The 56,602-nt window shown below is 70.5% G+C and carries 50 protein-coding genes and 2 pseudogenes (1 of these 52 cut by a window edge); 29 read left to right on the plus strand and 23 right to left on the minus strand.

The annotated features are described in order from the left end of the window. The first annotated feature begins 643 nt into the window (after positions 1-643). The 11 genes from ACFWJW_RS08265 to ACFWJW_RS08315 all read left to right on the plus strand — a co-directional run bounded on the left by ACFWJW_RS08265 (position 644) and on the right by ACFWJW_RS08315 (position 16,305). Positions 644-919: a hypothetical protein gene (locus ACFWJW_RS08265; protein WP_387236651.1), complete on the plus strand. Its 276-nt coding sequence runs from the start codon at positions 644-646 to the stop codon at positions 917-919. Positions 920-1,229: 310 nt separating this feature from the next. Beyond that, positions 1,230-1,799, plus strand: a complete 570-nt coding sequence (locus ACFWJW_RS08270; protein ID WP_387236653.1) for a 2Fe-2S iron-sulfur cluster-binding protein — start codon at positions 1,230-1,232, stop codon at positions 1,797-1,799. Beyond that, complete coding sequence (locus ACFWJW_RS08275; protein ID WP_387236655.1) at positions 1,796-2,779, plus strand: FAD binding domain-containing protein; 984 nt, start codon at positions 1,796-1,798, stop codon at positions 2,777-2,779. Before ACFWJW_RS08270 ends, ACFWJW_RS08275 begins: the two co-directional genes overlap by 4 nt. A gap of 9 nt (positions 2,780-2,788) precedes the next feature. Then, positions 2,789-5,017, plus strand: coding sequence for a molybdopterin cofactor-binding domain-containing protein (locus ACFWJW_RS08280; RefSeq protein WP_387236657.1), 2,229 nt, complete (start codon positions 2,789-2,791; stop codon positions 5,015-5,017). A gap of 280 nt (positions 5,018-5,297) precedes the next feature. Beyond that, complete coding sequence (locus tag ACFWJW_RS08285; protein ID WP_387236659.1) at positions 5,298-7,271, plus strand: hypothetical protein; 1,974 nt, start codon at positions 5,298-5,300, stop codon at positions 7,269-7,271. Then, positions 7,264-8,904, plus strand: coding sequence for a SagB family peptide dehydrogenase (locus ACFWJW_RS08290; RefSeq protein ID WP_387236661.1), 1,641 nt, complete (start codon positions 7,264-7,266; stop codon positions 8,902-8,904). Before ACFWJW_RS08285 ends, ACFWJW_RS08290 begins: the two co-directional genes overlap by 8 nt. Before the next feature lie 214 nt (positions 8,905-9,118). Next, on the plus strand, positions 9,119-9,301 hold the full coding sequence (locus tag ACFWJW_RS08295) for a hypothetical protein (protein ID WP_086715359.1): 183 nt from the start codon (positions 9,119-9,121) through the stop codon (positions 9,299-9,301). 80 nt (positions 9,302-9,381) lie between these two features. Further along, complete coding sequence (locus tag ACFWJW_RS08300) at positions 9,382-11,415, plus strand: TOMM precursor leader peptide-binding protein (RefSeq protein ID WP_387236663.1); 2,034 nt, start codon at positions 9,382-9,384, stop codon at positions 11,413-11,415. Positions 11,416-11,471: 56 nt separating this feature from the next. Then, positions 11,472-14,090 (plus strand): lantibiotic dehydratase, encoded by a 2,619-nt coding sequence (locus tag ACFWJW_RS08305; protein WP_387236665.1) that lies wholly within the window; start codon positions 11,472-11,474, stop codon positions 14,088-14,090. Next, positions 14,087-15,118, plus strand: coding sequence for a lantibiotic dehydratase C-terminal domain-containing protein (locus tag ACFWJW_RS08310; protein ID WP_387236667.1), 1,032 nt, complete (start codon positions 14,087-14,089; stop codon positions 15,116-15,118). The genes ACFWJW_RS08305 and ACFWJW_RS08310 overlap by 4 nt, the downstream gene beginning before the upstream one ends. After that, a complete protein-coding gene (locus ACFWJW_RS08315; RefSeq protein WP_387236669.1) occupies positions 15,115-16,305 on the plus strand; it encodes a thiopeptide maturation pyridine synthase in 1,191 nt (396 codons plus the stop codon). Before ACFWJW_RS08310 ends, ACFWJW_RS08315 begins: the two co-directional genes overlap by 4 nt. Before the next feature lie 20 nt (positions 16,306-16,325). On the opposite strand, the gene ACFWJW_RS08320 is transcribed toward ACFWJW_RS08315, so the two are convergent. Beyond that, entirely contained in the window at positions 16,326-19,199 is a 2,874-nt protein-coding gene (locus ACFWJW_RS08320) for a LuxR C-terminal-related transcriptional regulator (protein WP_387236671.1), read from the minus strand. A gap of 845 nt (positions 19,200-20,044) precedes the next feature. Here ACFWJW_RS08320 and ACFWJW_RS08325 point away from each other — a divergent pair. Continuing rightward, positions 20,045-20,449, plus strand: a pseudogene (locus ACFWJW_RS08325) (M1 family aminopeptidase); the annotation flags it as partial. A gap of 41 nt (positions 20,450-20,490) precedes the next feature. On the opposite strand, the gene ACFWJW_RS08330 reads toward ACFWJW_RS08325, so the two are convergent. Next, the gene (locus tag ACFWJW_RS08330; RefSeq protein ID WP_387236673.1) at positions 20,491-21,642 is read right to left on the minus strand and encodes a Dyp-type peroxidase; all 1,152 of its coding nucleotides are present in this window, start codon (positions 21,640-21,642) and stop codon (positions 20,491-20,493) included. A gap of 251 nt (positions 21,643-21,893) precedes the next feature. Between ACFWJW_RS08330 and ACFWJW_RS08335 the strand changes: the two genes are divergently transcribed. Next, a complete protein-coding gene (locus ACFWJW_RS08335; protein ID WP_387236675.1) occupies positions 21,894-23,105 on the plus strand; it encodes a right-handed parallel beta-helix repeat-containing protein in 1,212 nt (403 codons plus the stop codon). Between the two features lie 7 nt (positions 23,106-23,112). Here the strand turns inward: ACFWJW_RS08335 and ACFWJW_RS08340 are convergent, their stop codons facing one another. Both ACFWJW_RS08340 and ACFWJW_RS08345 read right to left on the minus strand, forming a co-directional pair. Then, complete coding sequence (locus ACFWJW_RS08340) at positions 23,113-23,793, minus strand: hypothetical protein (protein ID WP_387236677.1); 681 nt, start codon at positions 23,791-23,793, stop codon at positions 23,113-23,115. A gap of 333 nt (positions 23,794-24,126) precedes the next feature. Then, entirely contained in the window at positions 24,127-26,574 is a 2,448-nt protein-coding gene (locus tag ACFWJW_RS08345) for an SdrD B-like domain-containing protein (RefSeq protein ID WP_387236991.1), read from the minus strand. A 787-nt stretch (positions 26,575-27,361) separates the two neighbouring features. Between ACFWJW_RS08345 and ACFWJW_RS08350 the strand changes: the two genes are divergently transcribed. Then, the gene (locus ACFWJW_RS08350; protein WP_387236679.1) at positions 27,362-27,832 is read left to right on the plus strand and encodes a hypothetical protein; all 471 of its coding nucleotides are present in this window, start codon (positions 27,362-27,364) and stop codon (positions 27,830-27,832) included. Continuing rightward, the gene (locus ACFWJW_RS08355; RefSeq protein WP_387236680.1) at positions 27,819-29,975 is read left to right on the plus strand and encodes a caspase family protein; all 2,157 of its coding nucleotides are present in this window, start codon (positions 27,819-27,821) and stop codon (positions 29,973-29,975) included. Before ACFWJW_RS08350 ends, ACFWJW_RS08355 begins: the two co-directional genes overlap by 14 nt. 236 nt (positions 29,976-30,211) lie before the next feature. On the opposite strand, the gene ACFWJW_RS08360 is transcribed toward ACFWJW_RS08355, so the two are convergent. Further along, positions 30,212-30,790 (minus strand): winged helix-turn-helix transcriptional regulator, encoded by a 579-nt coding sequence (locus ACFWJW_RS08360; RefSeq protein WP_387236682.1) that lies wholly within the window; start codon positions 30,788-30,790, stop codon positions 30,212-30,214. Positions 30,791-30,843: 53 nt separating this feature from the next. Between ACFWJW_RS08360 and ACFWJW_RS08365 the strand changes: the two genes are divergently transcribed. Then, positions 30,844-31,680 carry an SDR family oxidoreductase gene (locus tag ACFWJW_RS08365; RefSeq protein WP_387236684.1) on the plus strand — a complete coding sequence of 279 codons (837 nt, stop codon included), beginning with the start codon at positions 30,844-30,846 and terminating at the stop codon, positions 31,678-31,680. 20 nt (positions 31,681-31,700) lie between these two features. Continuing rightward, the gene (locus tag ACFWJW_RS08370; RefSeq protein ID WP_387236686.1) at positions 31,701-32,060 is read left to right on the plus strand and encodes a nuclear transport factor 2 family protein; all 360 of its coding nucleotides are present in this window, start codon (positions 31,701-31,703) and stop codon (positions 32,058-32,060) included. 253 nt (positions 32,061-32,313) lie between these two features. On the opposite strand, the gene ACFWJW_RS08375 is transcribed toward ACFWJW_RS08370, so the two are convergent. Further along, positions 32,314-32,721: a RidA family protein gene (locus ACFWJW_RS08375; protein WP_387236688.1), complete on the minus strand. Its 408-nt coding sequence runs from the start codon at positions 32,719-32,721 to the stop codon at positions 32,314-32,316. A 97-nt stretch (positions 32,722-32,818) separates the two neighbouring features. Between ACFWJW_RS08375 and ACFWJW_RS08380 the strand changes: the two genes are divergently transcribed. Beyond that, positions 32,819-33,205 (plus strand): winged helix-turn-helix transcriptional regulator, encoded by a 387-nt coding sequence (locus ACFWJW_RS08380; RefSeq protein WP_387236690.1) that lies wholly within the window; start codon positions 32,819-32,821, stop codon positions 33,203-33,205. Positions 33,206-33,400: 195 nt separating this feature from the next. Here ACFWJW_RS08380 and ACFWJW_RS08385 read toward each other — a convergent pair whose 3' ends face one another. Together ACFWJW_RS08385 and ACFWJW_RS08390 are read right to left on the minus strand one after the other, a co-directional pair. Next, positions 33,401-33,898 carry a DUF1003 domain-containing protein gene (locus ACFWJW_RS08385; RefSeq protein WP_387236692.1) on the minus strand — a complete coding sequence of 166 codons (498 nt, stop codon included), beginning with the start codon at positions 33,896-33,898 and terminating at the stop codon, positions 33,401-33,403. A gap of 305 nt (positions 33,899-34,203) precedes the next feature. Then, complete coding sequence (locus ACFWJW_RS08390; RefSeq protein WP_387236694.1) at positions 34,204-34,665, minus strand: MarR family winged helix-turn-helix transcriptional regulator; 462 nt, start codon at positions 34,663-34,665, stop codon at positions 34,204-34,206. A 78-nt stretch (positions 34,666-34,743) separates the two neighbouring features. Here ACFWJW_RS08390 and ACFWJW_RS08395 point away from each other — a divergent pair, with 78 nt between their 5' ends. Both ACFWJW_RS08395 and ACFWJW_RS08400 read left to right on the plus strand, forming a co-directional pair. Next, a complete protein-coding gene (locus ACFWJW_RS08395) occupies positions 34,744-35,115 on the plus strand; it encodes a VOC family protein (RefSeq protein ID WP_387236696.1) in 372 nt (123 codons plus the stop codon). 2 nt (positions 35,116-35,117) lie between these two features. Beyond that, positions 35,118-35,441: a hypothetical protein gene (locus ACFWJW_RS08400; protein ID WP_387236698.1), complete on the plus strand. Its 324-nt coding sequence runs from the start codon at positions 35,118-35,120 to the stop codon at positions 35,439-35,441. A 125-nt stretch (positions 35,442-35,566) separates the two neighbouring features. On the opposite strand, the gene ACFWJW_RS08405 is transcribed toward ACFWJW_RS08400, so the two are convergent. Then, positions 35,567-35,932, minus strand: a complete 366-nt coding sequence (locus ACFWJW_RS08405) for a hypothetical protein (protein WP_387236992.1) — start codon at positions 35,930-35,932, stop codon at positions 35,567-35,569. A 218-nt stretch (positions 35,933-36,150) separates the two neighbouring features. Here ACFWJW_RS08405 and ACFWJW_RS08410 point away from each other — a divergent pair, with 218 nt between their 5' ends. Next, on the plus strand, positions 36,151-36,546 hold the full coding sequence (locus tag ACFWJW_RS08410; protein ID WP_387236700.1) for an AQJ64_40280 family protein: 396 nt from the start codon (positions 36,151-36,153) through the stop codon (positions 36,544-36,546). Between the two features lie 21 nt (positions 36,547-36,567). Here ACFWJW_RS08410 and ACFWJW_RS08415 read toward each other — a convergent pair whose 3' ends face one another. Continuing rightward, complete coding sequence (locus ACFWJW_RS08415; protein ID WP_387236701.1) at positions 36,568-36,936, minus strand: MerR family transcriptional regulator; 369 nt, start codon at positions 36,934-36,936, stop codon at positions 36,568-36,570. A gap of 116 nt (positions 36,937-37,052) precedes the next feature. On the opposite strand from ACFWJW_RS08415, the gene ACFWJW_RS08420 reads away from it, so the two are divergent. Next, entirely contained in the window at positions 37,053-38,126 is a 1,074-nt protein-coding gene (locus tag ACFWJW_RS08420; protein ID WP_387236703.1) for an alkene reductase, read from the plus strand. Positions 38,127-38,338: 212 nt separating this feature from the next. Here ACFWJW_RS08420 and ACFWJW_RS08425 read toward each other — a convergent pair whose 3' ends face one another. The 5 genes from ACFWJW_RS08425 to ACFWJW_RS08445 form a co-directional block, all read right to left on the minus strand. Next, positions 38,339-40,162, minus strand: coding sequence for an ABC transporter ATP-binding protein (locus ACFWJW_RS08425; RefSeq protein ID WP_387236705.1), 1,824 nt, complete (start codon positions 40,160-40,162; stop codon positions 38,339-38,341). Between the two features lie 89 nt (positions 40,163-40,251). Then, positions 40,252-40,833 (minus strand): TlpA disulfide reductase family protein, encoded by a 582-nt coding sequence (locus tag ACFWJW_RS08430; protein WP_387236707.1) that lies wholly within the window; start codon positions 40,831-40,833, stop codon positions 40,252-40,254. Further along, positions 40,830-41,348 carry a S26 family signal peptidase gene (locus tag ACFWJW_RS08435; protein WP_387236709.1) on the minus strand — a complete coding sequence of 173 codons (519 nt, stop codon included), beginning with the start codon at positions 41,346-41,348 and terminating at the stop codon, positions 40,830-40,832. The genes ACFWJW_RS08430 and ACFWJW_RS08435 overlap by 4 nt, the downstream gene beginning before the upstream one ends. Next, positions 41,345-41,920, minus strand: coding sequence for a MauE/DoxX family redox-associated membrane protein (locus tag ACFWJW_RS08440; protein WP_387236711.1), 576 nt, complete (start codon positions 41,918-41,920; stop codon positions 41,345-41,347). Before ACFWJW_RS08440 ends, ACFWJW_RS08435 begins: the two co-directional genes overlap by 4 nt. Positions 41,921-42,087: 167 nt before the next feature. Next, a complete protein-coding gene (locus ACFWJW_RS08445) occupies positions 42,088-42,276 on the minus strand; it encodes a hypothetical protein (protein ID WP_387236713.1) in 189 nt (62 codons plus the stop codon). Between the two features lie 302 nt (positions 42,277-42,578). On the opposite strand from ACFWJW_RS08445, the gene ACFWJW_RS08450 reads away from it, so the two are divergent. After that, positions 42,579-43,592, plus strand: coding sequence for an RICIN domain-containing protein (locus ACFWJW_RS08450; RefSeq protein ID WP_387236715.1), 1,014 nt, complete (start codon positions 42,579-42,581; stop codon positions 43,590-43,592). A gap of 223 nt (positions 43,593-43,815) precedes the next feature. Here the strand turns inward: ACFWJW_RS08450 and ACFWJW_RS08455 are convergent. The 5 genes and pseudogenes from ACFWJW_RS08455 to ACFWJW_RS08475 all read right to left on the minus strand — a co-directional run. Next, positions 43,816-44,010, minus strand: a pseudogene (locus ACFWJW_RS08455) (molybdopterin-dependent oxidoreductase); the annotation flags it as partial. Between the two features lie 100 nt (positions 44,011-44,110). Next, the gene (locus ACFWJW_RS08460; protein WP_387236717.1) at positions 44,111-44,455 is read right to left on the minus strand and encodes a hypothetical protein; all 345 of its coding nucleotides are present in this window, start codon (positions 44,453-44,455) and stop codon (positions 44,111-44,113) included. 322 nt (positions 44,456-44,777) lie between these two features. Continuing rightward, a complete protein-coding gene (locus tag ACFWJW_RS08465; protein WP_387236718.1) occupies positions 44,778-45,104 on the minus strand; it encodes a DUF1048 domain-containing protein in 327 nt (108 codons plus the stop codon). A 1-nt stretch (position 45,105) separates the two neighbouring features. Beyond that, positions 45,106-45,462, minus strand: a complete 357-nt coding sequence (locus tag ACFWJW_RS08470) for a DUF1048 domain-containing protein (protein ID WP_387236720.1) — start codon at positions 45,460-45,462, stop codon at positions 45,106-45,108. Further along, a complete protein-coding gene (locus ACFWJW_RS08475) occupies positions 45,459-45,785 on the minus strand; it encodes a PadR family transcriptional regulator (RefSeq protein WP_383863300.1) in 327 nt (108 codons plus the stop codon). Before ACFWJW_RS08475 ends, ACFWJW_RS08470 begins: the two co-directional genes overlap by 4 nt. A gap of 830 nt (positions 45,786-46,615) precedes the next feature. Between ACFWJW_RS08475 and ACFWJW_RS08480 the strand changes: the two genes are divergently transcribed. Together ACFWJW_RS08480 and ACFWJW_RS08485 are read left to right on the plus strand one after the other, a co-directional pair. Beyond that, the gene (locus tag ACFWJW_RS08480; RefSeq protein ID WP_387236722.1) at positions 46,616-47,722 is read left to right on the plus strand and encodes a PP2C family protein-serine/threonine phosphatase; all 1,107 of its coding nucleotides are present in this window, start codon (positions 46,616-46,618) and stop codon (positions 47,720-47,722) included. 345 nt (positions 47,723-48,067) lie between these two features. Then, positions 48,068-48,571 carry an alpha/beta fold hydrolase gene (locus ACFWJW_RS08485; protein WP_387236724.1) on the plus strand — a complete coding sequence of 168 codons (504 nt, stop codon included), beginning with the start codon at positions 48,068-48,070 and terminating at the stop codon, positions 48,569-48,571. A gap of 232 nt (positions 48,572-48,803) precedes the next feature. Here ACFWJW_RS08485 and ACFWJW_RS08490 read toward each other — a convergent pair whose 3' ends face one another. Next, a complete protein-coding gene (locus ACFWJW_RS08490) occupies positions 48,804-49,487 on the minus strand; it encodes a DUF1648 domain-containing protein (protein WP_387236726.1) in 684 nt (227 codons plus the stop codon). 406 nt (positions 49,488-49,893) lie between these two features. Between ACFWJW_RS08490 and ACFWJW_RS08495 the strand changes: the two genes are divergently transcribed. Continuing rightward, on the plus strand, positions 49,894-50,988 hold the full coding sequence (locus ACFWJW_RS08495) for a PP2C family protein-serine/threonine phosphatase (RefSeq protein ID WP_387236728.1): 1,095 nt from the start codon (positions 49,894-49,896) through the stop codon (positions 50,986-50,988). Between the two features lie 109 nt (positions 50,989-51,097). Here ACFWJW_RS08495 and ACFWJW_RS08500 read toward each other — a convergent pair whose 3' ends face one another. Next, on the minus strand, positions 51,098-51,829 hold the full coding sequence (locus ACFWJW_RS08500) for a hypothetical protein (protein ID WP_387236730.1): 732 nt from the start codon (positions 51,827-51,829) through the stop codon (positions 51,098-51,100). Positions 51,830-52,090: 261 nt separating this feature from the next. Then, complete coding sequence (locus tag ACFWJW_RS08505; RefSeq protein ID WP_387236732.1) at positions 52,091-52,696, minus strand: pyridoxamine 5'-phosphate oxidase family protein; 606 nt, start codon at positions 52,694-52,696, stop codon at positions 52,091-52,093. A 550-nt stretch (positions 52,697-53,246) separates the two neighbouring features. On the opposite strand from ACFWJW_RS08505, the gene ACFWJW_RS08510 reads away from it, so the two are divergent. The 3 genes from ACFWJW_RS08510 to ACFWJW_RS08520 form a co-directional block, all read left to right on the plus strand. Beyond that, positions 53,247-54,002 (plus strand): class I SAM-dependent methyltransferase, encoded by a 756-nt coding sequence (locus tag ACFWJW_RS08510; protein WP_387236734.1) that lies wholly within the window; start codon positions 53,247-53,249, stop codon positions 54,000-54,002. A 141-nt stretch (positions 54,003-54,143) separates the two neighbouring features. Further along, on the plus strand, positions 54,144-54,824 hold the full coding sequence (locus tag ACFWJW_RS08515; protein WP_387236736.1) for a hypothetical protein: 681 nt from the start codon (positions 54,144-54,146) through the stop codon (positions 54,822-54,824). A gap of 131 nt (positions 54,825-54,955) precedes the next feature. After that, positions 54,956-56,602, plus strand: the 5' portion of a protein-coding gene (locus ACFWJW_RS08520) for a SpoIIE family protein phosphatase (RefSeq protein WP_387236738.1). It continues 1,194 nt past the right edge of the window; only the first 1,647 of its 2,841 coding nucleotides appear in the window; it begins with the start codon at positions 54,956-54,958; the stop codon falls past the right edge of the window.

Below are 56,602 nucleotides of genomic sequence, written 5' to 3' on the forward strand. Positions count from 1 at the left end.
AACCTCATGACCCGCCGCCTCGCACACGAGACCACACCCAACTGGCGTGAGAGCTAGACCCAATGAAACAGACATTGAAGAACCAAACGCTCACTAAGGCATAACTGAGCAAGTACGCCCTTTCCGGTCGACTTACGTGGACGCGTCGGGAGGAAAGACCCGGAGCCTGGTGCCGTACCCGGGCCGCGTGTGGACGGAACCTGGCAGGAATACCTCGTCGCCCAGACACGAGGACTCCTGCCGGTCCCCGACCCTCTGAGCGACTCCAGCGCCGGTCAGCTCGCCGTCAACCCGTTGGCCGCGCTGCTCTTCGTGACTCGCGAACTCGACGTACAGCCGGGACGAACCCGAACCTCCGACCACCGTCTGGCGCAGCTTCAAGAACGACCGCTCCTACCTCTACGACCTCCGGCCCCTCGCCCCCGAAGCATGATCCGCCGGACGGTGCCCAGGTGCCGCAGGGGGCCCAGCAGCCCATGCCTCCGCCCCCGTCCACAGTCGCCGCCGGCCCCGGGGACCAGGGCGTTCACCCGTTCGGCCGTCTGCACAATGCGTCACGACAGGTCTCCGGCCGATGCTGCTGTCAAACCCAGCGCAATGGAGTGGTACCGGTGATGCCAGTGGCCGACGACTGGCTGGTCCCATGGGTCGCCCAGGCGCACTCAGCCCTCGAAGGGGGCCGCTGGCCGGATTCCTCGCCGACCTCGCCACCGCCGCCCCCGCGCTGGGCCGGGCCACGGCGCACATCATCAGCCTCCCCGTACGGCCGGCCGCAGTCGCGCTGCGCACGTCCCCCAAGATCCTCACCGCGGCCTTGACCCAGCTCAGCGCGCCCGGCCTGCTCACATGCTCCTTCGACGGCGACCCCCACGCCGCACACGCCACGATCACCCTGCTGCCCGTCAGCACATCGCCGTGATCATGAGGCAAGCGCGCACGGTCAGATCGCGGTGCTCGGACTCGGCGGCCTGCGCATTCCCCCGCAGGCGTGGCGATGAGGGCCTGCCTCGAAGGTGGTGCGAAGCCGCTGCTGCCGATCGTGTGGGTGCCCGTTCGCACTGTCCGCCTGCCGGCGAAGGTCCTACACCTCGGCGGTAACGCGGACGCCGAAGGAACCGTCGCGGTGCGAGAGTGGTCCTTCTGCGAGACCCTGGGAGCCAGGGAGCGCGCCCGGCCGCGGAAACATCTACCCAGCGTGACACCGCACCCAGTGAGAAGGGCGGGCTGTGATGAGCGAGGCGGATACGGGCGCCGAGGGGCCTGGGCAGGGCGGGACGGCTCCGCTCTCGGCGATCGAATTGCGTGTGAATGGTCAGGTGCAGCGGCTTGAGGTGGATCCGCGGACCTCGCTGCTCGATGCGTTGCGTGAACATCTGCGCCTGAGCGGCACCAAAAAGGGGTGTGACCACGGGCAGTGCGGCGCCTGCACCGTGCTGATCAACGACCGGCGCGTCAACTCCTGTTTGACGCTCGCCGTCATGCACGAGGGCGACGAGGTGGTGACGATCGAGGGTCTGGGCGAGCCTGATGACCTGCATCCCATGCAACGCGCCTTCGTCGATGGTGACGGCTTCCAATGCGGCTACTGCACTCCTGGCCAGATCTGTTCTGCTGTCGGCATGCTGGCCGAGGTGGAGGCGGGCTGGCCCAGCCACGCCACCACTGATGTCGCCTCGCCGCAGATCGCGTTGACCGACGAGGAGATCCGCGAGCGGATGAGCGGCAACATCTGCCGGTGTGCCGCCTATCCCAACATCGTCGCGGCCATCCGCGGCATCGCGCAGGGAGGCCCTGTATGAGGCCCTTCACCTACGAGCGACCGACGGACGCACAGGCTGCCGTCACCGCGGTGTCCACCGCCGGCGCGAAGTTCATCAGTGGCGGCACCAATCTGCTCGACCTGATGAAGCTCGACATCGAGCATCCCAGCCACCTGGTCGACATCAGCAGGCTTCCGATGCGGGCCATCGAGGAGTTGCCGGACGGCGGACTGCGCATCGGTGCCCAGGCGGTGAATTCCGATGTGGCCGCCGATGCCCGGGTACGCACCCGCTATCCCGTGCTGTCGCAGGCGCTGGTGTCCGGCGCCTCGGGCCAGTTGCGCAACAAAGCCTCCACCGGCGGAAATCTGTTGCAGCGCACTCGCTGCCCCTACTTCTACGACACGGCTGCGGGCTGCAACAAGCGGGATCCCGGATCCGGTTGTTCGGCGATCGGCGGATTCAACCGGATCCATGCGGTTCTCGGCGCCAGCGACTCCTGCATCGCCACCCACCCCTCGGACATGGCCGTCGCGATGACGGCACTGGAGGCGGAGATCGAGCTGCTCGACGCCGATGAGTCGGTACGCCGCGTCGTCATCACGGACTTCTACCGGCTGCCTGGCGACACCCCGCACATCGAGACCGTACTGCGGCCCGGCGAGATGATCACGGGCGTGCTCCTGCCCCCTCCCCCGCCGGGCCGGCAGCTTTACCGCAAGGTGCGCGACCGGGCGTCGTACGAGTTCGCGCTGGTGTCCGTGGCGGCTGTCGTGTCGACCGACCGAGGAATGGTCAGCGACGTGCGGGTGGCATTCGGTGGTGTGGCGCACAAGCCGTGGCGGTCCTTCGAGGCGGAGGCCGCGCTGGTGGGCCGTCCCGCCACGATGGCTGCCTATCGCGCCGCCGCCCAGGCCGCGATGCGCGACGCAGTGGGCCAGGGGCACAACGACTTCAAGATCGAGCTGGCTCGGCGCACGCTGTGCCGCACGCTGGCACAAGCGGCCCGGTCGAGCTGAGGAGGCAAGATGCTCGGGCAGCCTTTGAACCGCGTTGACGGCCCTTTGAAGGTGTCCGGCCGGGCCACCTATGCCTACGAGTACTGGGAGGCCGGCCAACCGCTCTACGGTGTCATCGTCGGGGCGACGATCGGCAAGGGCCGCATCACCCGTATCGACACCGAGAAGGCCGAACGCGCGCAGGGCGTACGTCTGGTGATGACGCATCACAATGCGCCGGCGCAAGGTGTCCGTGATGAGTCGGTTCAATTCGAATACTGGCGCGCCCAGCCGGTGCTGACCGGCCCGGACATTCACTATTACGGCGAGCCGGTGGCACTCGTCGTGGCCGCGGCCTTCGAGCAGGCCCGAGCGGCGGCCGATCTCCTTGAGGTGGAGTACGCCGTCGGGCGGGGGCGTTTCGACTTCGCTGCGGACGACGACGAGACCTACATCCCGAAAGTGGTGAATGCCGGGTTCCCCACCGATACCGCGGTCGGCGATTTCGATGCCGGATTCAGTGCCGCTGACGTGCGGGTCGACCAGCGCTACACGACGCCGTACGAGTTCTCGATGCCGATGGAACCGCACGCGTGTCTGGTGGCACCGCGTGGCGAGGACCTGACCGTCTACGTCAGCTCCCAGATCGTCGATGCGGCACGGGCCTCGGTCGCCGCCACGCTGCGCATCGCCCCTGAGCGGGTGCACATCGTCACCCCCTTCGTCGGCGGGGGCTTCGGCTCCAAGCTGGGCATTCACGCCGAGACGATCCTGGCGGCGCTGGCCGCCCGTGTGCTGGGCCAACCGGTCAAGGTCGCGTTGACCCGGCAGCAGATCTTCCAGCTCGTCGGCATGCGCCCCACGACGAGCCAGCGGGTTCGACTGGGAGCGGGGCGCGACGGACGGCTGACGGCCATCGCCCATGACGTCACCATGCACACCAACCCCGACCTGGAGTTCGCCGAGCAGACCGCCGCCACCACCCGCAGCCTCTACGCGGCGCCCCACCGGTTGACCAGCCACCGGCTCACGCCGCTCGATCTGCCGCGCGGGTCGGACGTCCGCGCGCCGGGCGAGGCGCCGGGCCTGCTGGCGGTCGAGTCGGCGGTGGACGAGCTGGCCCATGCACTCGGGATGGACCCGGTCGAGCTGCGGATCCGCAACGAGCCCACCGTCGATCCGGAGCGGGACGTGCCGTACAGCGACCGTCATCTGGTCGACTGCCTGCGCGACGGGGCGCGCCGGTTCGGCTGGGAGCGGCGGCCCACCACACCAGCGAGTCTGCGCGAGGGACGGTGGCTGGTCGGCTACGGCGTGGCCGCCGCCATCCGCGGGCATTTCCAAGGGCCGACAGCGGTGCGGGTGCGGCTGGAGGCGGACGGGACCGCCGCCGTCGAGACGGACATGACCGACATCGGCACGGGTACTTACACCATCCTGACCCAGGTCACGGCCGACGGGCTCGGACTGCCGGCCGACCGGGTGCGGGTGGAGCTCGGGCGTTCCGGGCTTCCCTCCAGCTGGGGGTCCGGTGGCTCGTGGGGCGCCGCCAACTCGACCGCCGCGGCACATCGGGCGTGCGCGGCCCTGCGGGAGAAGCTGCTGGTCGCGGCGTGCGGCGACCCGCGCTCTCCGCTGTGCGGCCTGGACCCGGCAGACGCCCGGTTCGCCGACGGCAGCGTGCGCATCGGTGGCGCGTCCCAGGCGCTGAGCGAGATCGTCGCACGCAGCCATCCCGAAGGTATGGCTGCGGAGGGCGAGATCCGCTTCATGGGCGACGATCCGAACTACGCGGCGTACTCGATCCACACTTACGGCGCCCATTTCGCCGAAGTGGGGGTCGACTCGGACACCGCCGAGATCCGCCTGCGGCGCATGCTGGGCGTGTTCTCGGTGGGTCGCGTGCTCAATGCGAAGACGGCGCGATCGCAGTTGATCGGCGGCATGATCTGGGGAGCCGGCGCGGCCCTTGAGGAAGAGGCCGTTGTCGACTCGCGATCCGGTGCCTTCGTCAACCGGGATCTCGCGCAATATCTGGTTCCGGTCCATGCGGACATCCCCGACGTCGACGCCGTCATACTCGACGGGTACGACGACAAGGCCAACCTCCTGGGTGCGAAGGGCGTCGGTGAGCTGGGCATCTGCGGGGCCGGCGGGGCGGTCGCGAACGCGGTGTTCAACGCCACTGGACTGCGGGTGCGCGAATTCCCCATCACGATCGAGAAGGTGCTGGCCGGGCTACCGCTTCTGGATGTGTGACTCCGTGCCGTCCACCATTGGGGCGAATGGCAATTTTGGGACATCTTAGCGAGCGGCCCGCTCTCCGTTCGGGCGGCAGCTCGCGCGAAGCGGTGCCCTTTCCCATCCGAAAACCGCAATCACGGCGGCGGAAACCTGCGGTAGATCCTGTGGCTCGACCGTGAAGACAGGGGTTCGGGGCGCCCCGATACTCGGCTGGGCCCCGACCGACAGGTTCCGCCTCCGGGGCCGATGACGCATCGGCGCCGGGGTGGCGGAGGCCCGACCCCGAAGGCGGATGATGCGCCCGCGACTCAAATCCGATGTGCTGTACGTGCCGACGGGTGACGGCGTCCACGTCTTCGGTGCCGGTGCCGACCTCGCCCTGCGGGGCAGGTCCGCCTATCAGTGGCTGGACCGGCTGGCGCCACATCTCGACGGTTCGGCCGAGCTCGACGACCTGGTCGGGCGGCTGCCCGACGACAAGCGGCAGGCCGTGTACGCCCTGGTGGGTCAATTGCACGCCGCCGGCTGCCTGATCGATGCGGGGGAGGATCTGCCGCACCGGCTCACGCCGCAGGAGCTGGAGACGTACGCGTCCGAGATCGCGTTCATCGAGTACCACGGCGACTCCGCGGCGCGGCGGTTCGAGACCTATCGTGACAGCGAGATCGCGGTGGTCGGTGCGGGCCCCGTGTTCGTCTCGCTGGTCTGCTCGGCGCTGCGCTCCGGGGTGCGGCAGCTGCGAGCCGTGTGTACGGAGCAGGCCGTCACCAACGCCGAGCGTCAGGCGGAGCTCACGGCCGAAGCCGCCACGCGGGATCCGGAGCAGATGTGCCGTCAGATTCCCTATGAGGAAGGGAACTTGGAGCGGCTTGTCGACCAGGTGGACGCGGTGATTCACGTCGCGGAGGGTACCGGCGCCGACCGGGCCCTGCGGCTCGATGAGCTGTGCCGGAACGCGGGCACCCTGCTGGTGCAGGGGCTGGTGGTGGACGATGTCGCATGGCTGGGGCCGGCCGGAGCCGACTGGCGATCGGCGTGGTTGCGGCTCGACGCCCGCGGGCCGTTCCGGCCGAACGCCTTCCTCACCGGGCCCGCCGCCGCGGTGGTCGCCGCGCACTTGGGACTTGCGGCGTTCACCGCACTCACCGGCATCGTCGCCGCCACGGAAGCCGCGGAGGGTGCGCGGAGAGTGACGCGGATCGATCTGGAGACCCTGCGCACCTCGACACATGCGTTTCTGCTGCACCCGGCGGCGGCCCCGGCCCGTCCGGAGACGCGGGAGGAGTTCACCCGGCGCATCGAACGGCTCGGTGCCGCGGCACCGCTGGACGAGGACACGTTCTCCCGGCGCGCGGCCCGTTGCTTCGACCCGTACGTCGGGGTGCTGCGCGCCCTCGACGAGGGGGAGTTCACCCAGGTGCCGCTCCATGTGACCGAGGCGGTGCCGCGCGCGGAGGGCGCAGCGCCGGTGCACGGGGCGGGGACGGGCTTTGCCGCGGCACGCCGGGACGCCGCGCTGCGCGGGCTCGCCTCGTACGCGGCGCACCACCACGACGAGCGCCGCTACGGGCCCGGTGGCACCGTGTGGGGGTGGTCCCCCGACGAGCGGCGCGCGGAGGCGGTGGCGGCGTGCCGGGTGTTCACCACGGACCACGAGGCCGGCGTGGCCGCCCGGCTCAGCTGGGACGAGGGCGTGGCGGACGGCCTTGCCCAGCAGTGCGTGCGCCTGGCGCTGCGCGATGTGGCGGAGGGGCGGTCGCGGCCTCGGCCCGTGCGGCTGAGGCCCGACGCCCTGGCCCCCGGCGAACGGCGTCTCCTCGATCTGCTGTCTGCCTCGCGTGGCTCGGTCGAGGTGGCGGACATCGGCGAAGCGCTGGGGGTACCCGTCCTCGCCTGGTGGCAGAGTGGCCGCCCGGCCGCCGTGACGTGCGGGGAGGCGGCGGTCGTCGAGGGGCTCCGCGCCGTCCTGCTCGACCGTCAGTCGGTGATGACCGGCGAATCCGCCTACGCACCGGCCCGGTGGGGACGGCTCGGCGCGCCTGTCACCGGCGACGAGAGCGCCGAGTTGCCGGTGCCGGCCGGGCCCGGACGGATGGTCGAGGCGCTGCGGTCGCGCGGGGCGCGCCCGCTCGTGGTACCGCTCGACCACGATCCGGCGGTTAACGAGGTGCTGCCCTTCGTCGTGCGCGTCGTCATCGCCGACGAGGCCAGGGACGAGGACGGTCCGGCGGGAGCGGAGCGGCGGGCGGAGGCCCGGGGCGATGCGTAGCGCCACGGCCGGGCAGCAAGGTTCCGTCGGCCTGCGGTTCTGGTGGCGGACCTTCGAGGGGGTCCAGGACCTCTTCGCCGAGGGCCACGGCGAGGAGGGCGGCCCGGACGACCCGCTGCCGGTCAAGACGTACCGCGGGCTGCCCCGTCACGCACTTCCCGAGCCGGCCCGGCGGATCGGGGACGCGCGCTGGTCCTTCGCCGCGTTCCGTGACGCCCACCCGCAGGGCGCGCCCACCCTCGGCGTCCTGGACCGGCGCGCGCTCTCCGCGCTGCTGTACTGGACGTACGGGATCGGCCGGATCGAGCTCGGTCCGCATGCCGTGTGGCCCTACCACCGGATGGTCGCCTCCGCGCGCTGTTTCCACCCCGTGGAGCTGTACGTGTGGCTGGCGCGTCCGGCGGGTGAACTGCCCGCCGGGTGCTACCACTACCACCCGGCGCACCACTCCCTGACGCTGCTGCGCGCGGGCGGTGTGCCGGACGCGGTGCGCATCGGCGCGGGAGTGGACGCGGAGGCCGGACTCCTGGTGGCTTCCGCCTGGTTCCGCAAGACCGCGTTCCGCTACCGGGACTACGCCTACCGGCTGTGCGCGCAGGAAGCGGGGATGACGGCCGGGAACGCGCTGCTGGCCGGTGCCGCGCTCGGGCTCCGCGCGCGGGTGCACCACCGCTTCGACGATGCGGTGGTCAACCGCGCGCTGGGGCTCGACGGGAGGGAGGAGACGGCATTCGCCGTGCTCGACCTGGCGCCGGCCAGGGAGACGGCGCCGGCGCGTGTCGGACCGCCTCAACAGCCGCTCGGGCCGTACGAGTTACCGGATATCCAGCCCGTTCATGTGCGGACCAGTCGCACGTCCGACGGCGCGTGGTCCGGTCTGACCGCGCTCGACCTCGCCGCCCGGCTCGCGGGGCCCGGTGCGCCCGTCGCCCCCGACGACTTTCGTCCGCCCGACGACCTTCGTCCGCCCGTCGAGGCGGCGGCCCCGGGCGGCGTCCTCGGGCTCGCGGGGCCGGAGCCCGGGGCCGGTGGGGTGGAGCTGGCCGCCGCGCTGCGGGCCCGGGACTCGGGCGGACGGATGTTCCTCCCGGACGCCCGGCCCGTGGCCTTCACACGACTGGCGTCGGCGCTGCGGTATGCGCTGGAGCCCGTTTCGTCCGACCATACGGAGGCACCGTGCCGCCCTCTCGTGGGGGCCTATGTCCTCGTGCTGGGCACGGACGGGGCCTCCCCCGGGCTGTACCGGTTGGCCGCCGGCACGGGGCCGCCCGCGCTGCTGCGGCTGCCGGCGCGGGACTGGCGCGCCGTGGTCGGCATGCTGTGCGACCGGACGCCGGCGGTGAACGCGGCGAAGGCCGGCGCCGTCGTGTTCCTCACCGCCGACCGGCTGGCCGGGGACCGGTGGTTCGGGGCCCGCGGCTACCGCGTCCTCCACCAGGAGGCAGGGATCGTCGCCCAGCGGGTCAGCGTGCTCGCCGCCGCGGCCGGGCTGTCCGCACGGATCACCAACGGCTACCACGACGGGATGGTCAGGGACCTGATCGGCCTGGACGCCGCCCAGGTGCCGGTGTTCACGCTCATCCTGGGCCGCCGCCGGCCCACCGCCCAGTACGAGCCGGAGCTGATCTGGTGAACCGCACCTGCGGTGCCTCGCGGGACGGACCACGGCCGGCCTGTGGTGGTCCGCTGCCGCACCCGCAGCCCCGTACTGCGGCCGGACTTGCGGTCGGCCCTGCGGCCGGTCCTGCGGCCGGACCGTGAAGACACCGCACGCTCGCGGACCGCAGGATGCGGAGCAGCCAGTGACTGGCCAACTTCTCATCCAGCCAAGGAGAAAGGGGATCGCGATGCAGGACAAACTCGTCCTCGACCTCGCCGACCTCAGTGCGGACGAACTGGAGATCCTGCCGACCTCGCCGGGCGAGAGCCTGGAGGCCGTGAACGTGGGCCACGCCATGGTCGAGATCGGCGCATCCAACTGCACGTCCAGGGGTACCCCGGCGAGCTGCTGTTCCTGTTGCTGCTGCTGAACCGAGCGGCAGCACGGTCGCGTTCGGCGGGCCCCGCGCCCGCCGGACGCGGCGTCCCGGCGAACGACGAGGATGTGACGTTGACCGACGCAGCGACAGCCGCCCACACCGGACGGCTCGCCGAAACCCTCCGCCCGGCCCGCCCCGCCGAACCCACGACGGCCACCGCGGCCCCCGCGGCGCCCGTCGCCGTCGTCGGCAAGGGCGTCCTCGCCTCGACGATCCGCGCCGCGCTGGCGCGTACGAACCGGCTGGTCCCGGAGGAGGACCCCGCGTGTGCCGCGGTCGTCACGGCCGAAGACGGCTGGCTGACCGCGACCGAGCCGCCGCGCCCCGACGTGCCCTGGCTGCCGGTACGGGTGGAGCTCGGCCTGCTCGTGGTCGGCCCGACGACCGTCCCGGGGCGGGCCGGCTGCGCCCGGTGCGCCCGGACGCGCCGGCAGCGGGCACTCGGCAGGGACAGCCCCCGCGCGGCCCTCCTGGCGCGGCACGGCCGGCGGCTCGCCGACCGTGCGTCACCGGTCCTCACCACCTGGGCGCGCGAGACGGCCGCCGTGCTCGTCGAGAGCGAACTGAGCGCCGCCACCGGCCGGTTGACCGATCGCGCCCTCGCCTTCCTGTCGCTGACGACCATGGCCATCGACGTGCACCCCTTCCTGCCCGACCCGGCGTGCACCTGGTGCGGCGGGCTCCCGGAGGACCGGCCACCCGTCCTCATGGAACGGCCCCGGCCCAAGCCGGACCCGGACGTCCCTCGCGTGCGCGACCTGAGGGCGGACTGGGAGGAGCTGGTCGCCCGGTACGTCGACGGGCGCACGGGACTGGTCCGGCAGCTCGACGTGCGGACCGACTACCCGTACCCGATGGTCTCCGCGCCGCTGCACCTGCCGGGCGGGGAGCAGGAGGCCGGGTTCGGCCGCGACCTGGATTACGCCGCCTGCGCCCGCACCGCGCTCGCCGAGGCCCTGGAGCGGCTGGGCGGGGCGCGGCCCGGCGGGCGCCGGACGACGGTGCGGTCCGGCTACGCGGAGGTCGCCGACCGGGCACTGTGCCCCCTGGATCTGGGCCTGTACCCGCCCGAGCGCTACGCCGAGCCGGACTTCCCCTATCCGCCGTACGACCCGGACCTGGAGCTCAACTGGGTGTGGGGACACTCCTTCGCCCGTGACGCCCCCGTCCTCGTACCGGAGGACTACGCGTATTACCGCACCCGGCACGGCAACCCGGCGGCCCGGCCCCTGGCGTACGAGGTGTCCAACGGGTGCGCGCTGGGCGGCTGCCTGGAGGAGGCGGCGCTGCACGGGCTGGTCGAACTCGCCGAGCGGGACGCGTTCCTGCTGACCTGGTACGCCCGCCTCCCCGTGCCGCGGGTCGACCTGCGGACGGTGTCCGACCCCCGCGTAGGTGCGCTCGCCGAGCGCATCCGGCAGGACAGCGGCCACCGGGTGCTGGCCTTCGCCACCACCCCCGAGCACGGCATCCCCACGGCATGGGTGATGGCTGTACATCCGAGCGGACCGGGCCGGGCCGACGAGCCCGCCGCGGTCTGTGCCGCAGGAGCGCACCTCGACCCCGAATGCGCCCTGCGGAACGGCCTGTTGGAGCTCGCGGCGAACCTGGGGTGGAACCGGGCGGCCTTCCGCGAGGAACGGGACCGCATCGCGGCGATGGTCGACGAGCCGGATCTGGTGCGCGAGATGCGGGACCATGCGCTGCTGTACTGCCACCCGGCCGCGTTCGACCGGTTCGCCTTCCTGCTCGGCGACGGCGGTGACGCCGAGGGGGGCGGCCGGTCCGTCGAGGAGGCGTTCGCGCACGCCACCTGCCGGCCGCGCGGCGCGGATATCCGCGACGATCTGGCCGAGGCGGTGGCCCGGTTCACCGACCGGGGCTTGGACGTCGTGGTGGTCGACCAGACCACGGACGAGCACCGGGCGGGTGGTCTGGCCTGCGCGAAGGTGATCGTGCCGGGGCTGCTGCCGATGACGTTCGGGCACCGGATGCGCCGCACCCACGGGCTGCCCCGGCTGCGGCGGCTCCCCACCGAACTCGGATACCGCGGGGCGCCGTTGGCCGAGGAGGAGATCAACCCGCACCCGCACCCGTTCCCGTGACGTCCCGCGCCACCCCCGCCCCCGTGTTTCCGCACCTCCCGTGACTGGAGTCGGCCATGACCGAGGACTTCACCACCCCGGACACCTTCGGCGTACGGATCGGCGGGCTGCCCGCACCCACGCTGGACGACCTGCGCTCGCCGGAGTTGTGGCGCCAGGCCGAGTCCGTGCGGGACCTGGATCGCCAACTCGACGGCCAGGCAGCCGTGTTGTCCGACAGTCTCTACGAGCAGATCGGGCGAGGGGGTTCCGCCAAACCGCTGCTGGTCGCCGTGCGGCGGGCCATTCACAATCGCCGTCCGCTCGCCGGACGGCACTGGAACGACGGCGTTCGGGCGCTGCTCCCGCAGGCGGTCGTCGACCAGGTGGACGACTGGGCGCGGCTGCGGGCCGGCCATCAGGAGGCGGTGAACCGGCTGGACGACCTGATCGGTCACCACATGCGCACCCAGCAGGTGCTGCTGCGCAAGGCGGCCGCCGATCCCGTCCTCCAGCACGGCCTCGTGCTGAGCAGTCCGGTGCTGCTCGCCGAGGTCCGCAAGTGGCTCGCGCGCCCCGACGAGCGGGCGCCGGAGCGCTCGTTGGCGCTGCGGCTCGCCAAGTACCTGGCGCGGGTGAGCATGAAGACGAGCCCGTTCAGCACCTTCACCGCCAGTGGTCTGGGGACGTGGAGCAGCGATGAAGGAGACGGGGCGTCCACCGGTCCTTGGGTGCACACGGTCGCCGAGCTGAACGTGTGGATCGTGCAACAGGTCGTCCGCGTACTCGGCAGCCGTCCCGAGCTCTCCGGGCGCGCCCGGCTGCGCCTCAACCCGAGCGCCGTGCTCACCGACGGCCGCTGGGAGTTCCTGGGCACGGGAGCCGAGGAGCCGCTGCGCACCTTGCCCGGGGCGACCGCGGTGCGGGAGTGCGTGGAGGTGGTGCGGGAGGGCCGCCCCACGCGCGAGGAAGCGGCCCGGGCCGTCGCGGACCGGACCGGGAGTGACCCGGCGACGGCCACGGCGTACCTGGCGCGCCTGGAGGAGCTGGGCCTGCTGGAGGCCGAGCGGCCCTTCGCCGACCAGACCCTCGACCATGTCGCCGAGGTGCGCTCCTGGCTGGCCGGGGCGACGAGTCCCGAGCTCGTCGGGGTCGAGCGGGAACTCGCCGTCATCGCCGACACTCTGGCCGGCTATCCGCGGCTGTCCGATCCGGCGCGGCGGGTGCGCGCCATTGGCGCCGTCGAGGAAGCCCTGCGGCGGATCAGGGACCTGGCCGGCCCGGACCGGATCAGTCTGCCCGCCAAGAACAGCGTCATCGAGAACGCCCTGGTGGCGGCACCCTTCCCCGGACCGGACCGCCGCGCATGGGAACCGGTCCTGCGGGACCTGGATGCCGTGCGGCAGTGTTACGCCGTGCTCGACCCCGGCCTGCCCGGACGGGTCGCGCTCGCCGATCTGTTCGCCGAGCGCGTCGGCCCCGGCGAGGCGGTGCCGTTCCTCACCTTCCACCGGCTGGTCCAGACATGGCTGCGCGAGGACCCCGCGTTGCCCGCGCTGCTCTCGGTCGCCGTGCACGGTTACCGGGCGATGCACCAGCACCCGCTGCCCCGGCTGGGCGAACTCGCCGCGCTGCGGGACGAACTGTGCGGGGTGGTCCGCGCGGTTCCGGCCGATGCGCAGGGTGTGGTCCGGGTCGCCCCCGAGCAACTGCTCTCGGTGGTGCGGCGCAGGCCCGCATGGATGCGGGCACCGGACTCCGTGACCTACTACGGCCAGCCGCTCGGCACCGGCTCCGCGCCCGCATTCGTGGTCAACGCCGTCAACTCCGGGCACGGCCGGGGACGGGACCGCATCCGGCGGCTCCTCACCCAGGCGGGGCTCGGCGCGGTACGGGACACGGCCGTGGACACCGCTCCCCCGCCCCCGGGCCTCCTCCATGCCGACACCTGCCGCCACTTCGGCAGCAACGTCGGGCTGCGGGCGTCCGCCGTCGCCGCGGAGATCGAGTACCCCGGAGGGCTGAGCCTGCGGCCTCCGGAGCACCGTATCCGCCTGGGCGACCTGCTCGTCCGGCACGACCCGGACCCCGGCCTGCTCAGCCTGCACACGCGGGGGCGCGCCGGTGAGGTGCGGCCCGTCCACCCCAACCTGATCGCGGAGCTGTGGCTGCCGCCCGCGCTGCGCCTGCTGATGCAGACCTTCGGCGCGACGTCCAACCTGCTGATCCCGGGGCGGCGGATGTTCGGCGACCCGTCGCTCTCCGAGGTGCGGGAGGTCCTGGCGGAGCCGCGGGTGGTCGTGGGCCGTACGACGGTCAGCCGCCGGCAGTGGGTGCTGCCGCCGGGCGCCGTGCCGAGGCGGGAGAAGGGCGAGAGCGACCGTGCGCTGCTGTTGCGACTGGTCGGGTGGCTGGCGGAGCACGGGATGCCGCAGCGCTGCTTTGTCCGCGCCCTGGACCCGCAGTCGGTGGTCAGCGGGGAGGTGTGGCGGGTCAAGTCACGCAAGCCGCTGTACGTGGACTTCGCCAACCTGCTGCTCGTCGGGGTCTTCGAGCGGCTGCTCGCCGCCGGTGCGGGGCAGGTGGTGTTCCTCCAGGAGGCCCTGCCCGGCCCCGGCGAGATGCCGGACCACGACGGCAGCGGGCCCCGGGTGACCGAATTCCTCGTCGAGATCAACGAAGGACGGACACGATGACCGTGACGAACGAGCCCGACGACGGCACCCGCCTGGACCCGACGACCGCACGGGCGGCTGACTGGGTGTGCGCGCACGTCTTCTACGACACCGACCAGGACGCGCTGCTGAACCGCTGCGTCGAGCCGGTGGTGACGGAGCTGGAGCAACGCGGCCTGATCCAGCGGTACTTCTTCCTGCGCTACTGGGAGGGCGGCCCGCATGTGCGGCTGCGGCTGCTCCCCTCCCGTGCCGGTGACCGCGCCGCCGTGGCAGAAGTGGCCGAGCATCGCCTCGGCGCGTTCCTCACGAAGTCGCCCGCCCCGGACGTCGTGGACCGCTCCCGCTTCGCGCAGGTCGCGCAGGGGCTGGCCGGGCTGGAGGGCCGCGCGGGCCATGACGACACGGTGCGGCCCAACAACACCGTGGAGTTCCTGCCGTACGAACGTGAGCACGCCGACTACGGCCGCGGCCCCGCCATCGCCGCCGTGGAGCGGCACTTCTGCGAGTCGAGCCGGCTGGCACTGTCGGTGGTGTCGGCGGGTGCCTCGGTGGAGCAGCGGGCGCTGCTCGCGTTCGATCTGGTGGTGGGCGTGTTCGCGCTGTGCGACGAGGTACGCGACCGATGGGCGCGCCACGGCGGGCCGCCGCTGCCGTTCGGAAGCGGGCCCGAAGCGGCCGATGTCGAGCCGCGCTACCGGGCCCAGCGGGAGCAGCTGCACGCGCGGGCCCGGCACACCTGGGAGCTCACGGCCCGTCCGCCCGGGAACGGTCAGCGCGGATACTGGCTGGCATCGGTGCGGCGGCTGCGCGACGAGCTGCATCGCATGGAGGAGACGGGTCAGTTCGTCGCCGAGTGGGCGGACTCGCCCCTGGCGGAGCCGCTGGACCTGGCGGCCACCGCCCACCCGGCCACCAGCCTGGTGCTGTTGCGCTGCGCCCATCTGGTGAACAACCGTCTCGGGCTCACCCTGTGGCAGGAGAACCAGCTGCGGTTCCTCGTGGGACGGGTGCTGTCCGAGCTGCCCGAGGCGCAGGGCGTCGCATGACCGGATCCGCCGGTGTTTCCTGGTACAGCCTGCATGTCCACCACCATGACGAGGCAGCGGAGCCGGAGCTGATCCTGGGGGCCGTCCGGCCGGCGTTCGCCTCGGTGGGGACCTGGGTGCAGGGCGCCTGGTTCGGCCGGCACTGGCTGCGTGGACCGCATCTCCGGCTCAACTTCCGTACGGCGGAGTCGACATGGCGTGCACAGGTGCGCCCCCGGGTGAGGGACATCGTCACGGACTACTTGCGGGCCCGCCCTTCCACCGTCCGCCTGGACTCCGCCGCGCTCGCGCCCGTGCACGAGCGGCTCGCCGAGCTGGAGATGGAGACCGGGCCTCGTGTTCCGTGGGTGGCGGACAACACCGTCGTGGAGCGTCCGTACGACCACCGGCTCCACGTACTCGGCTCGCTCCGGGCGAGCGAACTACTGGCCGGGTTCCTCTCCGATACCACCGACCTCGCGTTCCGGATGTACGAGCGGCTGCGCACCACCCCGCTGGCCGTATTGGCCCTCGACCTGATGTGGACCACGACGGCCGCGGCGGCGATCCCGTTCGAGGACGGCAGGGCCCCGATCGAGCGGGGCGTGCTGTCCCTGCGTTCGCACGCGGACGCCTTCCTGTCCCGCACCCACGATCCGGTGGCCTACCGCACCCGCTTCGACGAGCGGTTCCACCGGCAGGAAGCCGCCCTGGGCGCCCGGTTGCGGCAGGTGGAAGCGGCACTCGCGGAGCCGGACGGCACCGATCCCCCGTCGGACTCCGGGGTTGCGTTCGTGCGGGAGTGGGCGCGGGCCGTGTGCCGGCACCAGCGGATCGCGCAGCCGCTGCTCGCTTCGGGCGAGGTGTCGATGGGCGGGGCGGCGCTGGCTCCGCGCCTGCCGACACGCAAGACCAGCGAATTCCACCGGCTCCTGCTGTCCGACCACGGGCACCGGGACTTCCTCGTCGACGACGCATGGTTCGCGTCGTTCCGCCTGGTGATGAACTACCTCTACCTTCACCTCAACCGGCTGGGGCTGGCGCCCGTGGACCGCGGGCTGCTGTGCCACCTGGCGTCGCGGACCGTGGAGTCGGTGCACGGCACGTCGGCCGCCGCCAGCTTCGCACGGTACGTCGCCGGACCTGACGGGCACGAGGATCCCGCCTGGCGGCGGATCGGCGCCGAGTGGGCGGAGGGAACGCGCTGAGCCCGCTCCGGCCGCCCCGGTCAGCCGCCGCTGAAGACCTGGGCGAGCTGTCGGCGGCCCGTGATGCCCAGTTTGCGGTACGCGCCGGAGAGGTGGAACTCGACGGTGCGTACGGCGACGAACAGCCGGCCCGCGATGTCGCGGTTGGAGTGTCCGTCCTTGGCGAGGTGCAGGATCTTCCGTTCCTGAGGCGTCAGGCAGTCCAGGAGCGGAGAGGCGGAGTGCGGGGCGGCGTGAGCGGCGGACGCCGGGGGTACGGACGGCTCCGCCACGCTCGCGGGATCGGGCGCGGCGGTGGGGGTCCCGGGGAGTTCCCATGGTCCCCGACCCGTCACCCGGAGCGACCTCCAGGCGCCCTGGACGTGCCGCGCCAGCGGCTCCGCGCCGCACGCGCGGGCGAGCCGGAGGGCCGAGAGCAACGCGGCACGGGCCGCCTCCCCGCGCCCGAGCTCGGCAAGCCCGGATCCCAAGTCCGCTTGCACGAAGGCATGGTGAAGGTGGTCCGGGGACCGGGCGAGCAGCCCGGCCGCATCCGTGAGCAGGTCGATGCGCCGCTCCCCCGTCTCGGTGAGGGCCAGTGCGTGCACGGCGGTGCCGAGGGACTCCGGTGTGCCCCAGCGGCGGGCCTCCGCCACCTCGGCGCCCGCGAGTTCGGCGGCCTCCTTGCGTTCGCCCCGCGCCGCAAGGAGCCGAGCGGCTCGGGAGCGCCAGGGCAGCACCGCCGGGTTCCGCACCCCCGCCTCCTCCAGGAGGCGGCCTGCCGCGAGCAGGTCCTCCAGGGCGCGGGCGGGGTCGTCGCTCTCGTGGACCGCCGCTCGCGCGGCCAGGGCGTACGCCGAGTCCCGCCGCCACGGCAGCGGGTCCCGGTCCAGGCCGCTCTCGGCGAGCAGGGAGCGGGCCGAGCCGGGCACGCCTTTCAGGACGCGCACCTCGACCAGGGCGGCCACGCCGGTCACGGCCGAGGGGTGACCGGTCGCCGCGAAGGCGAGCAGGCGGTCGGCCAAGGGGGTCAGGGCGGCATCGGCGCCGTGGAGGTCCCCCCGGGCCAGCAGGACCGTCGCACGCAGCAACTCGATCTTGATGTGGTCCCAGCGGCCAGGGCGGGCGCCGGCAACCTGGCGCCCACGGCCACAGTGCGTCCACGCTTCGGCTACTTCGCCGGCCGCCACGAGTGCGCCGCAGGTGTGCCACAGCAGGGTGGCCGAGCCGGCCGAGCCACACCCCTCACCCCGGGGCAGGCCCTGCCGGGCGTACCGGACGGCCGCCCCCCGGTCGGCCCCGGCGTCGACTGCTTGTACCGCGCGCAGCGCCGCGAGCTCCCGGCCCGCGTTCCCCCGGTGCGGGCTCTGGAGGGTCAGGCTCCCCAGCGGATCCGCCGCCTGCGCCAGCCACAGGGGACCACGCCGGCCGGCGAACGCCTTGTGCAGCCGCAACCGCAGCTGCCAGGAGCCGTCCCCGGATGTCCGCCCGAGTCGGGCCGCGGCATCGTCGAGCACGGTGACGGCGTCCTCGGCCCGGCCGCACTCGGCCAGCACCGCGGCCAGCGCCAGCGCGTATTCGAGTACGACGCCGGGATCGTGGGACTCACAGCGGGCGGCATCCAGGAGGCGTACGGCGCGCTCCGGGTCGACGAAGGCGTCCAGCTCGGCGAGTTCCCGCCGCACGGCCGACTTCTCATGGGGACGCAGGGGTTCACGGAGGGCCGCGCGCAGGCAGCGTGCCGCGTCCTGGTGCCTGCCCTCCTGCTCCAGCTGAAGTGCGGCCCGCCACAGACTGTGCATCGCCCACTCCTTTCTCACCGGGCCGGCGGCGACCAAGTGGCGGGCGACAGTCGTCGTGGCGGCCTGCCGGTCACGCAGCAGGGCAGCCGCCCGCAGATGCAGGGCGGTCCGCGTACCGGCGGCGATGCGGCCGAGAACCATGGTTTCGAGGAGTGGATGACGGAACGCCAGCGGGGTGTGATTGGCGAGGAGACAGGCGTCGACGAGCTGGTCGACGGCGCCGAGCGCCTCCTCGACGGTCAGGCGGGCCAACTCGGCGCTGTCCACGACCTCAGCGCCGCCGCCGAGCACCGCGACCGCCCGCGCGAGCGCCAGCGCCGAGGCGCTCAGCGGCGCCAGCCACCGGTCGGCTCCGGTCAGGGCGCCCGACGCGGCGGTGGTGCGCAGCGCGTCGACGCTGGGCGCGCTGCCGGTGTGCGGCGCCAGCAGGGCGTGCAGGAGGGCGGGATTGCCGCCGGTGAACTCGCCGCACACCTCGGCGGTTCGCGCATCGAGGCGGACGCGGCACCGTGCGGCGGCGGCTTCGGGCAGGTCATGCGTGCCCAGCCCCGGCAGGTCGATGGGCTCGGCAGCAGCGAGGAGTGCGGTGCCGGGCTCGTCGTGGGTGCCGTTCGCGGGGCCGGAGACAGCCCCGGCCCCGGCGCCGCAGATGCGGACCGTGAGCACGATCGCCAGGGGCGCGCCCGGCAAGGTCCGGGACAACTCCAGCAACCACCGCAGCGACCAGCCGTCGACCTGGGCCATGTCGTCCACGCACAGGGCGACCGGGGTGTCCTGCTCCGTCGGCACCGCGACAACCGGCCCCCCGAGATCATTGCCGGGCGGTGTCCGGTGCGGGATCTCCACGAGTTTCCCGTCGCCGGCTCGTAGTTGGGCGATGAGCCGGTCGGCTGCCGCGTACGGACGGTCCTCCGTCCCCGTCCCGCGCACCACTGCGACGCGGAACCCCGCCGCGGACGCTTCCACCCGGAAGGCGTCGAGCAGCGTCGACTTGCCCGCTCCCGGCTCGCCACGGACGACCGCGACGACGGGGCCGCGGTCTCTGCGGGACTGTTCGAGCACCGCCCGGAGTCGCCTCGTCTCGCTCCTGCGGCCGATCTCCCCGAGCGCCATGAGCCCCTCCCGATCGCCGACCGTCGTGCACCGCTCTTCGTGCCGAGCCGACGGTCAGTTCACCGGTCACGGAATCCGCATGACGCACATACTTAGGCATTCGTCTTGAAAAAGACCCCTTATGGCAGGATGTCGAGATCTCAGCACTCACCCGAAGGAAGGCCGGCGCGTACTCCCCATCGACGGACGCGAAACCGGCCACCGCGGCGACCAAGACGCCGTCCCCACAGCACGAGCCACACAGGCCCAACCCACTCCCGGTAGCGCGAACTGCCCCTTGAGAGCGCTCTCTTAGAACAGGAGCATGCGCGGCACAAATTCAGACCGACAAGCCACCCAAACGGCCATGGCGTCATTTCGGCCGCCGCCGGCGGCCCTTGTGGGATACCGGTGCCGGCTCCAGGGCCCCACGAGACATCGGAAGGCCGACCGGCGCTCTCCGCGCGATGCCTAATGGTGAACGACGGGACACCGGTGCGGGGGACGCGCCCCGTGGGTGCCCGCGTCCCCTCCTGCGCCGCGTGTCAGGGAACGGCTGGATACCGTCGCGAGGCACGCCGAGCGGGGGCTGCGCGGCGGCCCTTGTCGACGCCGAGGCTGCGCTCTTCCTCAAGGAGGAGCCGATCGGCCCGGGTGACCGGGTGATGGCGGGGCTCTCGGTCGCCTTCGACGCCTCCTGCGAGGAGATGTGGCTCGCCTGGCGGCACGGCGCCTGTCTGGTGCCCACGACGCGTGCCCAGGTGCGTGACGGAGCCGGCCTCGGCCCGTGGCTCGCCGAGGACGACGAACAGATCAAGCTCGGCGGCCGGCGGATCGAGCTCGGTGAGGTGGACGCGGCCCTCCAGGAGTACGCGGAGTGGCTGTGGTCGGAGCACGCGGGAGGCCGGACGGCGGCCGCCCACGCCGCCGCCGCGCACCACGTGCTGGCTGAGCTCCCACAGGATCTGCGGCCGGCCGACCCGGGCCGGCAGCTGATGTTCGACGACCGGCTCTACCAGCGGGGAGGGCTGACGGTCCATGCGCTGCGCTGCGCCCTGGGCGAGGACGCCTTCTTCCGCATGCTCAAGGACTGGACCGGGAGGCATCGCCACGGCGCCGTGAGCACCGCCGACTTCACCGCGCACGCCCAGCGGTACGCGGCCGCCCCCCTCGACGAACTCTTCGACGCCTGGCTACGAGAGCCCTCCCTGCCCCCACTACCGCCGCGGCCCACGGCCCCCCACCGTTCCGCGGACCTGCCGGCCAACCCACTGCCGCAAGACTGTCGGCCACGGCGCCGTCGTCGGCCTGTTCAGTGGAACATCTTGGCGCCGAGCGGGTGCTGCTGGTCGAAGCCGGGGAGGATGAGGAAGGTCGCGCTGGCGGTGGTCGTGGTGAAGCGCAGCAGTGCGTCCGAATCATCCATATGGGCAAGGGTGTTGGTGAACGTGCGTAAGTCGTTCTGGAAGCTGATGAAGAGCAGGCCGGGGGTGGGCGCGTCGGTGCTGTAGGAGCGGCGGAGCATGAGACCGACGCCGACCGCGGTGGGGTTGGCCCGGCGGACGTGGGCGTCGGCCGGGACGAGGTAGCGCCCGTCCGGTGTTTTGGCGCCGAGGTTCGGGTTCCATGCCGCCGTCCCGCCGGAGAGGGGCACGCCGGTGGCTCTGCGCCGGCCGAAGACCGCCTCCTGGTCGGCGACGGAGAGCGCGGTGAACCGCGGCAGGTCGAGTTCCATGCGCCGCACTACGGCGATCGTGCCGCCGACGACGGGAGCCGGCCCGGCCAGCCACAGGTGGCGTCGGTGCTCGGCCGTCGTGTGCGGGCCCACGATGCCGTCGATGAAACCGAGCAGGTTTCGTGGCACGGAGATGCCTTTGTCCACGGGGATGTTCGGGCCGCGGCGTCCGGACTGCCGCCAGCGTTCACGTAACCGGTGACCGGCCTGCTCCAGAAGCGCGGTGGCGACGACCGGTAACAGCAGGGGGTCGCCGGCGCAGATCTGTATCAACAGGTCCCCGCCGCGGCCCTGCGGGGCGATCTTCTCGCGGGAGAACCGGGGGAGGTCCGCCGCGCCGGGCAGGGCGGGATCGGCCCTGCGCACCAGCCGTGGGCCCACCCCGATCGTCACGGTGAGATCGCCCGGCGGCAGGCCCAGCAGTCGTGGATCGGTTCCCGCGGTGAGCGTGAGAACGGCCTGGCCGAGCTCGGCCAGCAGCGGGCCGACGGCCACGGCGTCGCCGAGGTCGGCCACCACCACCAGGAGGTTCGGCTGGGCAGCTTGCGGGAGCGTGATGCCGGCCTGATAGCGGCCGGTCGGCGACACCCGTGCGGGTGCCGCGGGGGAAGAAGGCCGGCTCGGCTGCGGTGCAGGCGATTCGCACCCGGCGGTGAGCCCGGTGGCCGCCAGGGCCCCGGTGGCACCGATGAACGCGCGGCGTGAAGGATGGGAGTCGGCTGGGCTCACGGCGTGCAGAATGCCATATCCGTTCTGGCGGAGGGCGAGTTCGCCGAATGCCATATCCGTTCTGGGGAAGGCGAGTTGGCCGACCCCCGGGCAGCAGGACTTCATGCCAGGATGACGCCATGCCTCGTCTCCGTCTTCGCGTGATGGTCGCGTTACTGAGCACACTGACATGCGTACTGGCGGGCTGCGGGCCCGGCGATGACGGGTCGAACGACGGCCGGCGACCGCCCGGCACGCATGTGACGATCAGAGTGCCGGCTGACGCCCCGACGATCTCGGCCGCGGTGTCTCTCGCTCACCCCGGTGACCTGGTGCTGGTCGCGCCGGGCGGGTACCACGAGTCGGTGAAGGTCGCCACGCCCCGGGTCACGCTTCGTGGTGAGTCCCGGGACAAGGTCGTTATCGACGGGCGGTTGCAGCAGCCGAACGGCATCGTCGTCGCCGCGCCCGGGGTGGCCGTGGAGAACCTGACCGTGAAGAACAACACGCAGAACGGAGTCCTGGTCACCGGTTCGGCGAAAGCGGTCGCGGGGCTGCCGGGACGTTCCGGGGGCTACGACACCGGCGATGAGCCGGTCACCTTCCTGAAGTCGTTCCTGGTCTCCCACGTGACCGCGACCCGCAACGGGCTGTACGGCATCTACGCGTTCTCCGCGCAGAACGGCGTCATCGAGCACTCGTACGCGTCGGGCGGGGCCGACTCGGGGATCTACGTCGGACAGTGCAAGCCCTGTCGCATCGTGGTGCGGAACAACATCGCCGAACTCAACGCGATCGGTTATGAAGGCACCAACGCGAGCGGAGACATGTACGTGGTCGGCAACCGCCTGGTCGGCAACCGGGTCGGCCTGACCTCCGACTCCGACCACCAGGAGAAGCTGCTCCCGCAGCGGGGCGCCGTCATCGCGGGCAATCTGATCGCTGCCAACCAGCAGAAGGCCACTCCCGAGCAGGCCGACGGCGGGTGGGGCACCGGCATCGGCATCGACGGCGGCAGCGACAACGAGTTCCTGCGCAACCGCATCGCCGACAACCGCAACGCCGGGCTGGTGATCACCGCAACCGCCGACCTACCACCGGTCGGCAACCAGATCGTGGACAACACGTTCACCGGCAACGGCATCGACGTCGGCTGGACGTTCCCCACCGCCACCCGGGGACGCGGCAACTGCCTGCGTGGCAACGATCTGCGCACGACGGTGCCCGCCCGGCTCGCGACAACCGAGTCCTGCCCGCTTCCGGCCAAGTCGCCCTCGCCGGCCGGTAGATGGGCGATGCCGACGGCGCCCGGCGGCATCCCGTTCACCGAGGTCGCGGCGCCCGCTCCACAGCCGCAGTTCCCCCACGCCACCACTACGGGCGCCACCACTGTCCCGGCCGTCCCGGCCCTGCCGAAGACGGCAGACATCCCGCTGCCGTCAGCGTCCCTGCTCGCCGCGCACGCGCGGGTGCGGACGCCCTGAACGCCGCCTACCGCTTCGGGGTGACTCCGGGGACCGGCTTGACCGGCACGTACTTCTGGGTGTCGAAAACGATGACCACCGGCTGCGACTCGGAACCCACGCTGACGCGGACCCGATACAGGGTGCCGTCCGAGCCGACCCAGTAGCGCACGTTGCCCGCCGTACCGGAGCGGTCAGGGGAGGACGGCCCGGTCATGACGTCCACCTGATGCCCGCCCACCTGGTCTCGTCCCCACCAGGCGGCGCCGTTCTGCGGCAGCAGTTCGGCGTTGTCCGGCCGGTCGCTGCCGAGTTTGAGCGCGATGGTCAGCGAACTGTCCAGCGCGCTGCCGGACGACAGCAGCGGACGGCGGTACCAGGCCGAGCGGGGCGGCGACGCGGGTGCGTGCGCGGGGGCGTTCGCCATCGGGTGGACGAACACCGAGGTGGCCGTCCACTCGATCAGCCCGTCGCTGGATGTGTCGCGCCCGGTGCCGTGCACCACGCCGTAGCCGAGCTTGCCTTGGTAGTCGACGGATCCGGTGACGATCAGCCCGCCGGCCGCGCCCGGCACAGTGATCGTCACCGCGCGGCCGTGCGCCTGGTAGTTACGGAACCGCGCGAGCGCCAGCCGGTTCGCCTCATCCGAAGTCAGTGCGCGCGGACCGCTGGGGCCGGAGCCGCCGTCGGCGAGCAGGAACGCGGCCACCGCGACGCCCGCTATGCCGATGACGGCTGCCGCCCAGCGTGGCCGTAGCCATCGGCGCCGGTCAGCCGCACGGCCCGGTAGCGCTTGCTGGATTCTCCCGCTCCGCACGCGGCTCGACGCTGGCACTCTTCCGATTCACCCTCTCGGTCACCACACTGCTCGGCCGCCGTGCGGTCGCGGCGGCACTCGGCAGTCCAGTGACGGACGACGCCAAGGCCGGCCGCCCTCATGGACCGGCCGAGACAAGATCTGCCCGACCGCGTCATCCGGACCGCGGGCAGGCAGATCACTGTTGTTCGGCTCGTTCGGTCAGATCACTGCTGTCCGGATCGTTCAGTGTTTCTGGGCGCGACGCTTCCGGCCCCTGAACACGATGACCAGGCCCGCACCCACCAGCAGACCGACCAGGGCGATCATCTGTGGCAGCCCGGACATACCGGTGTGCGCCATCGAACCCCTGCTGCCACCGGCCGGGGCCGGGTTGTTGGCGGGAGGCGCGGGTGTCGGCGGCGTAGCGGCCGGCGGCGCGGTCGGGTTCGGCGCCGGGCTCGACGTCGGATTCGGGCTCGCCGTCGGAGTCGGGCTCGGTGTTGAGCTCGGCGTCGGGGTCGGTGTTGCCTTCGGGATGTACACCCCGGCGTCGATGGTGTGATCGACCCCGCCCGGCTTGTCCGGCGCCGTGACAGGCGCGAAACCGTTGCACAACCGTCCGGTGGTCGGCGGCGTCACATTGGAGTCATGCGCACGGTTGGCACCGGCCCGCGGGAGCGTGAACCGCAGCTCGCTCGCCGGGGGCTGCTCGGGCACCTTGTCGGTGTCCGCGGTACACACGTCGAACTGCACCGTGTATTTCGCGCCCGGCGTGAGCTCGTACGCGGCGCCGACACCACCGAAGTAGTACTCGCCGGCGGCATCGGTCCTGGTCGTGGCGACCTGTTTGCCGTCCGCGTCCAGCAGGTTGATCGTCGCCCCCGGCAGCAGCACGTGCCCCGGGTCCTGGATCCCGTTGTGGTCGCCGTCGAACCACACGACGTTGCCGATCTGGATCGGCGCGTTCGCCGCCGCGTACGCGATGTCACCGAGCCCGCCGGCCTTGCCGAACCCGCCTTGTTCCCGGCTGACGAACTGGAACCCGTTGGCCTTCGGGTTGTTGCCCGGCCCCTGACCGGTCGTGATGTCGTGGTACCCGGTCCCTGAGGTCGCGACGTCGACGACCGGGTCGAACTCCGTGCTGACGACCCACTGCTGCTGCGGGATATAAGCCACCGACCCCAGCGCGGTCTCCTGGTGCGCGTTGGCGTAAGTGTCGCCCGGGAAGTATTCGACGACATCGGCGGGCTGGCCGCCACTGTTGGCCGGGGTGGCGTGGTTGGGGCAGCTCCCGGTGCCTTCCCACTCGTATTCACCGGTGGGAGTGGCGCAGACCATGGTGATGTCACCACCGGACATGGCGTTTTCCGCCGTGTCGTTCCCCGGGCGGGGGTCCAGCCCTCCCCAACTGAGCACGTCCATGAACCGGTCGCGGAAACCCAGGATCATCGAACCATCGCGGGCGAAGGCGAGGGAGGACAGCTCAGGCTGCGGATCGATGAAGACGCCGCCCGCCTTCCGGTCGTCCCACGTGTCCAGGCTGGTGTTCCACGGGTTCCAGTGGGTGGCCTTGTCGCCGGCACCGAAGACGCTGCCGCGTTTGTCCGCGAGCGGGTGGCTCAGCACCGTGGTGAACCGCTTGCCGTCGTAGGTGGAGACGAAGGCTTTCAGGTCCGCGCGCCGCTGCGTGCTCTCCGCGCTGCACACGCCGCCCACGTACAGCGTGTTGTTGTGGACCTGGAGACCGAACGGCCGCCAGTCGTCGGGGCTCGCGCACCCCGGGTCCGGGATCGGGACCGTCGACTTGGGCGCCGCGGCGGTGGCCCCTGTCGCGTCGAAGCTCACCAGGCTGCGGGTCCGCAGGTTCACCGCGTACAGCGTGGAGCCGTCCTCCGACAGGGCCAGGCCACCGATGCTCTCCTTGCCCGGCGCGTCGGTGAACCCGGGATCCTTGATCATGTTGGCGGTGTCGTGTCGCGTCACCGCGGCGTCCGGCACCCGCGCGAACAGCGCCGGCGCACCAGAGCCGTTGACCGGCACGGTGTAGATCGCGCCGCCGCCCTGCGGCCCGTACGGGGCGTACCGGCGGGCGAACGCGCTCTGGAACAGCTGGGTCCGGTCCTTGTCGTACGCCAGCCCGAATGTCGTGCCCACCTGGTCCTGCGTGGCCAGCGTGGTCGGGCACGCCACATCGGCGGGACACGTGCCCCGGGTCTTCGTCCCGAATGCCACCAACGCCCGGTTGTCCGTCCCGTTGGCGCCGTTGTGGACCGGCACGAAGTACCGCGAGTCCGGCAGCGCGTAGTCGGCCGGGTCCCACACCCCCGTCACCACCGAGGCGTTCTTTCCGTCCGACACATCCACGAACGACGTGAAGCTGTGGAAGTGGTTCTCCGCCGTTGACGCGGGCGCCGCCCGCAGATAGTCGCTGAACGGTGCCGGGATGCTGACGTCGACGCGGTATTGGCCGCCGCTCAGCACGGTCGACTGCGACACCACGACCTTTCCGGTGGCATCCGTGACACCGGTGACATCGTGCCCAGCGGGGTCGGAGATCTTCACCTTCATGCCCCGCTGTGGGACGTCCATCGTCGTGTTGATCACGCCGGTGCCGAAGAAGTCGCGCAGCACCTGAACCGTCAACGTGCCGTCGGCGGCCGAAGCGGCGGCCGGTCCGGCCGTCGCTCCCACGGCGCCGCCGGCCAGCAAGAGAACGGATAACCCCACGCGCGCCAGCGGCTCCACAAGCCTTCGGGCCGACCGGCGAGAGTCTCTGCCGACTCGGTTCATGGCATCACACTCCACACTTTCTCATCAGGAAAACGAAGCACCGGCTTCTCGTTGCACGCCCACCTGCGGCCGGCCCCGGACGCGGGCACCGGCGCGAACACCACAGAAAAGAAAGAGGGTCCACGCTGGTGCGCGGACCGCTTTGTAGTGATCGCCTGAGGATCTTGAGGAAATTGCGGACGAGCTGTAAGAGTCGCAGACCAGGAAAAGCGAACGCACGTTCAGAGCCTCGAACAAAACAGCCCTGGATTGTGTGTTCTCGCAACTCAATCACGGCGCCCTCACCCCCCACCGCCGACCCCCGCCACCTCACCGACCGCCATCGCGAGCAGCGCGCGATATTCTATCCACTGGAGTCTCGCCTTCACCAGCAGAATGCCTGGAATCCATCGGGATCCGAGAAAGCCCCAAGTGCCCGGAGAATAGCGGCCGGAAGAATGTGCGAGAGCGGCATGGTGGCCGGATCCGGCCCCGTTGGGTGTCGTCCGTTCTCAGCGAAGCCGGTCGGATGGGTTCGCTGATCGAAGAGTTGCGTCCGCGTCAGGCGGCAATTTCGCCTGGATACCGGGACATGACATCACGCCTCACCCTACGCTTGGGCCTGTCGCGGAGCGCTTGCGCCGCGTAGTGGGCGGGCGTCTGCACTCTGCTTCAGTGCGATGCCGAAAAGACCAGGGGGCCACGGCACATGGAATTGCGGGTCAGGGTGGGGCATGCCGAAGTCTCGGGCGACGCTTCCGGCTGGACAGGGGCCTTCGCGGACTGGCTTGTCGAGGACCGTCGGCTCGGTCGGCACACCGATATCCGTCGGGGCCGCTCGTCGCAGAGTGACGGCGGGATGTCGGGAGACCTCGTGAGCTGGATCAGTCTGGCTGTCTCCTCCGGCTCGCTAGCCACCGATCTGATCCTGGCGTACGGTCACTTCCGCGCATCGCTGCCCCGTCGGGCGCGGCCGGCCGCGCGACTGATCGTGGAGCACGGCGAGAGCCGCGTCATCATCGAGGAGGGCACGGCGGAGGATGCCGCCCGGGTCGTGCGGGCGTTGAACGCCGCACAGGCAGAAGACGAGGAGTCCCCCCACACTCCGTCAGCGCCACCGGCCATACCTCCGGCAGCAAACGCGCCCCGGGGAGGGGAAACAGGCGGTGGCGCTGCCTGATCCGCGAGCGAGCCGCGCCGTACTCCTCGGCGTGCACGACTATCGGCAGCTGGATCCCCTGCCGGGTGTGCAACTCGGGGCCCGCAGGCTGGCGAAGCTGTTCCGCGACCCCCGGGTATGGGGCCTGCCTCGCCGTAACATCACCCTTCTCCCCGCGCAGACATCCGCCAACGAACTACTCGAAGCAGTCCGGGACGCCGGCGAGACCGCGACCGACACCCTCCTCGTGTACTTCGCCGGTCACGGACTGCGTGACCGAGGCGCCGAACAGCTGTACCTGGCATTGGCAGACGCCGACGACGACCACCTGGAGATCGGGACCCTGGCGTATCCGATGCTGCGCCGCGTGATCACCGCAGCTGGACACCGTGCCGGCCGCCACATCACGGTCCTGGACTGCTGCTTCAGCGGTCTTGCGATCAGCATGGGCGGCGACGTCTCCGTCGTGGACCGTCCCAGTCTGGCGCGGCTCCTGGACGAGCAAGAGGACGAAGAAGATGACGTAGACGCGGAGGACGGCTACGGCAGCTGTGTGCTGACCTCCGCGGCCCGGACGGAACGCTCGTTCACGCCGCCCGGCAGGTACCCAGACTTCACGGGCGAGCTGATCCACGTCCTGGAACACGGCATCTCCGAAGCGGGGCCCACGCTCAGCATCGACGATATCTGGCGGCGCGTACGCCTCCGGCTCCAGCGGCGCGGCCTGCCCCTGCCCCAGCAGTTCGGCCACAACACGGCGGTTGCCCGGCCATGGGTGCACAACCGCGCCCATCACCCGCCGCGCCCTGAACCGACCACGAAGCCCGCCGTCCCACCCGCGGCCACGCCTTCCACTCCGCCGGCGGCCGAGCGCCCCAGCCGGCCCCCGGCCGGTTCCTGGACGCCTGACCCACGGCACCCGGAGAGCGCCGGCCAGGCACAGTCGCGGGAAGCCACCCAAGCCACTGCCCGCCGCGGGAACGCAAAACAGTCCGCCTCGACCACCGCTTGGCCACGTCCCGACCAGCGTTCCGGCAATGCAGGCCCCCGGCCGGTGCTCCGACGACGCACCTTCGTCATGGCCGGCGCCGTCATGACCGTCCTGGGTGGCATATCCGCTGGATACCTGGCCACCCGGGACGACTCCAACGGCGACGATGGTCCTAAGGACACCGGTGGTCCCGACATCACCAGCCAGAAACCCGCCGGCCCTAGGCCCACGCCAAAAACCCGCTCCGCCCCCGAAGTCCAAGTCCAAGCACTCGACGCCCTCGCCCATCCCGATAAGGTCTGGTCGGTGGCCTTCAGCCCGGACGGCAAACTCCTCGCCACGGGCAGCGGTAACACACTGCGGCTATGGCACGTGGACACTCGCAAGCAGTTCGGCAAGCCACTCACCGACCCCACCGGCGTCATCATGTCAGCGGCGTTCAGCCCCGACGGCCAGTTAATTGCCAGTAGCAGCTTCGGACGTGAAGTGCAGTTGTGGGAGGTAAGCACCCGCACACGGAGCAAGCCACTCACCGACTATGCGGAAGCTGTCCTATCGGTGGCTTTCAGCCCGGACGGCAAACTCCTCGCCGCCAGCGACGCGAAGGGTGATGCGAGCGCATCCGGGTACGCAGCCTCCTTGTGGGATGTGGCCACCCGCAAGCACCTGGGCAGGCCCGTCGCCGGCCACACCGCCTTCGTCTGGTCGGTGGCTTTCAGCCCGGACGGGAAACTCCTCGCCACGGGCAGCAACGATAAAACAGTGCTGCTGTGGGAGGTACCCACCTATAAGCGGCTGGGCAAACCCCTCACCGGCCACACCGACGCAGTCTTGTCGGTGTCTTTCAGCCCGGACGGCAAACTCCTCGCTACCAGCAGCTGGGACAGAACGGCCCGGCTGTGGGATGTGACTACTCATAAACAGCTGGGCAAGCCCCTCACCGGGCACACCAACCTCATCTCGTCGGTGGCCTTCAGCCCGGACGGGAAACTCCTCGCCACGGGCAGTAAGGATCAATCCGTGCGGCTGTGGGACGTGACCACCCATGAGCTGCTGGGCAAGCCCCTCACCAGACACTCCGGCTCCATCCTGTCGCTGGCCTTCAGCCCGGACGGCAAACTCCTCGCCACCAGCAGCTCGGATCGCACGGTGCGGCTGTGGCGGCTGGAATAGCACTCGTCCTCGCCACGCATACGCGGGGCGACGAAATGCAATGCATGGGTGACGGAATATCCCGCGACGGCCGGCCTGGACAAGAGTCCAGGCCGCGAAAGCAAATCGCAGCGCGGCAATGCCCACTGAGCATTGTGAGGGGCCGCATGCTTGGAGCTGACTTCGACAATATTGCGGTGCTTCTCGTTTGACACGGGCTCGGACCCCGTTTCGGGTTCGAAGCCGGGTACGCGCCTTCAGCCCTCCGCCCCCACCGGCCCCGAGCCGGAGCCCGCCGCGGCCTGACCGCCTTCGTGGCCGCCCCCACCCGCGGGAATGGCCGACCGTGTCGCGTAGCGGGTGCGCATCGCGTCGCTGGCTGCGGGGCCTGCGGTGAAGACGTAGGTGGCGCTGTCGTCGAGTCGGCGGCCGGTTTTGGCGTCGACGACGACGGGCTCGACTTCCTCGCCGCTGTGCGTATCGATGAGGATCATGCTGCGCTCGGTCGGCGTCAGGCGGGAGTTGCCCCACGCGGCCAGGGCGACGATCACCGGGCGCAGGGAGCGCCCGAGTTCGGTCAGGACGTATTCGTGCCGGACGGGGCTGGTCTGGTACGGCCGGCGCTCCAGCAGGCCGTCCGCGACGAGGGTCTTCAGCCGGGTGGTGAGCATGCTGGAGGAGATGCCCAGGTTCTCCTGGAACTGGTCGAAGCGGGTGTAGCCGTCGAAGGCATCGTGAAGGATCAGCAGCGTCCACCACTCGCCGACGTGTTCCACCGTCGTGGACAGCGGGCACTCCCGGTCCTCCAGCCTTATCCGGCTTGCCACGGCGACCATCTCCTCAGTTACTGCTAAAGTCGAAGTTAGTGGCTTCTATTTTAGCAGTCGGGATGGAGGCGGCGGCTCGCACGCCCCGCACCCGGAACGGAACGGAACACACCGTGACCACTTCCATCAACGAATCCCTCGAAGGCCGGCGCGCTCTGGTCACCGGCGGCACCAAGGGCACCGGAGCCGCCATCGCCCGGCGCCTCGCCCAGGCCGGTGCGACCGTGTTCGCCACGGCCCGCAGCCGCCCCCACGACGTTGAGGAGAAGACCTTCATCGCCGCCGACCTGTCCTCCGCCGAAGGCGCCGCACACGTGGCTGCCGAGGTGGACGCCCGGGCGGGAGGCGTCGACATCCTGGTCAACACCCTCGGCGGTTCCGAGGCGCCAGCCGGCGGGTTCGCGGCGCTGGGCGAGGACGACTGGGCCAGGGAACTGAACACGAATCTGCTGGCCGCCGTCCGCCTGGACCGCGCCCTCCTCCCACACATGATCGCCCTGGGCAAGGGCGCGATCGTGCACGTCACCTCGATCCAGCGCCGCATGCCGCTGTGGAACGGAACCCTGGCCTACGCCGCCGCCAAGGCCGCCCTGACCACCTACAGCAAAGGACTGGCCAACGAGGTCGCCCCCCACGGCGTCCGCGTCAACACCGTCTCACCCGGCTTCGTCCAGACCTCGGCCGCCGACAACCTCGTCGCCCGGATCGCCCACGACGCCGGCATCACCCAGGAAGCGGCGCTGGGCCGGCTCATGGACTCCCTGGGCGGCATCCCGCTCGGCCGCCCCAACCAGCCCGAGGAAGTCGCCGAACTCGTCGCCTTCCTCGTCTCCGACCGCGCCTCGGCCATCGTCGGAGCCGAGCACGTCATCGACGGCGGCACCACCCCCACCGTCTGAACCCACCACCAGGGAGCGTCATGCACGACAACCGGCCCCGGACCATCTCCCCGGACGCCCTGCCCGAGGTGATCACCCGCTACCTCACGGCGCACCGGGCCCACGACACCGCCACCGCCGTCACAGCGTTCACGGACGACGCCACAGTGATCGACGACGGCAACACCTACCAGGGCACCGCCGCGATCGAACGGTGGCTGGACCGATCCGCCACCGAGTTCACCTACACCATCCACCTCACCGGCACCCAGCAGACCGACACGGCCCACTACATCGCCACCCACCACCTCGAAGGCAACTTCCCCGGCGGCACCATCGATCTGCGCTATCAGTTCACGCTCCGCGACGACCTCATCGAACACCTCGCCATCGAAGCCTGACGTGCCCCCAAGCCGACGATCCACATCGCCGGAGGCGGCACCAAGGAAGGCGGCACCCCCGTCGACCTTCACAACGCCCACCGTGCGCACGGACGCTGACCAAGAGTGAGACCGGTGAGGTCGCACGTGCAGATGTCGCCGCCTGTCATCCGCGCGCACGGCTGCGAGCCCAACTGGCCATCTCCGCCAGCAGGTTCGTGGCCCTCCCCCCCCCGGACGGCTTCCCGCCCCAACACGCTCCCGTCCGGCCTGGTCAGTCGAGGATCGCGGTGGCCTCGATCTCGACCAGATGCTCGGGGACGTCCAGTGCCGCTACGCCGATCATCGTGGCCGGCGGCACCGGAGTGACCCGAAGTTTCGCGGCCGCCCGGGAAATCCCGTCCAGGAGCAGGGGCATCTTCTCGGGCGTCCAGTCGACGACGTAGACGGTCAGTTTCGCCACGTCGTCGAAGGACCCGCCGGCCGCGGCCAGTGCGGTGCCGACGTTGAGGTAGCACTGCTCGACCTGCGCGGCGAGATCGCCCTCGCCGACCGTGACTCCGTCGGCGTCCCAGGCGACCTGCCCGGCAACGAAGACCATCTTCGAACCGGATGCGACCGCCACCTGCCGGTAGACGTCGATCTTGGGCAGCCCGTCGGGGTTAAGCAGGGTAATAGCCATGTTGCCCTCTCCTCGTGCTCTCTTGCGGTTACTCGGAAACCTTAGGAGAGTGACCGCTGACGTGGAAGAACGCACTTTTCGGTGACTGGGGAACCTCATGGTGACCAAGCAGCTCAGAGGCTCGGCCAAGGACGAGGCGGATGTGACGCGGGCGGACTCCCTGGCGCGGGAGATCTTCTCGGACATCGCCAACAAATGGGCGCTGCTGATCATCGAGGCAGTGGGCGACAGCACGCTGCGCTTCACCGAACTGCGCAACGAGATCGAGGGCATCAGCCACAAGATGCTCACCCAGAACCTGCGTCTGCTGGAGCGCAACGGCCTGGTCGAACGGACCGTCCACCCGACCGTGCCACCGCGCGTCGAGTACACCCTCACGGAACCGGGCCGGGCCTTGCGCGCGACGGTCGACGGCATGTGCGACTGGACCCACCGCTACCTCGGCGCCATCGAGACAGCGCGCGAACGCTTCGACTCCGTGTGACGGCGGCGTGCCCGGTAGGACTTGTCCCCCGCGGGAGCTCCAAGCACCGTTCCCTTGATGGTGACTCGCCGCCGAAGCCGCCCATTTGACGTTGGGCACCGCGAAGGCACGCCCGCGCCGTGCGCCGGCCACACCCTCGTCCACTGGAGCGCAGTCGACGGAAGCGGCGTGCCCGACCGCCCCGCCCTCAAGCGGTCAGGTCTGAGGCCGTCCCATCGCGCTGTTCATCCTGGCGCGGTTCGTCGCGAGGAGCTCCTGGGTCTGCCGCTCGATCTCTTCGGGGTCCAGGCCCAAGGCGCGCCCCAAGTTCGTCGACCAGACCTCCGAACGCACGCTGGCTTCGAAGTTGAGATCGGCGCGAATCGTGTCGCGCGCGGCCTGACGGTTCTGGCTGACCATGACGAACGTCGACAGGAAGATCGCCTCAAGGCTGACGATCATGGTGAGCAGCCCGAAGGGAAAGGGGTCGAAGACCGCGGCCTGACCGAAGAGCCCTTCGTTGGTCACGATCCAGCCGGCGAACCACACCATGTGCACATACACAAAGACCATCGATCCCGCGAAAGCGGTGATCGCGTCCGCGAGGTGGTCCTGCACACCGCGCCCACGGGCGAAGAGCTCCTGCTCATGTGTGAGGCGGATGACGGGACGAGGCCAAGGACCGCCCGCCGGGCTGCCGCGATGGGGCGTCATGCCATCATCCTGCACGCGCTGCGGGCGGCGGCGGGGAAGCGCGGTCCGCTCGGCGCGTTGACACGGGGGTGGGAATCGAGGACCCGGACCACGTGACGCCGTGGCCGCACCGCCCCTGCGTTCCCGTATGTTCGCCTTGAGTGCGTACGAGGCGGGGTGCCGACGACAGTCGATACTGGCGTTATGGGCCTCCGCTGGGTGCACCATGCCGCCGCGCCCCGGGGGACTCCAGGCTTCTGCCCAGCGATCCCGACAACGGTGAATCCCTGGGAGTACAGCGGGAGTTGACCGACCCGGGAGCGGGGTCATTCCTCCAGTGCTGCCGCCATGCGGTCGAGGTCGGCGAGGAGCACTGTCAGGCGATGCGGCGGGATCGCTTCGGCCATGCGCTGTTCGATGGCGTAGACGGCGGCCTGGACCGCGGCCAGGCGCGCGTTGCCCTCGTCGGTGAGGTGGGCGGGCCGGGCGCGGCCGTGGTCGGCGGTGGCGGGGCGGGTGATCAGCCCCGCTTCCTGGAGGCCCCGTAGGACGACGTTTCCGGATTGCCGGGTGACGAAGGTCGCGCGGGCAAGGTCGGCGTTGGACATGCCGGGGTGCAGGGCCAGGAGTTCGAGGGTGGCGTACTGCGGCACGGTCAGGCCGTGCTCGCGCAGGACCTTGTCCATGGCCCCACGGAGGGCGGACTGGGCGCGCTTGAGCAGGTAACCCACGTGGTGGGTGACGTCTTTCGAGGGGTGGGGCGGTTCGGCCGACATGTTCTCCAGCATGTCAGCATTTTGACATACGCGCCTCCGCCGCCTTAGGTTCGACCATGTCAAAACCCTGACATCGAATCGAGGAGACCCATGTCTGTCACCATCGACGGCCCCGACTTCGTCGCCCTGCAAGTGCGCGATCTGAACGCGGCAGCAGCCTTCTGCGAGCAGCACCTCGGTCTGCGCCGGGCCGCGGTCTCGCCACCCCACGCGGTCGTCTTCGACACCAAGCCGACCCCCTTCGCCGTCCGCGAGCTCCTCCCGGGCGTCGACCTCGCCGACACCGCACGGCCCGGACTCGGCGCGGTGCTCTGGTTCCGGACCTCCGACGCCCACCAGCTGCACGACCAGCTCACCGCCGCCGGGGTCAAGATCCTCACCCCGATCGCGGACAGCCCCTTCGGGCCGATGTTCTCCTTCGAGGGCCCCGAGGGCTACACGCTCACCGCACACGGAGGCTGACCGTGCCCGCCGTCACCCTCACCCCGGCCGGGCCCTTCTCGCCGGCCGGCGGCATCCGGTTCCTGGAGGGCTTCGGCCCCGCGAGCTACCACCCCGCGGCGGACGGAATCCCCCGCCTGGCCTTCCCCGCCGACGACGGCACCTCGGTCGTCGCAGCCACCGTCCGGCAGGAGGTGAGGGCAGACGGCGGCACGGGCGCGCTCCGGGCCGAATTCACCGTGCTCCCCGGCACCGCGCACCCGGCGAAGGCCGTGACCGCAGAGGCAGCGGCCGAACAGACGGTGGCTCCCCGCCACCGTCATGACGTCGTCTTGCGCACTCGCTGAAATGAGTAGTTCTGAAGGTCGGTCCCAAGCACCCGCGCCCCCCGACCCGCGCAGGCAGCCTGCCTCGGCATCACCGGCCCGGCCACCACGCGGTCTTCCCCCACCGCCGCAGGCCCCCGCCCGCTCTATCGGGTCTCCAGTTCCCCGATCCGCGCCACCGCCGCTCCCTTCTTCGGGCACACCCACACCGCCGTGTCTGTGCGGACCGTCGCCGTCAGCGGATGCGTGTCCGGGTGCGTCGGGCACTCTGGCCAGACCGCCGATGTGCCTTCGGACCACAGTGTCTCCACCGCCCAGTCCTGGACCTGATCTGCCAGATGCACCAGCAGCTCTGCGGCGGTGCCGTCCACTGTTGGAGTCAGGCCCTGACCTGACCCGTCCGGGGCCCAGAGCGTGATCCCGAACGTGTCGTCCGTACGTATACGCGGCTGCACCGCGCACTGTGCCTGGAGGTCCCGCAGGACTGTCTCCAGAGCTTCGGCGAATTCCATGTCGTCCACGGTGGGGGCTCCTGATGACATCGGGGAGAACTGTCCCCACAGTCTCCACCGTCCCTGAAGCTTGCGGACGGACTCTTACGCCCCGGGCGCCCAATTCAGCAGTCGCGTCAGTCCCGGCGCTGTCGGCCGGCTGTCCGGCAATTGACGCCCACCGCGCCCGTAGCTCCGTTGCACAAGACGATGCGCCGAGTGCCTGAGTGAGGGTGGCGATGACGAATCTGAACACCGTGGTGGCGTGGGTTGACGCACGCGAGAGGCTGCCTCGGAGCGGTACACCGGTGGCAGCAGCGATCACGGGCCGGTATCCGGCTGACCGCGCCACTGAGTCCGAGGCCGAGGCCGATACGGCGTTGGGTGAGGAATTCTGGCTGGTGAGGCCGATGGTGTTCATGACTCTGCACTGGAGTGAGGACGGGGCGGAACACCGGGACTGCTTCGTCGACTCCGACGGGGTCGTCCGTTTGCCATACGGCCTTACCAGTGAGGAAACCGTGACTCACTGGGCAGAGTTGCCCACCCTGCCGGGCAGGATGACACACCTGGTTCTAGGGGAAGGCGTGCAGCCAGCTCTCCAGAACGCGTGGGGCGCTCGTCCCCTCACCTGACCCACAGCCTCCTCGGACCACTCACGCGACTGCCTCGCCCTCCCGATGGGCCCGGGCCGTGGCCATCAGGCCGGCCAATGCGGTCCGGGTCCGCACGAGTTCGTCGATGTGCTCGGAGAGCCGGTTGTACTCCTGCGCCATCCGCGCGAGCGCGGCATCGGTGTTGCCCTCGCTGGGCGTGTCGACACAGGGCAGCAGCTCGGAAATCGTGCGACTGGACAGGCCGGCCGCGTACAGACGCTGGATGAAGCGCACCCGCTCCACCTCGGCCTCCGTGTAATGCCGCTGCCCACTGGGGCTACGGCTGCTGGTCAGCAGCCCCTGCTCCTCGTAGTAGCGCAGCGACCGGATGCTGACGTCGGTACGCGCCGCGAGTTCGCCGATCCGCACGATTGCCTCCCATGGTGAACCACGCCACAACGCTTGCCTCTGACATTGATGTCAGGTTTTAGCGTAGCGCTGTGTCCGGCACCCGGGCACGCGATGCACGTACGGAGGAGCCCGACGTGACGAACTTGTTCAGCAGCTACCGACTCGGTGAACTGACCCTGCCCAACCGGATGGTGATGGCCCCGATGAGCCGTGTCAGGGCCGCGGCCGGCGGCCTTGCCACTCCGTCCATGGCGACGTACTACGCGCAGCGGGCGACGGCCGGACTGATCGTGTCCGAGGGCGTGCAGCCCAGCCTCGTCGGGCAGTCCAACCCGGGCACGCCCGGACTGCACACCGAGGAGCAGGTCGCCTCATGGCGTGCCGTGACCGACGCCGTGCACATCAACGGCGGACGGATCTTCGCTCAGCTCATGCACGGCGGCCGGGTCTCGCACCCCGACACCACCGGCCACCAGCCCGTAGGCCCGTCGGCGATCGCCGCGGTGGGCGATGTCTTCACCCCGTCCGGCCCGCAGCCCGCACCCACGCCCCGCGCACTGGACACCGCCGAGGTGCCCGAGCATGCCCACTCCTACGCCGAGGCGGCCCGCCGCGCGATCGACGCGGGCTTCGACGGGGTCGAACTCCACGGCGCCAACGGCTATTTGATCTCCCAGTTCCTCTCCTCCAACGCCAACCGGCGCACGGACCGCTACGGCGGCACGATCGCGGGCCGCATCCGGTTCGCCGTGGAGGCCGTGGCCGCGACGGTGGACGCCATCGGGGCGGCCAGGACGGGCATCCGCCTCTCCCCAGGGGGCGGCTTCTGGGGCGTCGAGGAGACCGACGCGCTCGCCCTCAACACCGCGTTGCTGAACGAGCTGGCCCGGCTCCAACTCGCCTACGTTCACCTGGAGATGACTGCGGACGAGGAGGTGCTCATCGGCTTGCGCCGCGCCTGGCCCGGCACCCTGATCGTCAATCCGGTCCTCCCGATGGGACCCAAGCAGACCGACCGCGCGGCAGCCGACCACTGGCTGGACCTGGGCGCCGACCTGATCAGCTTCGGCCGCGGCTTCCTGGCCAACCCCGACCTCGTCGAACGCCTCCGCGCCGGCCTGCCGATCGCCCCCGTCGACGAGACCACGTACTACCAGGGCGGCGACACCGGCTACCTCACCTACCCGACCTACCAGCACACGGCCTGACGCCCACGTGGCGGCTCACGCCTCCGCGAGGTGTCCCACAGGGCGAACGTTGCCTGATGTGCGAGCACCCGCTGACAGAGCGGTTCGCGGACGAGAGGGCGTAGGCGCGCGGCGGTGCTGGAGGAGATGGAGGAGCGCGGGCCCTCAGCTGTCGCCTCCTGGAGCAGCCCCGCGCACACGGGAAGAAGCGCGGCCGTCGTAGAGCGGATCGCTCAGCCGCTCACCTGCCGTGCCGGAGGTTCCTCTTTCCGCTCTGTCGGGGGCTCCTCCCGGTATCCGTCGGCCTGGATGGTGAACAGCCGGGCGTAAGTGCCGTCGTCGGCCATCAGCTTGTTGTGGGTGCCTTCCTCGGTGATCCGGCCCTCGCAGAGCACCACGATCCGGTCGGCGTCACGGACCGCGCCGAGCCGATGCGAGATCAGCAGACTGGTCCGGCCGGCCCGGTAGCGGGTGAGCCGCAGGTGGAGATCGTGTTCGGCCTCCGCGTCCAGTCCGGAACTCGGCTCGTCGAGGATCAGCAGATCGGGGGACTTCCGCAGGAACGCCCGGGCCAGGGCGAGCCGTTGCCACTGCCCGCCGGAGAGCAGCGCACCCGTGCCGGGGTCGTGGCCGTTGGTGAAGATCCTGCTCAGCAGGGTGTCAAAGCCGCGCGGCAACGCGTCGAGCGTCCGGTCGACGCCGGCCTGCCGGGCCGCTGCCCGCAGCCGGGGCCGGTCGTCGAGCGCCCGGACATCGCCGACGGCGATGTTCTCGGCGGCGGTCAGGTCATAGTGCATGTAGTCCTGGAACACCGCGCCGAGTCGGCGGCGCAGCTCCTGGGCGGGGACCTGGCGGATGTCGACGCCGTCCCACAGCACGGCGCCGCGAGTCGGCTCGTAGAACCGGCACAGCAGTTTGACGAGGGTGCTCTTGCCCGCTCCGTTGGATCCGACAAGGGCGACGGCTCGGCCGTGTGGGATGAAGAGATTCACCCCGCGCAGCACCCAGGGATGGTGGTCGTCGTAACGGAACCACACGTCCCGGAACTCGATGCCCTCCCGCAGCTCCGGCAGCTCCCGCTGCCGCTGGGGCCGCGGCTCCGGCAGCCGGTGGGAGATGACGTGCGCGCCGTCCGGCAGTACCGCAGGGTCCGGGTCGGCGCCGACGACGGCGAGGTAGTGGCGCATCATCAGCAGCAGATGGTGCAGGTCGGCCAGGGACCGGACGAGGCCGGACAGAGCGGCTTGGATACCGGCGACCCCGGCGACGAACATCGAGACGTCACCGACCGTCAGCTCCCCACGCCGGGCCGCGAGTGCCGCCCAGACCAGTCCGGCGCCGCCGACCAGCGCACCGAGCAGGGCCAGACCGCCCTGCGTCGCCAGTTCCCGCCGGTCCACCGCCCGGCGCTCGGCGTCCGCGGCGCGCCGTTCGGTGAGCATCCGGTCCCGGAAGAATCCGCCGGCGTCGAAGAGCCGGATCTCTTTGGCGGCGTCCAGGCTGGACAGCAGCAGCTGATAAAAGACCTCCTTGCGCTGTGCCGCGTTGATGCGCCAGTCGCTCAACGCCCGGCGGCGGGAGAGCCGGAGCTCGGCCAGCAATACCGGCAGCGTGGCGGCCAGCACCACAACGGTCATCGCCGGACTCACCACCCACAGGGCACCGACGAAGCCGGCCGTCGTGAGGACGCCGCCGAGGATCCGCAGCCCGGACTGGACGGTGCCGCCGATCGCCTGGGTGCCCGCGGACTGGGCCATCCTCAGCCGGTCCTGGAAAGCGGGGTTCTCCAACTGGGCCAGTCCACCGAAGGAGTTGACCACCGTGAAGAGCAGGTCCAGTGCCGTCAGACTCGCAGCCCGGCCCAGGTGGTTGCCCGCGTACGAGGTGAGGGGCGGCAGCAGCGCCGAGGTCAGGCCGAGCCCGGCGAGTGCTATGGCGAGTCCGGGAAGTGCGGCGCCGTCCACCCCGACCAAGCAGTCCAGGACGAGCCGGGTCACCCAGGCCATGGCGACCGGCACCCCGGCGGCCGCCACGGTGAGAGCCACCAGGGCCGCCATGCCTCCACGCGCCGCGCGCCAGGCCGAGGTAACGGCCCCGTGAGCAGAGGCGAGCGCTTCCCTCGGACGGAGCCTCTCGTCGGGCTGGATCATGCGGCCTTGACCGGTTCCGTCCGGCGGGGCTCCTCCTCCGCTCGGTGGGGCAGGGTCCGGCCGCTGCTGGCGACCCGCCCACCGCGGCCCATCTCGACGTAGGCGGGCACCCCGGTCAGCGCGAACGCGGCCGTCAGCTCGTCACCAAGGTCGCAGGTCATGACCCGGGCGACCGGCGCCAGCCGCTCCAGGTACTCCCGGACGCCCTTCCCCTCCCCCACGTTCTCCTTGCCCGCATCGCGCACCACTACTGCCAAGACCCGTTCGGGGCCGTACTCGCGGGCCCGCTCGGCCACCAGCGGCAGCAGTTCCTCGCAGGCCGGGCATCCCGGTGCCATGAAGGTGACCAGTTGCCCTTCCGGCAGGTCGTCCCGGGTCAGGCTGCTGCCCTCGGTGTCGGTCGCGGAGAAGGAGCCGACGGTGGCGCCGGCGCCCAGGACCGACTGGGGAACCTCCAGCGCCTTCCCGCCCGCGCCGGCCACCGGCTCTCGCAGGCGCCGCACTATTCCGTAGGTCAGCACCAGGTTGAAGACGCAGAGCAGTCCGACGAGCACGACGCTCGCGATCAGGTAGTTCATGAGGCTTCGCCCTTTCGTATGGCGAGGGACGGCCGTGCGGTGACGATCGGTCCCTGGTGGGGTTCGGCGCGCGGCAGGCGGCGGATGACGACGCCGACGATCTGCTCATCGCGGAAGTAGCCGCAGAAGCGGGAGTCGAGGCTTTCGTCCGGGTTGTCGCCGAGCAGGACGACCCGGCCCTGCGGTACCCGCTTCTCGGGCAGGTCCCGCAGCGCGGGCGCGCCGTCCCGGGGCACCGGGTCTCCCGGCACGGCCGCTGCGCGCTTGATCAGCCAGCGCGACGGACGGATCGCGCCCCAACGCCCGCCGGTGGGCGGTTCGGTGACCACGAGCCGCCCTGCGCTGATCGCGGCGAGCTGCGTGCGGTGGACCAGCACACGGTCGCCGTCGGCAAGTGTGGGCACCATGCTGGAGCCCTCCACCGTCACCACGAGGTAGCGGCTGCGGATCAGTGCGACCGCGATCAGGCAGGCCGTCGGCACGGTCCAGAGGACCGCCGTGGCCGCCGCCCTCATCGGGTCACCTTCGGAGTGGCGTCGACTCGGGTGTCCGTCACCGCGAAGAGATTCGCCAGATCGTCCAGGGTTACCGTGATCAGTGCGAGGACGGCCGCCACACCGACGGTCAGCAGGAGCCGCGCGGACGGCTCGACGCCAATGTGCGGTGTGTTCAGTGCCGCCGCCGTCCCGGCGATCGCCACGGCGACGAGGGCCAGGTTGCGCACCACGTGCCGGGGGGCGAGCCGCTCGTCACCGGTGCCGAAGCAGTGGCAGGCGGTGTTCACCCCGCGGCGCAGCGCCGCGACGAGTCCGGCCGTGAAAGCCAGCAGCAGTACCGCGGCGAGGGCAAAGCCCGCGATGACGGCCGCCGGAACGGCGAGCATGACGACCACCGCCGCCTCGGCCGCAACTACCGTCACGGCGACCGGGGCCGAGTGGCGCCTAAGGGCGGGCGCCAGCCGTCCCACCGCGTCACGGAAGTCCCGGAATGCGGCAGCGCCACGTGACTTGCTGAGGGCAGAGCAGAGGAAGACCAGGCCGAGGAGAACCCGGCCGCCGTCCACCACGTAGTTGACCGAATGATGCACCGGGTTCCCAACCTTCCACTACGGCGGGGCGTCTGCGATGACGGACGCCCCGGCAGCCAGGCGCGCGGGTGATCCGTGTCCCGCCCGGGAGTGCCGAGCCGGACACGGACCGCCTGTCCCCGGGGTCTGTCGGCAGCCCGGGGTGTCACGGATCGACTGCCGTGCGGTCAGCAGCCCCCGCAGGTGATGCGCTGCCGGTCATTGCACGGGTCGACCTCGTACAGGCCATGCCGGTTCCTGCCGCAGTAGTTCGTGAAGCAGTCCTCGTACTGCCAGCACGAGAGGGCTGCGGCGGCCTTCTTCGGGGCCACCATGTCCAGCAGCCGGTCGGACAGGGTCTGGAGTCGGATACGCATGAGTGCTCCTGATGTCTGGAGTGGTGCCGAAGGGTGGTGCGGGTGGAGTGCCGACCTCCCCCGTGCCGGGATCGTGCCGGCCGGTCGGCACCACAGAGCATGCTGAGCGGGGCGGGGGCAGACAACGGATCTCCGCTGTCCCGGACAGGAGCCGGGCTGTCCGGGCAGGTCAGGCCCTTGTCCGGGAGGTGTCCCGGACAACGGGAATTGGCGGGATCGACCACTGTGCACGGTGTCATGGCCCAGCAAAGATGGTGGGCATGGGAAGGCACGGGGGTTTATCGCCGGACGACATCTGTGATGTGGCCGGAGTCATCGAGGCGATGCAGCGGCTCAAGGAGCGCTCGGGGCTGACCTTCCGCGAGCTGGAAGAGCGGGCCGCGAGGGGCGGTGATGTACTGGCGCGCAGCACACTGGCCGACGTACTGCGACGGCGCAAACTGCCGCGCCCCGAAGTCCTTGCCGCGTTCGTCCGCGCGTGCGGGGAAGGGGACCGGGTCGATGCGTGGCTGGAGGCGCGGGAACGCATCGCGGCACAGGCCGCCGTCGGGGCCACCGATACCGCACCCGGCGCGCGAGCCGGACGCGAAGCTCCGGCCACGGGAGACGAATCCCGAGCGGGAACCGCAAGCCAAGTCCCGACGGGAGCCGGCAGCGCGCCGCTCGCCGGAGCCGGGCTCGGATCCGGTGGCGTGGACGGAACCGGCGTCACGGCCGAAGGGCAGGCAGCGTCCAGTGACCCGCAAGCACGCCGGTCGGCACGCCGTACGATCGCGCTCGCTGCCGTACTCATCGCTCCGCTGCTCGCCCTGGGCGCCTGGTGGCTGCTCCCGGACGGCTCCGGCAGCCCGGACACCTCCAGCACCCCGGTCGACGGCTGGGTCACCATCCGCCCCGCCCGCACGCCCGCCCTCTGCCTGACCGACGGTCGTGACCGGGGCGGAGCCTATGCGAGCGCCGTCGCTGTCCAACTCCCCTGCGCCCAGGCCACCGTGCCGCGCACCTACCTTGAGCCGGCCGGCGAGGGCCTCTACCGCATCCAGTGGCATCATCCCCAAAACGGGAAAGGCTGCCTGACGGTCATGAGCACCGGCCCGGTAAAGGACATGCTTGAGCCCCGGAACGACTGTGGCCAGGCAACCCTGTTCCGCGTGGAAGCCACCGCAGCTGAGAGCGCCAAGGGTTTCCGACTTCGCCCGACCAACAGCAGCAGGTGCATCGGCATCGCCGACAACCACACCACCGCGGGAGCCGAAGCGATCGAAGAACGCTGTACCGACGCGGCCGACCAGCGGTTTCTGATCCGGACGGGCTGATCCCGCACTGCGTCCGACTGCGTCAGCAGCCACCTGGCCGGCGGCCTCCTTGAGCGACGCGCCATCGGCCCGCCCGGCGAGTGCGAGCCCGACGCGGCCAGGGTAATTCGGCCACCTGCGCAGGCAGCCGACGTACGAAGGATCACTCGTCATCGTGCGGGCGACCCCGTAACAGGAAGAGGGAGACCACGAGGGCAGTTCCCGACCGCCGGACTCGTCTGGGGAAACCGCACCGGTCCTGGGTCAGGTACTCGATGCCGCGCAGCCACTTCGGTCCCTTGTAGCCGTAGAGGTGCGGGACGACCAAGCGCATCGGGGAACCGTGCTCCGCGGTGAGCGGCTCACCGCTGTGGTGGGTGGCCATGAGCGTCCGGTCCGAGACGAAGTCCGACAGGCGGAGGTTGGCGCTGTGTCCGTACCCTCCTCGAAGGTCCAGGGGCCCGCACCGGAGTCCCGCCACGCCCGCTGACTGAGTGTTTGGCCCGGTGTAGCCGTCGTCAGTCCGTCAGTCGTGTTCTTCAGCGCTCGCTGCGGTCGAGGGCGGCGACCTCACGTACGGCATTGGCGACGGCGCGGAAGTCCTTACGCAGGATCGCACCGTGGTTGCTGGGGACCTTCGCGCTGATTTGGATGTTCGGGTTCCGTTCGGTCACCGCGGGGAGGCTGGTGCGTATCTGTTCGTGCCCAGCCTGGCTGCCGAAGGACTCCCCCGATGCCACCACATACCGCGCCGGGACGGTGATGTCGTCAAGAACGGGGCCCAGCTCGCGTACGCGGGCGAGCTTGCCGAGCTCGATGTTGCTGTTCGCCATCTGTTCGGCGTTCATCCGCGGGGTCAGACCCGTCGGGCGCAGCAGCGGCATGAACCAGCCCCACCGCCGAAACGCTTTCCGGATCCCTTCGAATCGGTTAAGGAAGCACCGTTGTCTGTCATGTTTCCACCTGGTTGAGTGAGTGCGTCTGGTTCGACTTCTCCGGGCCCGACCCGGCCGCCGGAGACCTGCTCTCCAGGGGCGTTGCCGGCGTTGGCGTGGCCGAGTCAGGTCTCGCCGGCCTGCTCGACCACCTCGGTGGACGGGACCCGTGGCGGCTTCTGGTGGCCGGTCGGCCCGTGTCCATTCGCGCTGCGCCGAGGCGAACGAACCGCGCGTGCGGGCTACGCCCACGGACATGAGGCGACAGGTCTTACTTCTCGGCCGTGCCGGGTTCCCCGCTGATGGACTCCTGATAGACGTCCGCATAGGTGCGTGAGCCCTTGATCAGGTCGTCGCAGAACGCGGCGACGTCGTTGCCGATGAGTTCCAAGACCCCCTTTCCCGCGGCGACACCCTCCTCGAAGAAGTCGACGATCCCGGGGAGCAGGGGCCCGTCAGGCAGGTCGATCGGTCCGACCTTGAACAGGTACCTCTGCATCTCCTTGTAGACGATCTGGTAGTCCGGCGGGAGCGCCTTGACCCTAGCCATGTGCGTCCGCCACTGCTTCTTGCCCTCGATGATGTCTTGGATGCTCACGTCAGCCTCCCAGCCGGCTCAATTTCCTTGCGACGTTCCTGTTCAACTGCTCGCGCCACCGGTCGCGATAGGTTCGAGCCCCTTCTCCACCGGCCAGCGCCGTGCAAAAGCCCCGGATGTCGTCGCCGAGCACCTCGTGGACGCCCTGCCCGTCCGCCGCTGTTTCTTCGAGCAGCCCCAGGGCGGCGTCGAGGATCGGCATCAGGTTGCGGCCGGTGAAGCCCCCATAGGGAAAGAGGTGGCCCTTGATCTGTTCCCATGCCGCCCGGTAGTCGTCTGGCAGGGCCTCGGCCCGAGCCTCGAACGCCTTCCATTCCCTGGTGAGATCGCTGCCTGTGATGGTCTCCCAGAAGTTCATCTCCCGCCCTCCTTGAGCCTGTCGATGCGTGATGAGACGTACTGCCATTTCGCCCAGAACTTCGCGAGTTCCTCGCGGCCGGCGTCGTTGAGCGCGTAGAACTTGCGCGGCGGGCCGACCCCGGACGGTCGTTTCGTCACCTGGACGAGTCCGTTCCTCTCCAGTCGCAGCAAGATGGTGTACACCGTCCCCTCGACGACGTCGGCGAAGCCGAGCTCGTTCAACTGACGCGTGATGGCGTACCCGTAGGTTTCCTCGCTGCCGATGATTTCGAGCACGCACCCTTCGAGCGTGCCCTTCAGCATCTCCGTCAGATCGTCCATCGCGAGCCCTCCTCAGCCTCTCGGTACTGCGTGCTACCGAGTACCACTATACGGTACCACCGAGTAGTAGAGGATGTCAGCAATCGGCCACCGCGGACCGCACTTTGCGATCCGCGAAGCGAAGGAAGACTTCCGCGCACCGCGAGGTGCACCACGAGGTGCGCGTCGGCAGCATCTCCGGTGGGCGCCCTGCCCGCGGGCCGGGGACCGATCCGCGAGGGGCCGGGCTTCACAGCGGAGGGCCGCTCGATCGCCGTCCTCGACCAAGCTTGTCGACGCATCGGCATCCGGGGCTGCCGGCCTTCCGGCGAGGGCGACTCGCAGTAGCAGGAGACCGTGTAGGAAAGACGGGGATTGCGGTACGGCAACCTCCACGAACAGCACCGGCACACCCTCACCGGGCGTGTGAGGACCAGGTCCGCGCGGGGGCTGTTGTTGCCGAGCGAGCTCAGCGTTCCGGAGACCGGCAGCAGCGTCTCCGACGCCCACGAACCGATCGCCCGAGCCTCTGTGGCCCATCCGGCACGGCCGGTCCGGCCGCATCGGGCTCACCGCCCACCGCCCACCGCCGGGCCGACGAGTGGGGCGCGGTGCCCGGGGTGCCTTTGCGGGGCGGACGAGGCCGGACCTGCGGCGAGGTGGTGCTGCCGCCCGGATCACGACCGGTGAAGCCTCGGCCTGCCTCCTCCTGTGGCTCGCGCGCCGCCACCACGCCCCAGCGCCGACGCGTGTGCGGAAACGCTTGCCGCACCCGAGGGCATCCGGCAACGAGCCACACCGACCCCACGCTGCTCGGAGCGCCTGGAGCCCTACGGGTGTAAGGAGGAGATATGCGCGTCCGGCATGCCCCTCCCGGCTCCAGGAGATCCTGGCAGCCGAGCACCGGTTTGATCGCCATCCCGCTCGCGATCATCGCGGCGGTCACGGTGATCGACATCAACATTCCGGAGGCCGTCCACCTGGGCCCGTTCCTGGTGGCCGCGCCCGCGCTCACCGCTTCCTTCGCCGGCCCGGGCGTCACCGCCTCCATCGGGGCGCTCGCCGTAGCGGCGCAAGTACTCATCGGGCACCTGCACGGCGGCCTGCTCACCGCGAACCACCTGGCTCAGATCGCCGCCCTGTTCCTGATCTCAGCACTGGTGACGATCTTCTGCTATCTACGCGACAGGCGTGAGCGGACGCTCGAAGAGGTACGGGCCGTGGCGACCATGGCACAGCGGGTACTGGTGCGGCCGCTGCCCCGCAAGATCGGAGGGCTGCGGATCGCTTCCGTGTACATCGCGGCCGAGTCCGAGGCCCTGATCGGCGGTGATCTGTACGCGGCGGTGCCCTCCCCTGGTGCCACCCGCCTGGTCGTCGGCGACGTCCGCGGCAGAGGCTTGCCGGCCGTGGACGAGGCCGCGTCGGTACTCGGGGCCTTCCGGGGCTCCGCCTACCGCGAGCTTTCGCTGCCCGGGATCGTGGCGCACCTGGGAAACGCCGCGTACTGGAACACGAGCCACCGCGTCGACGGAGGTCCCGACGCCGAAGAGTCGTTCACGACCGCGCTGGTACTGGACATCCACGATGACGGCCCCTTCATCGGGCTCGTGAACTGCGGTCACCCCCCGCCACTGCTGCTACGTGACGGCAAGGTCCGGCCTCTGGAAGCCGACGAGCCCGCCCTCCCCCTCGGCCTCACCGCCCCCTCGGCGAGCGACTACAAGGTGGAAACCTTCTCGTTCGAGCTCGGCGACCTGCTGTTGCTGTACACCGACGGGGTCATCGAAGCCCGGGACCGGAGCGGCGCCTTCTACCCTCTGGCCGATCGGGTCGCCTCCTGCCACGCGACCGCCCCCGACGCCCTCGTACGCCACCTCCACGACGACCTGCTCCGTCATGCAGGCGGAAACCTCGGCGACGACGCAGTCATCATCGCGATCGCCAAGAGCTCCTGAACGCGGGAAACCACCGGCAGGACGTGACTGCGAAGCCGGCTCATGGTCGCCCCGGCCGTCCCAGCCGCCCCGGCCGCCCCGGCGTTGGGCGCGCACGGCGCTGGACGGCCATCGAAGACAGGCAGCTCGCGACGTAGGTTCCGGAAACCCGTTGACTCCGGCATTCACGTGCATAGCCCACTTCTGTGACCCGGCCGGAGTGCGTGACCGCGCCCGACGGTGCGGAGAACTGAACACTCAGATGCCATAGGTCTCAGGGAAGGCATGAACACCATGGCAGCATTTCCGACCCCCGGCTCACGGCGCCGAATACTTCGCACACACGTCATCGCGGCCGGGTGCGTCATGGCCGTGTGCACATCCGTGGCGGTCCCCGCCGTCGCGGACGGGGGCACGACCACAGCCACGGCCAAACCCACCATCGTGCTCGTGCACGGGGCGTTCGCGGACGCCTCCAGCTGGAACGGTGTTGTCGAGCGGCTCGAACGTCGTGGTTACGCCGTCATGGCCCCCGCCACCCCACTACGCGGGCTGTACAACGACTCCTCCCCACGAGGGCTCATGGCGGTGACCCAACGGCCCGTGGCGACGACCGCGTTCTCGGAGAAGGCCAAGGTGGCGGCCTGGAGACACCTCCCGTCGTGGTTCCTCGTCGCGAAGCAGGACAAGACCATCAACCCCGACCAGGAACGCTTCGAGGCGAAGCGTGCGGGTTCACACACGGTGGAGATCGACTCCTCCCACGTGGCCATGACCTCCCACCCCGAAGCGGTCACCGACCTCATCCTCCAAGCCGCCACTGCGACGGTCCGTCCGGCCCTCGATGCCCGCCACGGGGGCCACCCATGACGCCCGGACCGAGACCGCGCTCACCGGCATCGCCGCCGCCTCGTTGATCGCGGGCGCAGGAGCAGTTCTCCTGAGCCGTCGGCTAAGACGCTCCACGCCTTGACGGCGCCTCAGGACGGCTCCCCACATCGTGGTGTGCACCACGGAGAGTCGAACGCGGATGCGGTCCATGACGGCCTCGTCGCCCGCCTGGCCTGCGGTGACGGTCAGGGCAACCCCGTCGCGGGCCAGATCAGTTGGTCGCCGTTCGCCGGTCGCCTACCGCGGCCGCCACCGTCAGAGCGGTCCCGGCGACGATCGGCACGATCATCGCGGCGAACAGCCAGCCCGGCACGTGTGGATCTGGCGCCGAGCGCCACAGCACTCCGCAGCTGATCAGGAATGAAATACCGACGCAAGCGTTGAACACCAACAAGGCCCGGGCGATACGGATTGCCGAGGCGCGGGTGCGAGGCCGGTTGACCAACGACGTCGCATTCCCGCCGGCGAATCGTGCCGCGCCTGCGTCCGGCAGCTCGGCGAGCGGGGTCACCCGGAGCGTCAGCTCCGCGCAGGCAGTCAGGATCGCCGTCACCCCGATGTAGACGAAAACGAGTAAAAACGCGCCCCCAATGGACCGATCCGTCCAAGCGTCCACGCCATCGATGCCGATGTGCTCAGGTATTCGGCTCGGCAGGTGGGGGTAGCGGACGATGCCCCAAACGGACAGTGTGGCAAGCAGGACAGAGCTGGGGAGTAACCACAGTCGTATGCGTGAGGAGAAGACCATGACGCCGATTGTCTGGTGAAGTTGCGGAGGTGTGAAGCACCCATCTGCGCGCCGGTCGACCAGGCCGTCCGGGCCAGCAAGCATCCCCTGATCGTCGACCGGCACGGAACGCCGCTCGCGGTGTCGCTCCCCGGAGGAAACCGCCATGGCGTCATCGGCGACGTGACCGCGACCGACCACTGGGCCACTCGTGTCCTGCGCAGCTCACTGCTTGAGGCCGCCCCCGACCAGGCTCAGCGCGCCACCCGACTGGCTGATGACGACGCCTGTGCTACCGCACCACAGTCCGCAACGCCATTGGTCGATCTCACGGTGGACTGGAAGGCCAGGAGAGAATTCGCTCGCATATTCGATTATGGCTCTTGCGCGGCGCGGCGAGCGAGGACGGCCTGGGTATGGCATCGCCGGTGGCCTCGCAGTTTCCGCCGACCCTGACGGAGCCGTGCGGAACAGGTGTGACACCGCCAAGCCGGCTGGCCGGGTTCCCCCGACAGGCGGCCGGCTCTGATCCTTCAGAGCGCTATGTTCTCTTTGCGTAGATATTCTGTGCAGTGTGATCGAGTCTGGACGACCGCGGCTCCGTCGTCGCCACGGCCGGTGGCTTGTGCGGCTGTCGCCGGTGATCCTGACCGTCGTCATCGCCGGGCTGGCCTACGCCACTCCCCCTGAAGTGGCCTTCAGTCGTCTCCTGCCCGCGGCGCCGGCTCTCGCCGCCGCCATGTGGCCGGTGCTCCCGACCGTCCTGCTGGGGACGGTCTGCCTCTTTCTGATGATTGGGCTCAGCCTCGTGTTCCCCGGTCTGGGGATGTGGTGGACGGCTGCGGGGATCATCGCGGTCACCGTGGCGGCCGCGTACGGAAGTCATGTCCGGCTCCAGCGGGAGCGGACCCTCTTTCAGGTGCGGCTCGTCGCCGACGCGGCACAGCAGGTGGTGCTGAGTCCGATGCCGCGCCGCTTCGGGAGCGTCGAGATCGAGTCGCTGTATCTCGCGGCCGCGGCGGAGGCCCGTATCGGCGGGGACTTCTATGAGGTGGTCGACACGCGATACGGGGTCAGGCTGCTCATCGGTGATGTGCGGGGCAAGGGTCTGCCGGCGGTGGGGGCGGCCGCGGCGATCGTCAACTCGTTCCGGGAGGCGGCCTACGGTGAGGCCGACATGGTCAGCGTCGCGCGCCGGCTGGACGCCAGCAGCACCCGTTACAACGCCGCCTTTCCCCCCGAGGGGCCGATGGAGCGGTTCGCCACCGCCCTTCTTGTCGAGATCCCGCACGGCGACAGGCGTATCGAGATCCTCAACTGCGGACACCCGCCACCGCTGCTCCTGAACGGCGGGGAAGTCCGTGCCCTCGAGCCCACCACTCCCTCGCCGCTGCTCAATCTCGCGGAGCTGATCGGCGATCACTACACCATCGACACCTTCGACTTCGCCCCCGGCGACCTGCTGCTGCTCTATACCGACGGGATCGCCGAGGCCCGCGCCCGCGACGGCCGGTTCTTCCCGCTGGCGGCCTGGATGCGCCAACAGCCCCCGACGCCGCCCCACGAGCTGCTCACAGCTCTTCACCGCGACCTCCTCCGCTACAGCAGAGGACGCCTTGACGACGACATCGCCGCCCTGGCAGTACGCCTGCGTGAACCCATGGAGTAGGCCCGGGCCGCTTCGCGGCCGTTGAGCGCCGTTGGCCTCGACGGGCCGGCGGCCGACGGCCCGGGGGAGCCGCCCGGGGGTGAGCTCCGCCCCACAGCTGGCCAGGCATTTACTCGTGGGCGCTGATCACGCCGGCGGCGCTGAGCACGATGTATACGCCGTTGGCGTTGACCCCGACGTCGTGCTGATTCGCGTCCAGCGTGGCGGCCACGCCGTCGTGGCCGATGATCTGCGCGCGGTACCGGAGCTCGCTGACCTCCGTGACCTTGGCCGTCCAGCCGCCCGCGAGCTTGAACGTGCCCGGTCCGAGGTGTCCGCCGCCCATCCAGGAGTGGACCTGGCCGTCCAGCGTGAGCGTGACGAACATGTCGTTGGCGTCGAGCCCGGCGTCGTGCCCCTTCGTTTCCAGCGTGGCCAGGACCTCGCCGCGGGCGACGATCTTGGCGCGGTAGTGCTGGTCGCCGAGCTTGTAGATCTCGGCCGTGCTGATGCCGTCCGCCAGGCGCTGGGTGCGGTGCGCGCCGCCCGACCGCTTGGCCGCAGCGCCCGCCTTGACATCGACCTTGGCATCGACCTTGGCGTCCGCAGGGGTGCCGGCTTTGGTGTCGGCCTTGGCGCCGTGGCTCGCCTGGGCTTCGGAGCCCTGCCCCTTGGCGGAGGAGCCCGCGCCACTGGACTCGGCGGCGGCCACGCTCGCGTCCGACTTGCCCGCGGGCTTCGTGCCATCGGCGTCCGAGCCGGAGCATGCGGTCAGGGCAAGGGCGGCGGCCGCGGTCAGGGCCGCGGCGGCAACGCGCAGGGTACGGCGACGAGCGGTGCGGACAGTGGTGCTGGAGCTCATTTCGGGTCCCCCCGGACGGTCGGTGACGTGGTCTCCTCGGTATGTCACCCACTCTGGCCGGGACCACTAGCGCAAGCCTGCCGCGCCGCTAACGTCCGGCTAACACAGCCGTGAGCAGGGGAAAGAGGCAAAGGAGAACCTGAAGAGCCAGGCTGCGGCATCTAGTTGGAAAGCGCACGGCTGCTTGACCTTCCGTCCCACCCCGGGCCACGGACGCGAGCTTTGCGGCCCGTTCGCCGGCTTGGCCCCGCCATGGTGCCCCTACCGCCCGTGAGTTGGGGTCCGGGGAAGTGGTGGCAGCGGCAGGGGAAGGCCCGGCAGGCCGTCGATGCTGGTCGCGATGTGTTCCTTCTTCTGGAAGTACGCGTCGAGTGACTCATCGGTCTCGCGCGCGAAGCGTGACGCGTGCAGCGGGCGGTCTTCGTCGTAGGTCATGAACGGGACGCCGTACCCGCAGGTGTCGCGCATGCTCTCGGCCGTCACGACGATGATCGCTCGCAGGCCGTGTGCGGTCGGGTCGATGTCCGGGAAATGCCCCATCAGCTCGGCCCAACGGGCATCGTCGCGGAAGACCGGCTCTCCGCGACCGTGTATGCGCACGATGTTGGGTGGACCGTCGAAGGCACACCACATCAGGGTGATGCGGCCGTTCTCGCGCAGATGCGCGATGGTCTCGGCGTTGCTGCCGGCGAAATCGAGGTAGGCCACGGTGAGTTCGTCGATCACGGCGAAGGAGCCGTTCAGGCCCTTGGGCGAAAGGTTGACGGTGCCGTCGCCGTCCAGCGGCGCCGTCGCGGTGAAAAAGATGTGCTGAGCCTCGATGAAGGCACGCAGCCTGCCGTCTATCCGCTCGTAGCTCTTCCCCATGGCTCGATTATGGCGGTGTGACCCTGCCTGCGGGAGGGGGCAGGGATCAGCGGCAAGTGAGGTGCGAGGCGCGGAGTTCTCCGGCCAGAGCGGGCGGGCGAGTGCGGTCGGTCGGTCGGTCGGGCATCGTTCCGGTGGATTCACCGTTCAGATCATTACGGCTTCCGGGCAGGTAACCGCGCCCTTACAATGTGCGGTCGACAGGGCGCAGTGTCGGATCTCGGGGCGGGGCTGAAGATTTGGCGACGCAGATTGCACCAGGCATGGTCATCGCCGAGCGGTATGAGCTGGTCGAGCGCCTGGGCCGCGGGGCATGAGCGAGGTGCGGCAGGCCCGGGACCTGAGCCTGAACGTCGATGTGGCCGTCATGGCCTGCCTCGACTTCGTGGCGGATCTGGCGAAGCGCGGGCCCTCCAGTTGACGCAGGGGTGACGCGCAGTGCCCAAGCGCCGCACTCCAGGCCCCAGGCGATCCGTATACCCCCCACCACGCACAACAGTTAGGCGCATCCGTGACACAGCAACCGGCCACCACCCCCTACAACAGCGGCATGTTGAGCAATGACGCGCGTCGTGAGAGTGACCGCTTGGAGTCCATCCAACGCAATGTCGATGCGTTCACCATCGGGATCCTCGATGGCCTTCCCGTCAAGACCTCCTGGAATTGCCTGGAACTGGGTGCAGGCGCCGGCTCCATCGCCTATTGGCTCGCCGAACGCTGCCCGGACGGACGCGTCGTCGGCGTTGATCTCGATACCCGCCACCTCGAAGCGGGCCGGGCCGCGAATCTGGAGATCGAGGAAGCCGACATCACGCGCGAGGGTTACGCGCCCGGCAGCTTCGACCTCATCCACGCCCGCTATGTGTTCTGCCACCTCCCGGAACGCGACGAGATGGTCGCGCGGGTCACCCGCTGGCTCTCCCCCGGCGGCTGGCTCATCATCGAAGAGCCCTTTCACCTGCCGGCCGGCTCTTCCCCTTTCCCCGTGGTCCAGCGCATTCTGGACGCCTATCAGCGCATGTACCACAAGCACGGCGCCGACTTGACCTGGGTCCGCGGCCTACCGGCCCTGATGGCGCGCAACTCATTGACCGAGGTGGCCTTTGCCGGAAACCCCGGCTGCATGGGCGGGCTCGACAAGGACCGCTGGCTCCCACTCGTCACCCAAGCGGCCCCTGGTCTCCTCGCCGACGGTCTGGTCACGGAAGCCGACCTGGCAGAGTTCGCCACCCTTCTGAAGGACCCGGCTTTCATCGATATCCCCCAGATCACCATTTCCGCCTGGGGCCGTCGTCCTGCGGAATGAATCACCACGCCGGCCGGGGCCGGGAACGCCCTGGATCTGGTCGCCGGGTGAGTACCTGGTCGTCCAGTGCGTACTCGTACTTACTCCTTGCCGGTAGCCGCGCCCATCCACCGCGCTTCCCCGCTGACATAGCGTCCCCGTATGCCCGAGGAAACCGCACCGACCGAACCCACCACCACCGCCCCGAACAATTCCGGGGTCGCCTCCTTCGCCTTCAAGGCCATCGGATGCGGTTGCGCCCCGATCGTGGTACTCGTTCTGGTCGTCCTGCTCGCCTCGGGCTCATGGGGGTCGACGGACTTTCCCCGCGTCGCGCCCGAGGACATGGCGAGCCGTGCCTTTCAGCGTTCTCAGGAGGCGTATGACGTCGTGGGGTTCCGGCGCACCGTGAAACCAGGCGTCGAGGACATCGGCGTCAGCACGGAGAACACGCTCAGCTCTTCCTTCTGCCACGACGGGGGTCTCACGGGGCTGGAGGACAAGACCGTCGACGGCGCCTACCAGATGAGCCACCGCTGGGCGCTGGACCACGTCCCCGCGAGCCAGGCCACCTCCGGTCTGCACCGGCTCCACCAGCATCTGAAGGACAAGGGCTGGGAGATCACGTCCTACCGCACGGGCGAGAAGGGCAACTGGGACCTGTTCGCCCAGCGGGACGACGGTGCCGAGCGGATGTCCTTCACCTGGTACCCGGACCGGGAGTACTTCACCGGCGGTGCCGGCGTGCCCTGTGCCTATGACCCCGCGTGGAAGAGCGGGGACGCCGGCCCGACCGGAGATGACCAGATGCCACCGGCCCTCGGACCGGGCAGCGGGACGTAAAGGCGATTCCGCGAGGCCCGGCCCGAGCCACCCGGCGCGGGTCACCCCTCCCCGCCCGCGAGGCCCCGCCCCTCGGCACCTGCCGTAGCACGCCTTGCCGCCGCCCGGGCGAAGAAGGATAAATGTGAATCATGAGCGGATTTTCGGGTCGTTTGCGGCGTTGGCTGCGCCGTGCGCCCGGGCGTTCCGCTTTTCCGGGTGGGGAGCCTGCCGGGAGCGGTGACGGTGACCGTCAGGAGGAGCGTGCTGCGGGGGGCGGAGATCAGCAGCGGGTGCGGCCCTCCTGGTCGACGCGCAGCGTTGCCCGGGAAGTCTTTCTCCTTCAGCTGGTGCTCGTGGTGCTGCTCGTCGCGGCCGCGGTGGTGGCCTTCGTCGTGCAGACCCGGCGGGACACCATGACCGACGCCCGGCACCGGACGCTCGCCGCCGCTGAGTCCTTCGCGCACTCCTGGGGGCTCCAGGAAGCCCTGAACAGCCCTGATCCGACCGCGAAGCTCCAGCCGCTGGCCGAGGAGGCCCGGAAGGCCGCCGGTGTCGATGCCCTCATCGTGTACAAGCTCGACGGGATCACCCTCACCCACAGCGACCCGCGGCAGATCGGCAAGCACGTCATCGGCCCGTATGCGGAGGCCGCCCGGGGCAAACCCTTCACCAGGACCTTCGAGGGGGCCCTGGGCCTCTCCGTGATCTCCGCGGCGCCCGTCAAGGACTCCTCGGGCCGGGTCATCGCCATCGTCGCCGCCCCGGTGACGGTGGAGAAGGTGCAGAAGTCGGTCAACCAGCAGCTGCCGCTCTTTCTGGGTACCGCGGTGGTGGCGCTGGCGCTCGCCGCGGGAGGCGCGGGTCTGGTGAGCCGTCGGCTGAGCCGGCAGACCCATGGTCTGGGCCCGGTCGAGATGACCCGGATGTACGAGCATCACGATGCGGTTCTGCACGCGGTGCGGGAGGGTGTCCTCATCGTCGGCCGCGGCGGGCGGCTGTTGCTGGCCAACGACGAGGCGCGGCGGCTGCTGGACCTGCCGGCGGACGCGGAAGGCCGCCGGGTCGACGACCTGGGGCTGGACCACCGCACCGCCGAACTCCTGGCGTCGGACCGGATCGCCACCGACGAGGTGCACCTGGCCCAGGACAGACTGCTGGCCGTCAACAAACGGTCCACCACCCCCTACGGCGCCCACCAGGCGAGCGTGGTGACCCTGCGCGACACCACCGAGCTGAGGTGGCTGTCGGGGCGCGCCGAGGTGGCGCGGGAGCGGTTGAGGCTCCTCTACGACGCCGGGGTACGGATCGGCTCCACGCTGAATGTCGTGCGCACTGCCGAGGAGCTGGCGCAGGTGGCGGTCCCCCGGTTCGCCGACATCGTCACCGTCGAGCTCCAGGAACCGGTGCTGAAGGGCGAGGAACCGAGCGTGGCGGGCAGCGCGCTGCGCCGTGCGGCCCTCGCCGGTCTGACGCCGGACCATCCGCTCTATCCCGTCGGCGAGCTGCTCACGGTCGTCCCGGGCACCCCGGCGGCGGCGAGTGCGGACCAGGTCAGGTCCATGGTGGAGCCGGATCTGGCCGGCTCTTCCGCCTGGCGGTCCCAGGACCCGGAGCGCGCCCGGCGCATCCTGGATCACGGGGTGCACTCCCTGGCGGTCGTCCCGCTGCGCGCCCGGGGGGTGGTGCTGGGAATGGTGTACTTCTGGCGGTCGGGGAGCTCCCCTCCGTTCGACGACGAGGATCTGTCCTTCGCCGAGGAACTGGCGGGGCGGGCCGCGGTGGGGATCGACAACGCC

Origin of the sequence: Streptomyces sp. NPDC127097 (genome assembly GCF_042724075.1) — a bacterium.
Classification (GTDB): domain Bacteria; phylum Actinomycetota; class Actinomycetes; order Streptomycetales; family Streptomycetaceae; genus Streptomyces.

Coding starts and splice junctions, on each gene's coding strand:
- ACFWJW_RS08290 (WP_387236661.1), top strand. CDS start 7,264: ATGCGTAGCGCCACGGCCGGGCAGCAAGGTTCCGTCGGCCTGCGGTTC.
- ACFWJW_RS08295 (WP_086715359.1), top strand. CDS start 9,119: ATGCAGGACAAACTCGTCCTCGACCTCGCCGACCTCAGTGCGGACGAA.
- ACFWJW_RS08470 (WP_387236720.1), bottom strand. CDS start 45,462: ATGAACTTCTGGGAGACCATCACAGGCAGCGATCTCACCAGGGAATGG.
- ACFWJW_RS08380 (WP_387236690.1), top strand. CDS start 32,819: ATGGTGACCAAGCAGCTCAGAGGCTCGGCCAAGGACGAGGCGGATGTG.
- ACFWJW_RS08475 (WP_383863300.1), bottom strand. CDS start 45,785: ATGGACGATCTGACGGAGATGCTGAAGGGCACGCTCGAAGGGTGCGTG.
- ACFWJW_RS08430 (WP_387236707.1), bottom strand. CDS start 40,833: ATGAACTACCTGATCGCGAGCGTCGTGCTCGTCGGACTGCTCTGCGTC.
- ACFWJW_RS08480 (WP_387236722.1), top strand. CDS start 46,616: ATGCGCGTCCGGCATGCCCCTCCCGGCTCCAGGAGATCCTGGCAGCCG.
- ACFWJW_RS08320 (WP_387236671.1), bottom strand. CDS start 19,199: ATGGCGCTCGGGGAGATCGGCCGCAGGAGCGAGACGAGGCGACTCCGG.
- ACFWJW_RS08510 (WP_387236734.1), top strand. CDS start 53,247: ATGTTGAGCAATGACGCGCGTCGTGAGAGTGACCGCTTGGAGTCCATC.
- ACFWJW_RS08280 (WP_387236657.1), top strand. CDS start 2,789: ATGCTCGGGCAGCCTTTGAACCGCGTTGACGGCCCTTTGAAGGTGTCC.
- ACFWJW_RS08350 (WP_387236679.1), top strand. CDS start 27,362: ATGGAATTGCGGGTCAGGGTGGGGCATGCCGAAGTCTCGGGCGACGCT.
- ACFWJW_RS08270 (WP_387236653.1), top strand. CDS start 1,230: ATGAGCGAGGCGGATACGGGCGCCGAGGGGCCTGGGCAGGGCGGGACG.
- ACFWJW_RS08315 (WP_387236669.1), top strand. CDS start 15,115: ATGACCGGATCCGCCGGTGTTTCCTGGTACAGCCTGCATGTCCACCAC.
- ACFWJW_RS08405 (WP_387236992.1), bottom strand. CDS start 35,932: ATGGAATTCGCCGAAGCTCTGGAGACAGTCCTGCGGGACCTCCAGGCA.
- ACFWJW_RS08485 (WP_387236724.1), top strand. CDS start 48,068: ATGGCCGTGTGCACATCCGTGGCGGTCCCCGCCGTCGCGGACGGGGGC.
- ACFWJW_RS08360 (WP_387236682.1), bottom strand. CDS start 30,790: ATGGTCGCCGTGGCAAGCCGGATAAGGCTGGAGGACCGGGAGTGCCCG.
- ACFWJW_RS08410 (WP_387236700.1), top strand. CDS start 36,151: ATGACGAATCTGAACACCGTGGTGGCGTGGGTTGACGCACGCGAGAGG.
- ACFWJW_RS08310 (WP_387236667.1), top strand. CDS start 14,087: ATGACCGTGACGAACGAGCCCGACGACGGCACCCGCCTGGACCCGACG.
- ACFWJW_RS08285 (WP_387236659.1), top strand. CDS start 5,298: ATGCGCCCGCGACTCAAATCCGATGTGCTGTACGTGCCGACGGGTGAC.
- ACFWJW_RS08460 (WP_387236717.1), bottom strand. CDS start 44,455: ATGCCGCTGCTGCGCCCGACGGGTCTGACCCCGCGGATGAACGCCGAA.
- ACFWJW_RS08305 (WP_387236665.1), top strand. CDS start 11,472: ATGACCGAGGACTTCACCACCCCGGACACCTTCGGCGTACGGATCGGC.
- ACFWJW_RS08395 (WP_387236696.1), top strand. CDS start 34,744: ATGTCTGTCACCATCGACGGCCCCGACTTCGTCGCCCTGCAAGTGCGC.
- ACFWJW_RS08365 (WP_387236684.1), top strand. CDS start 30,844: ATGGAGGCGGCGGCTCGCACGCCCCGCACCCGGAACGGAACGGAACAC.
- ACFWJW_RS08500 (WP_387236730.1), bottom strand. CDS start 51,829: ATGAGCTCCAGCACCACTGTCCGCACCGCTCGTCGCCGTACCCTGCGC.
- ACFWJW_RS08390 (WP_387236694.1), bottom strand. CDS start 34,665: ATGCTGGAGAACATGTCGGCCGAACCGCCCCACCCCTCGAAAGACGTC.
- ACFWJW_RS08425 (WP_387236705.1), bottom strand. CDS start 40,162: ATGGCGGCCCTGGTGGCTCTCACCGTGGCGGCCGCCGGGGTGCCGGTC.
- ACFWJW_RS08275 (WP_387236655.1), top strand. CDS start 1,796: ATGAGGCCCTTCACCTACGAGCGACCGACGGACGCACAGGCTGCCGTC.
- ACFWJW_RS08385 (WP_387236692.1), bottom strand. CDS start 33,898: ATGACGCCCCATCGCGGCAGCCCGGCGGGCGGTCCTTGGCCTCGTCCC.
- ACFWJW_RS08505 (WP_387236732.1), bottom strand. CDS start 52,696: ATGGGGAAGAGCTACGAGCGGATAGACGGCAGGCTGCGTGCCTTCATC.
- ACFWJW_RS08435 (WP_387236709.1), bottom strand. CDS start 41,348: ATGAGGGCGGCGGCCACGGCGGTCCTCTGGACCGTGCCGACGGCCTGC.
- ACFWJW_RS08515 (WP_387236736.1), top strand. CDS start 54,144: ATGCCCGAGGAAACCGCACCGACCGAACCCACCACCACCGCCCCGAAC.
- ACFWJW_RS08370 (WP_387236686.1), top strand. CDS start 31,701: ATGCACGACAACCGGCCCCGGACCATCTCCCCGGACGCCCTGCCCGAG.
- ACFWJW_RS08445 (WP_387236713.1), bottom strand. CDS start 42,276: ATGCGTATCCGACTCCAGACCCTGTCCGACCGGCTGCTGGACATGGTG.
- ACFWJW_RS08490 (WP_387236726.1), bottom strand. CDS start 49,487: ATGGCGGTTTCCTCCGGGGAGCGACACCGCGAGCGGCGTTCCGTGCCG.
- ACFWJW_RS08265 (WP_387236651.1), top strand. CDS start 644: ATGGGTCGCCCAGGCGCACTCAGCCCTCGAAGGGGGCCGCTGGCCGGA.
- ACFWJW_RS08375 (WP_387236688.1), bottom strand. CDS start 32,721: ATGGCTATTACCCTGCTTAACCCCGACGGGCTGCCCAAGATCGACGTC.